This window comes from Blastococcus sp. SYSU DS0539, assembly GCF_054050855.1.
This window is the reverse complement of sequence record NZ_JBJHAF010000012.1, coordinates 57,672-115,136: the sequence shown is the minus strand read 5'-3', so window position 1 is coordinate 115,136 and position 57,465 is coordinate 57,672. Positions and strand designations below refer to the sequence as shown.

The 57,465-nt window shown below is 74.3% G+C and carries 49 protein-coding genes and 4 tRNA genes (2 of these 53 running past the window's edge); 20 read left to right on the top strand and 33 right to left on the bottom strand.

Annotated features, from left to right (window positions below; genetic code table 11):
• Window positions 1–640, bottom strand: partial view of an anti-sigma factor gene (locus ACI790_RS15365; protein WP_456570650.1) — the 5' portion only. Its footprint begins 158 nt before the window's first position; the window shows 640 of its 798 coding nt (coding positions 1–640); its start codon is at window positions 638–640; the stop codon falls past the left edge of the window.
• A complete protein-coding gene (locus tag ACI790_RS15360) occupies window positions 637–1,287 on the bottom strand; it encodes a sigma-70 family RNA polymerase sigma factor (protein ID WP_456570649.1) in 651 nt (216 codons plus the stop codon). Before ACI790_RS15360 ends, ACI790_RS15365 begins: the two co-directional genes overlap by 4 nt.
• A gap of 126 nt (window positions 1,288–1,413) precedes the next feature.
• On the opposite strand from ACI790_RS15360, the gene ACI790_RS15355 reads away from it, so the two are divergent.
• The 4 genes from ACI790_RS15355 to ACI790_RS15340 all read left to right on the top strand — a co-directional run bounded on the left by ACI790_RS15355 (window position 1,414) and on the right by ACI790_RS15340 (window position 2,287).
• Window positions 1,414–1,878, top strand: a complete 465-nt coding sequence (locus ACI790_RS15355) for an SsgA family sporulation/cell division regulator (RefSeq protein WP_456570648.1) — start codon at window positions 1,414–1,416, stop codon at window positions 1,876–1,878.
• 94 nt (window positions 1,879–1,972) lie between these two features.
• Window positions 1,973–2,044, top strand: a tRNA-Gly gene (locus ACI790_RS15350).
• A gap of 41 nt (window positions 2,045–2,085) precedes the next feature.
• Window positions 2,086–2,156 (top strand) — tRNA-Cys (locus ACI790_RS15345).
• 56 nt (window positions 2,157–2,212) lie between these two features.
• Window positions 2,213–2,287 (top strand) — tRNA-Val (locus tag ACI790_RS15340).
• Window positions 2,288–2,345: 58 nt separating this feature from the next.
• Here ACI790_RS15340 and coaE read toward each other — a convergent pair.
• Window positions 2,346–2,942 carry a dephospho-CoA kinase gene (gene coaE / locus ACI790_RS15335; RefSeq protein WP_456570647.1) on the bottom strand — a complete coding sequence of 199 codons (597 nt, stop codon included), beginning with the start codon at window positions 2,940–2,942 and terminating at the stop codon, window positions 2,346–2,348.
• 146 nt (window positions 2,943–3,088) lie between these two features.
• Here coaE and ACI790_RS15330 point away from each other — a divergent pair, with 146 nt between their 5' ends.
• Window positions 3,089–3,349 carry a hypothetical protein gene (locus ACI790_RS15330; protein ID WP_456570646.1) on the top strand — a complete coding sequence of 87 codons (261 nt, stop codon included), beginning with the start codon at window positions 3,089–3,091 and terminating at the stop codon, window positions 3,347–3,349.
• Between the two features lie 365 nt (window positions 3,350–3,714).
• On the opposite strand, the gene rpsA is transcribed toward ACI790_RS15330, so the two are convergent.
• On the bottom strand, window positions 3,715–5,184 hold the full coding sequence (gene rpsA / locus ACI790_RS15325) for a 30S ribosomal protein S1 (protein WP_456570645.1): 1,470 nt from the start codon (window positions 5,182–5,184) through the stop codon (window positions 3,715–3,717).
• A gap of 222 nt (window positions 5,185–5,406) precedes the next feature.
• Here rpsA and ACI790_RS15320 point away from each other — a divergent pair, with 222 nt between their 5' ends.
• Complete coding sequence (locus tag ACI790_RS15320; RefSeq protein WP_456570644.1) at window positions 5,407–6,258, top strand: class I SAM-dependent methyltransferase; 852 nt, start codon at window positions 5,407–5,409, stop codon at window positions 6,256–6,258.
• A gap of 5 nt (window positions 6,259–6,263) precedes the next feature.
• On the opposite strand, the gene ACI790_RS15315 is transcribed toward ACI790_RS15320, so the two are convergent.
• Both ACI790_RS15315 and polA read right to left on the bottom strand, forming a co-directional pair.
• Complete coding sequence (locus ACI790_RS15315) at window positions 6,264–7,340, bottom strand: AI-2E family transporter (protein WP_456570643.1); 1,077 nt, start codon at window positions 7,338–7,340, stop codon at window positions 6,264–6,266.
• A gap of 73 nt (window positions 7,341–7,413) precedes the next feature.
• Window positions 7,414–10,161: a DNA polymerase I gene (gene polA, locus ACI790_RS15310; RefSeq protein ID WP_456570642.1), complete on the bottom strand. Its 2,748-nt coding sequence runs from the start codon at window positions 10,159–10,161 to the stop codon at window positions 7,414–7,416.
• Window positions 10,162–10,227: 66 nt separating this feature from the next.
• On the opposite strand from polA, the gene ACI790_RS15305 reads away from it, so the two are divergent.
• From ACI790_RS15305 to ACI790_RS15285, 5 genes are all read left to right on the top strand, one after another.
• The gene (locus ACI790_RS15305) at window positions 10,228–10,644 is read left to right on the top strand and encodes a PaaI family thioesterase (protein ID WP_456570641.1); all 417 of its coding nucleotides are present in this window, start codon (window positions 10,228–10,230) and stop codon (window positions 10,642–10,644) included.
• A gap of 263 nt (window positions 10,645–10,907) precedes the next feature.
• On the top strand, window positions 10,908–12,209 hold the full coding sequence (locus ACI790_RS15300) for a branched-chain amino acid ABC transporter permease (protein WP_456570640.1): 1,302 nt from the start codon (window positions 10,908–10,910) through the stop codon (window positions 12,207–12,209).
• 3 nt (window positions 12,210–12,212) lie between these two features.
• Window positions 12,213–13,211: a branched-chain amino acid ABC transporter permease gene (locus tag ACI790_RS15295; protein ID WP_456570639.1), complete on the top strand. Its 999-nt coding sequence runs from the start codon at window positions 12,213–12,215 to the stop codon at window positions 13,209–13,211.
• Entirely contained in the window at window positions 13,201–14,211 is a 1,011-nt protein-coding gene (locus ACI790_RS15290) for an ABC transporter ATP-binding protein (RefSeq protein ID WP_456570638.1), read from the top strand. Before ACI790_RS15295 ends, ACI790_RS15290 begins: the two co-directional genes overlap by 11 nt.
• On the top strand, window positions 14,208–15,125 hold the full coding sequence (locus tag ACI790_RS15285) for an ABC transporter ATP-binding protein (RefSeq protein ID WP_456570637.1): 918 nt from the start codon (window positions 14,208–14,210) through the stop codon (window positions 15,123–15,125). Before ACI790_RS15290 ends, ACI790_RS15285 begins: the two co-directional genes overlap by 4 nt.
• A 391-nt stretch (window positions 15,126–15,516) precedes the next feature.
• On the opposite strand, the gene ACI790_RS15280 is transcribed toward ACI790_RS15285, so the two are convergent.
• Both ACI790_RS15280 and ACI790_RS15275 read right to left on the bottom strand, forming a co-directional pair.
• Window positions 15,517–16,857: an ABC transporter substrate-binding protein gene (locus ACI790_RS15280; RefSeq protein WP_456570636.1), complete on the bottom strand. Its 1,341-nt coding sequence runs from the start codon at window positions 16,855–16,857 to the stop codon at window positions 15,517–15,519.
• A 237-nt stretch (window positions 16,858–17,094) separates the two neighbouring features.
• Complete coding sequence (locus ACI790_RS15275) at window positions 17,095–17,694, bottom strand: ANTAR domain-containing response regulator (RefSeq protein ID WP_456570635.1); 600 nt, start codon at window positions 17,692–17,694, stop codon at window positions 17,095–17,097.
• Between the two features lie 76 nt (window positions 17,695–17,770).
• On the opposite strand from ACI790_RS15275, the gene ACI790_RS15270 reads away from it, so the two are divergent.
• A tRNA-Leu gene (locus ACI790_RS15270) sits at window positions 17,771–17,844 on the top strand.
• A 215-nt stretch (window positions 17,845–18,059) separates the two neighbouring features.
• The gene (locus ACI790_RS15265) at window positions 18,060–19,739 is read left to right on the top strand and encodes a pyridoxal-dependent decarboxylase (protein ID WP_456570634.1); all 1,680 of its coding nucleotides are present in this window, start codon (window positions 18,060–18,062) and stop codon (window positions 19,737–19,739) included.
• Between the two features lie 39 nt (window positions 19,740–19,778).
• On the opposite strand, the gene ACI790_RS15260 is transcribed toward ACI790_RS15265, so the two are convergent.
• The 15 genes from ACI790_RS15260 to ACI790_RS15190 all read right to left on the bottom strand — a co-directional run bounded on the left by ACI790_RS15260 (window position 19,779) and on the right by ACI790_RS15190 (window position 41,679).
• A complete protein-coding gene (locus ACI790_RS15260; protein WP_456570633.1) occupies window positions 19,779–20,657 on the bottom strand; it encodes an acyl-CoA thioesterase in 879 nt (292 codons plus the stop codon).
• Window positions 20,654–22,069 (bottom strand): pyruvate kinase, encoded by a 1,416-nt coding sequence (pyk, locus tag ACI790_RS15255; protein WP_456570632.1) that lies wholly within the window; start codon window positions 22,067–22,069, stop codon window positions 20,654–20,656. Before pyk ends, ACI790_RS15260 begins: the two co-directional genes overlap by 4 nt.
• Before the next feature lie 243 nt (window positions 22,070–22,312).
• On the bottom strand, window positions 22,313–23,803 hold the full coding sequence (locus ACI790_RS15250) for a glutamate synthase subunit beta (protein ID WP_456570631.1): 1,491 nt from the start codon (window positions 23,801–23,803) through the stop codon (window positions 22,313–22,315).
• A 44-nt stretch (window positions 23,804–23,847) separates the two neighbouring features.
• Window positions 23,848–28,497, bottom strand: a complete 4,650-nt coding sequence (gene gltB / locus ACI790_RS15245; RefSeq protein ID WP_456570630.1) for a glutamate synthase large subunit — start codon at window positions 28,495–28,497, stop codon at window positions 23,848–23,850.
• 350 nt (window positions 28,498–28,847) lie between these two features.
• Window positions 28,848–29,798, bottom strand: a complete 951-nt coding sequence (lgt, locus tag ACI790_RS15240) for a prolipoprotein diacylglyceryl transferase (RefSeq protein WP_456570629.1) — start codon at window positions 29,796–29,798, stop codon at window positions 28,848–28,850.
• Window positions 29,795–30,589: a tryptophan synthase subunit alpha gene (gene trpA, locus ACI790_RS15235; protein ID WP_456570698.1), complete on the bottom strand. Its 795-nt coding sequence runs from the start codon at window positions 30,587–30,589 to the stop codon at window positions 29,795–29,797. The genes lgt and trpA overlap by 4 nt, the downstream gene beginning before the upstream one ends.
• A gap of 2 nt (window positions 30,590–30,591) precedes the next feature.
• On the bottom strand, window positions 30,592–31,941 hold the full coding sequence (gene trpB, locus ACI790_RS15230; protein WP_456570628.1) for a tryptophan synthase subunit beta: 1,350 nt from the start codon (window positions 31,939–31,941) through the stop codon (window positions 30,592–30,594).
• Window positions 31,942–31,993: 52 nt separating this feature from the next.
• On the bottom strand, window positions 31,994–32,803 hold the full coding sequence (gene trpC / locus ACI790_RS15225) for an indole-3-glycerol phosphate synthase TrpC (RefSeq protein ID WP_456570627.1): 810 nt from the start codon (window positions 32,801–32,803) through the stop codon (window positions 31,994–31,996).
• A 151-nt stretch (window positions 32,804–32,954) separates the two neighbouring features.
• A complete protein-coding gene (locus ACI790_RS15220; protein WP_456570626.1) occupies window positions 32,955–33,602 on the bottom strand; it encodes a Trp biosynthesis-associated membrane protein in 648 nt (215 codons plus the stop codon).
• Complete coding sequence (locus ACI790_RS15215; protein WP_456570625.1) at window positions 33,599–35,122, bottom strand: anthranilate synthase component I; 1,524 nt, start codon at window positions 35,120–35,122, stop codon at window positions 33,599–33,601. Before ACI790_RS15215 ends, ACI790_RS15220 begins: the two co-directional genes overlap by 4 nt.
• Complete coding sequence (hisI, locus tag ACI790_RS15210) at window positions 35,119–35,496, bottom strand: phosphoribosyl-AMP cyclohydrolase (RefSeq protein ID WP_456570624.1); 378 nt, start codon at window positions 35,494–35,496, stop codon at window positions 35,119–35,121. Before hisI ends, ACI790_RS15215 begins: the two co-directional genes overlap by 4 nt.
• Window positions 35,497–35,522: 26 nt before the next feature.
• Window positions 35,523–36,221: a hypothetical protein gene (locus ACI790_RS15205; protein WP_456570623.1), complete on the bottom strand. Its 699-nt coding sequence runs from the start codon at window positions 36,219–36,221 to the stop codon at window positions 35,523–35,525.
• A gap of 34 nt (window positions 36,222–36,255) precedes the next feature.
• Complete coding sequence (locus ACI790_RS15200; protein WP_456570622.1) at window positions 36,256–37,926, bottom strand: FAD-binding dehydrogenase; 1,671 nt, start codon at window positions 37,924–37,926, stop codon at window positions 36,256–36,258.
• 157 nt (window positions 37,927–38,083) lie between these two features.
• Entirely contained in the window at window positions 38,084–39,907 is a 1,824-nt protein-coding gene (locus ACI790_RS15195) for an ABC transporter ATP-binding protein (protein ID WP_456570621.1), read from the bottom strand.
• Entirely contained in the window at window positions 39,904–41,679 is a 1,776-nt protein-coding gene (locus tag ACI790_RS15190; RefSeq protein WP_456570620.1) for an ABC transporter ATP-binding protein, read from the bottom strand. Before ACI790_RS15190 ends, ACI790_RS15195 begins: the two co-directional genes overlap by 4 nt.
• Before the next feature lie 123 nt (window positions 41,680–41,802).
• On the opposite strand from ACI790_RS15190, the gene ACI790_RS15185 reads away from it, so the two are divergent.
• Window positions 41,803–42,414, top strand: coding sequence for a TIGR03085 family metal-binding protein (locus ACI790_RS15185; protein WP_456570619.1), 612 nt, complete (start codon window positions 41,803–41,805; stop codon window positions 42,412–42,414).
• Between the two features lie 19 nt (window positions 42,415–42,433).
• On the opposite strand, the gene ilvD is transcribed toward ACI790_RS15185, so the two are convergent.
• Entirely contained in the window at window positions 42,434–44,272 is a 1,839-nt protein-coding gene (ilvD, locus tag ACI790_RS15180; RefSeq protein ID WP_456570618.1) for a dihydroxy-acid dehydratase, read from the bottom strand.
• Between the two features lie 78 nt (window positions 44,273–44,350).
• Here ilvD and ACI790_RS15175 point away from each other — a divergent pair, with 78 nt between their 5' ends.
• Window positions 44,351–45,181 (top strand): helix-turn-helix transcriptional regulator, encoded by an 831-nt coding sequence (locus tag ACI790_RS15175; RefSeq protein ID WP_456570617.1) that lies wholly within the window; start codon window positions 44,351–44,353, stop codon window positions 45,179–45,181.
• Here the strand turns inward: ACI790_RS15175 and hisF are convergent.
• Genes hisF through ACI790_RS15155 form a run of 4 tightly spaced genes read right to left on the bottom strand, consistent with a single transcriptional unit; the run spans window position 45,178 to window position 47,973 of the window.
• Complete coding sequence (hisF, locus tag ACI790_RS15170) at window positions 45,178–45,975, bottom strand: imidazole glycerol phosphate synthase subunit HisF (RefSeq protein ID WP_456570616.1); 798 nt, start codon at window positions 45,973–45,975, stop codon at window positions 45,178–45,180. The genes ACI790_RS15175 and hisF overlap by 4 nt on opposite strands.
• Window positions 45,972–46,364, bottom strand: a complete 393-nt coding sequence (locus ACI790_RS15165; protein WP_456570615.1) for a RidA family protein — start codon at window positions 46,362–46,364, stop codon at window positions 45,972–45,974. Before ACI790_RS15165 ends, hisF begins: the two co-directional genes overlap by 4 nt.
• Window positions 46,361–47,092, bottom strand: a complete 732-nt coding sequence (gene priA, locus ACI790_RS15160; protein WP_456570614.1) for a bifunctional 1-(5-phosphoribosyl)-5-((5-phosphoribosylamino)methylideneamino)imidazole-4-carboxamide isomerase/phosphoribosylanthranilate isomerase PriA — start codon at window positions 47,090–47,092, stop codon at window positions 46,361–46,363. The genes ACI790_RS15165 and priA overlap by 4 nt, the downstream gene beginning before the upstream one ends.
• A 38-nt stretch (window positions 47,093–47,130) precedes the next feature.
• Window positions 47,131–47,973: a helix-turn-helix domain-containing protein gene (locus ACI790_RS15155; protein ID WP_456570613.1), complete on the bottom strand. Its 843-nt coding sequence runs from the start codon at window positions 47,971–47,973 to the stop codon at window positions 47,131–47,133.
• Window positions 47,974–48,011: 38 nt separating this feature from the next.
• Between ACI790_RS15155 and ACI790_RS15150 the strand changes: the two genes are divergently transcribed.
• From ACI790_RS15150 to ACI790_RS15135, 4 genes are all read left to right on the top strand, one after another.
• Window positions 48,012–48,560 carry a TIGR03086 family metal-binding protein gene (locus ACI790_RS15150; protein WP_456570612.1) on the top strand — a complete coding sequence of 183 codons (549 nt, stop codon included), beginning with the start codon at window positions 48,012–48,014 and terminating at the stop codon, window positions 48,558–48,560.
• A 47-nt stretch (window positions 48,561–48,607) separates the two neighbouring features.
• Complete coding sequence (locus ACI790_RS15145; protein WP_456570611.1) at window positions 48,608–49,207, top strand: nitroreductase family protein; 600 nt, start codon at window positions 48,608–48,610, stop codon at window positions 49,205–49,207.
• 73 nt (window positions 49,208–49,280) lie between these two features.
• The gene (locus ACI790_RS15140; RefSeq protein ID WP_456570610.1) at window positions 49,281–50,528 is read left to right on the top strand and encodes a hypothetical protein; all 1,248 of its coding nucleotides are present in this window, start codon (window positions 49,281–49,283) and stop codon (window positions 50,526–50,528) included.
• A gap of 95 nt (window positions 50,529–50,623) precedes the next feature.
• Window positions 50,624–50,980 (top strand): hypothetical protein, encoded by a 357-nt coding sequence (locus ACI790_RS15135; RefSeq protein WP_456570609.1) that lies wholly within the window; start codon window positions 50,624–50,626, stop codon window positions 50,978–50,980.
• A 60-nt stretch (window positions 50,981–51,040) separates the two neighbouring features.
• Here the strand turns inward: ACI790_RS15135 and ACI790_RS15130 are convergent, their stop codons facing one another.
• From ACI790_RS15130 to ACI790_RS15115, 4 genes are all read right to left on the bottom strand, one after another.
• Window positions 51,041–51,709 (bottom strand): response regulator transcription factor, encoded by a 669-nt coding sequence (locus ACI790_RS15130; RefSeq protein WP_456570608.1) that lies wholly within the window; start codon window positions 51,707–51,709, stop codon window positions 51,041–51,043.
• Window positions 51,706–53,289, bottom strand: a complete 1,584-nt coding sequence (locus tag ACI790_RS15125) for an ATP-binding protein (RefSeq protein WP_456570607.1) — start codon at window positions 53,287–53,289, stop codon at window positions 51,706–51,708. The genes ACI790_RS15130 and ACI790_RS15125 overlap by 4 nt, the downstream gene beginning before the upstream one ends.
• Window positions 53,290–53,292: 3 nt before the next feature.
• Window positions 53,293–53,643, bottom strand: a complete 351-nt coding sequence (locus ACI790_RS15120; protein ID WP_456570606.1) for a hypothetical protein — start codon at window positions 53,641–53,643, stop codon at window positions 53,293–53,295.
• Window positions 53,644–53,731: 88 nt separating this feature from the next.
• Window positions 53,732–56,080, bottom strand: a complete 2,349-nt coding sequence (locus ACI790_RS15115; protein WP_456570605.1) for a M28 family peptidase — start codon at window positions 56,078–56,080, stop codon at window positions 53,732–53,734.
• Window positions 56,081–56,193: 113 nt separating this feature from the next.
• Here ACI790_RS15115 and ACI790_RS15110 point away from each other — a divergent pair, with 113 nt between their 5' ends.
• Window positions 56,194–56,958, top strand: a complete 765-nt coding sequence (locus ACI790_RS15110; RefSeq protein ID WP_456570604.1) for an SDR family NAD(P)-dependent oxidoreductase — start codon at window positions 56,194–56,196, stop codon at window positions 56,956–56,958.
• A gap of 9 nt (window positions 56,959–56,967) precedes the next feature.
• On the opposite strand, the gene hisH is transcribed toward ACI790_RS15110, so the two are convergent.
• On the bottom strand, window positions 56,968–57,465 hold the 3' portion of the coding sequence (hisH, locus tag ACI790_RS15105; protein WP_456570603.1) for an imidazole glycerol phosphate synthase subunit HisH. It continues 141 nt past the right edge of the window; only the last 498 of its 639 coding nucleotides appear in the window; its start codon lies beyond the right edge, outside the window — the gene reads right to left on this strand; the stop codon is at window positions 56,968–56,970.

The following is a 57,465-nucleotide window of genomic DNA, read 5'->3' as shown; positions in this document are numbered from 1 at the left end:
TGCCGAGCGCCACGGGGTCCCCGTCGCCGAGCCCCCACACCACGTACGTCATCGACGCCGGGTCGTTGCGTTCCAGCCCGTCGGTGACCACCTGCAGCGCGTCGTCCCGGACCACCACGGTCGCCACCTGCCGGTCGCCGGCGGTGAGCGGCGCGATCGTCGCCCGCCCTGGCAGCGTGAGCCCGGCCACGACCTCCTCCTGGGCGGCCACGGTCGAGCGCAGCTCGTCCCGCGACCGGTCGAGCACCACCACCCACACGCCGAGCCCGACCACCGCGGCGACCGCGGCGGCGACCAGGACGCGCGGCAGGAGGCGCCGCTGCCGGCGCGGCACGGGCCGGGGGCCGGCGTGCTCGGCCGTGCTCCCCGCGACGGCGGGCGGGCGGGGGGCGGTCGTGGCGGGCGGCAGCTGCTCGGTCTCCTCCACCGCAGCCCGGAGCCGGGCCCGCAGGTCCGGTGACGGCTCGGCCGCCGGCAGGTCGGACGCCATGGCGGCCATGACGTCCGACGTCTCGGCGACCGTGCGGGCACAGCGGTCGCAGGTGGCGAGGTGCCGGCTGAACAGCGCCTCGTCCGCCGGCTCCAGCGCGTGCAGCGCCCAGCCGACCGCGAGCTCGTCGTACTCGTGCTCGCCGTTCATCGCGCCGTCCCGTCCACCGCGGTGCCGCTGCCCGGCTCTTCCCCGCCCGCCGGGCCGGAGAGCCCGCCGAGCTCCGACCTGAGCCGCCGCATGCCGGCCAGCATCCGGGTCTTGACCGTCCCGAGCGGTGTCCCGGTCAGCGCGGCGACCTCCCGCTGGGTGTACCCGCCGTAGTAGGCCAACGTGAGCGCCTGCTTCTGCGCCTCGGGCAGCACACCCAGGGCCGAGCGCACCTGCTCGGCGACCACCCGGGACCAGGCGTCGTCGGCCACGTCGCGGGCCGCCACAGGGGCGGCGAGCGCGGCCTCGTCCTCGGCCCGCCCCTGACGCCGTCGCTGCGACTCCTCCCTGCGGACCGCATCGACCGCCTTGTGGTGCACCACGGCCAGCAGCCAGGAGGAGAAGCTCCCCCGCGCGCGGTCGTAGGCGCCCGGGTCCCGCCAGATCATCAGGAAGACGTCCTGGAGGACGTCCTCGGCCAGCCCGTCGTCGGCGAGGATGCGGCGGGCCAGCGCGAACGCCGGCCGCCGGAAGCGCTCGTAGAGGTCGTCGACGGCGGTGCGGTCCCCGGCACGGATGCGCCGGAGGATCTCGACGTCGCCGACGCCGTCCTCCGGCCGGAGGACCGGTCGGCTCACGGCTCCCATGCTCACACGGGGCGTTCGATCCGACCCGCCCAGCCGGTTTGACCCACCCGTCTGTGACGCATGATGCGGGTGTGACAACACGCCTGGAAACACGTCACCTCCCGCGCGCGCGATCGTTGACCTGACATGACGAGCCGATGGATGCCCGGCCACATCTCCCCCATCACTCTTCAGCTGGTCGGCCCGCAGTCGTGGACCGAGGTACCGGCGCTGCTCTGCTACGACCCCGCCGACCCCTTCGCCGTGCGCATCGCCTTCGGCGACGCCGGTGAGCCCGACGGCGCCGCCGAGGGCGACGAGGGCATCGCCTGGCTGGTGAGCCGGGAGCTGCTCCGGGCCGGCCTGGACCACCCGATCGGTGACGGCGACGTCCGGATCTGGCCGGCCCACGCGACGGCCGACCTGCTCTTCCTGCACCTGCGGGCCCCGTCCGGCGAGGCGCTCTTCGAGCTGTCCCGGGCCACGGTCTCCGCCTTCCTGCGGCACACCGAGGCGCTGGTGCCGTCGGGCTCTGAGAGCAGCCTGCTGCACCTGGACCAGGAGCTCGACGCCCTGCTGTCCAACGGCGGGCCGGACTCGCCGGGGCGCTGACCTGGGAAGACGCCGACGCGGCACTCCTGGGAGGGGGCGGGGGGACCCCCCCTGCAGACCCCCTCAGGACATCCGCTAGAGTTCTTCTCGTAGCGCGGACGTGGCTCAGTGGTAGAGCATCACCTTGCCAAGGTGAGGGTCGCGGGTTCGAATCCCGTCGTCCGCTCGGAACCTCGGGCGCCGGTCGAGAGACTGGTGCCCGCGTGCGGTGGAGTGGCCGAGAGGCGAGGCAACGGCCTGCAAAGCCGTCTACACGGGTTCAAATCCCGTCTCCACCTCGTCGCTTCCTCGCGGGGCACGAGCGCGGAGGAGGTAGCCGGCTTCTGGCCGGATCGGGCGATTGGCGCAGTGGTAGCGCGCTTCCTTGACACGGAAGAGGTCACTGGTTCGAACCCAGTATCGCCCACCACACGGAGCCCCAGGTCGATGACCTGGGGCTCTTCGCATGTCCGGGCGGGACAGCCCGGTCAGCGCGCCGCCGGCGCCACCCGCTCGACCCAGAAGCGGTCGACCTGCTCGGCCAGCTGCTCGAGCGTCCCGCTGTTGTCCAGCAGCACGTCCGCGGCCGCACGGCGCTGCTCGTCGGTCGCCTGCGCGGCGATCCGGGCGCGCGCGTCGGCCTCGGTGAGCCCCCGCTCGATCAGCCGCGCCACCCGGAGCTCGACGTCGGTGTGCACCACGACGACCAGGTCGTACGCGCCGGCCTGACCGGTCTCCACCAGCAGGGGGACGTCGTGGACGACGACCGCGTCGGGCGGCGCCGCCGCGACGAGCTCGGCCGATCGCTGCCGCACCAGCGGGTGCACCAGCGCATCGAGCCGGCGCCGGGCGTCGTCGTCGGAGAAGACCACCGCGGCGAGGGCGGGGCGGTCCAGCGAGCCGTCGGGGGTCAGCACGCCGTCCCCGAACTCGGCCGCGACCGCGGCGAGCCCCGGGGTCCCCGGCTCGAGCACCTCCCGCGCGATCCGGTCGGCGTCCACGATCAGCGCACCGCGTTCGGCCAGCAGCCTGGACACGGTGCTCTTGCCCGAGCCGATCCCGCCGGTCAGTCCGATCTTCAGCACGTACGCACAGTAGCCACCACCCGGGCGAAGATCACGGAGCGGTAACACGCGCCCGACCCGCCCGGCGCGTCGCAGGAGTCACACACGCACCACCACTAACGTCTGCCCCGGCGATCTTCCCCCGCCCCGAGAGGTAGACCGAGAACATGTCCCGTTCCACGCCCGCAGCATCCCCGTCGTCCCGCGCCGCCGGCCGGCACCGGCTCGGCACTGCCACGGGCGTGCGCTGCGCCGACATCCCCGCGGTCCGCGAGCGGATGCAGTTCCAGCGGCCGGCCGTCGCCCACCGCAGCTCCCTGCTGCGCTGGATGTTCCAGACGCCGACCACCGGCCGCCACACCTGGAGCTTCCTCGCGGGCTCCGGCGGCCGCCCCCGCACGGCGTTCGCCATCATCCTCAGTCTCTGAGCAGAAAGCCGTCGCGCCCGGACGGGCCGCGACGGGCCCCCGCCGGAGCACCGCCGGCCCACGGCGCGGCAGCGTGCCGGACGGCGTCGCCGCTCCCACGCCGCGCGGCTGCGCCGGTGCGGCGACCGCAGACGGCGTGACGGAAGGCCCGTGGACATCGTCCACGGGCCCTTCGCCGTTCCCGGGGTCGGAACCGCCCGCCGACCTGCCGCCCCCGACCCTGGTCGTCGGCGCGGCCGTCGTCGCGGGCGTCGTCGCGGGCGGATGGCGGAGCGTCCGCTCTCCTTTCCCGGGAACGCCAGAGGCCCAGGACCGGACCGGTCCTGGGCCTCCGACGTGCAGAGCTAGCGGGTCAGACCCTCAGGTCACTCCCCGCCGGCCAGCTTGGCGCGGAGCGCGGCGAGCGCCTCATCGCTGGCCAGCGTGCCGCCGCCACCGGCAGCCGGGGCGTCCGGCGTGGCGTCGTCGCTGGAGTAGCTGCCACCGGCCGCAGCCTCGGCGTCGGCCTCCTTGGCGGCCGCGATCTGCTTGCGGTGCGCCTCGAAGCGGGCCTGGGCCTCGGCGTACTGCCGCTCCCACGTCTCGCGGGCCTCGTCGTAGCCCTCGAGCCACTCACCGGTCTCCGGGTCGAAGCCCTCGGGGTAGATGTAGTTGCCCTGCTCGTCGTAGGACGCGGCCATGCCGTAGGCGGCCGGGTCGAACTGCTCCTCGTCGCCGACGACGCCCTCGTTGGCCTGCTTGAGCGACAGCGAGATCCGTCGACGGTCCAGGTCGATGTCGATGACCTTGACCAGGATCTCGTCGCCGACCTGCACGACCTGCTCGGGGATCTCCACGTGGCGCTCGGCCAGCTCGGAGATGTGCACCAGGCCCTCGATGCCCTCGTCGACGCGCACGAACGCACCGAAGGGAACCAGCTTGGTGACCTTGCCGGGGACGACCTGCCCGATCTGGTGCGTGCGGGCGAACTGACGCCACGGGTCCTCCTGCGTCGCCTTCAGCGACAGGGAGACCCGCTCGCGGTCCAGGTCGACGTCGAGGACCTCGACGGTGACCTCCTGGCCCACCTCGACGACCTCGGACGGGTGGTCGATGTGCTTCCACGACAGCTCGGAGACGTGCACCAGGCCGTCGACGCCGCCGAGATCCACGAACGCACCGAAGTTGACGATCGAGGAGACGACACCCGACCGGACCTGCCCCTTGGCGAGCTTGTTGAGGAACTCGCTGCGGACCTCGGACTGCGTCTGCTCCAGCCACTGGCGGCGGGAGAGGACCACGTTGTTGCGGTTCTTGTCGAGCTCGATGATCTTGGCCTCGAGCTCGCGGCCCACGTACGGCTGCAGGTCGCGGACGCGACGCATCTCGACCAGCGACGCCGGGAGGAACCCGCGCAGGCCGATGTCCAGGATGAGACCACCCTTGACGACCTCGATGACGGTGCCGGTGACGACCTCGTCGGCTTCCTTCTTGGCCTCGATCGTGCCCCAGGCGCGCTCGTACTGCGCGCGCTTCTTGGAGAGGATCAGCCGCCCTTCCTTGTCCTCCTTCTGAAGGACCAGGGCTTCCACCTCGTCGCCGACGCTGACGACCTCGTTCGGGTCGACGTCGTGCTTGATGGACAGCTCGCGCGAGGGGATGACGCCCTCGGTCTTGTAGCCGATGTCCAGCAGCACCTCGTCCCGGTCCACCTTGACGATGACGCCCTCGACGATGTCGCCATCGTTGAAGTACTTGATCGTCTGGTCGATCGCCGCGAGGAAGTCCTCGGCGGAACCGATGTCGTTGATGGCGACCTGGGGGGTGCTGGAAGGACGGACCTGAGTGGAGGTCATGTGGTTGGTTGCTCCGGACGGTTTATGCGTAGGGACAGGACGACCCGCGGCCGTCGGACCGCGGGGACGAGCAGCGGGGAGAACCGGCGCAGACACTCCCCGGAAGGGGGAAAGGCGCGACAGACCTCTGGCGCCGTTCCATCGTACGGACGCCGGGAGCGTCCGGTCCACCTGGGTGGGACCGGCCTCCCGCAGCCGGCGGCGTGTCACGATCGGCGTGTCATGAGCACACCCTCCGCCGGCCCGGCCCTCCCCCTCGGCAGTGACGGCTACCCGGTCGCCGGCGGGGTCGCCCGCCGCGCCGCCGGCACCGAGGAGTCGGTGCGCGCCAACCGCCGCTGGTGGGACGCGGCCGCGCCGGCGTACCTGGCCGAGCACGGCGCCGATCTCGGGGACGCCGACTTCCTCTGGTGCCCCGAGGGACTGCGGGAGGCCGACGCCCACCTGCTGGGCGACGTCGCCGGACGGCGGGTGCTCGAGATCGGCTGCGGCTCCGCCCCGTGCGCCCGCTGGCTGCGGACCGCGGGCGCCGACGTCGTGGCGCTCGACCTCTCGGCCGGGATGCTCCGCCGGGCCGCGGAGCTGAACCGGTCGACCGGGATCGCCGTGCCGCTCCTGCAGGCGGACGCCGGTGCCCTGCCCCTGTCCGGTGCGAGCGTCGACCTCGCCTGCTCGGCGTTCGGCGGGCTGCCCTTCGTCGCCGACGTCGCGGGCGCGCTGCGCGAGGTGGCACGGGTGCTGCGGCCCGGTGGCCGGTTCGTCGCCTCGGTCAACCACCCGATGCGCTGGCCGTTCCCCGACTCCCCCGATCCGGAGGACCTGCGGATCGTCTCGTCCTACTTCGACCGCACGCCGTACGTGGAGACCGACGGCGCCGGCGGCACGGTGTACGTCGAGCACCACCGGACGGTCGGCGACTGGGTCCGGGCCGTCGTCGCCTCCGGGCTGGTGCTGGAGGACCTGCTGGAGCCGGAGTGGACCCCGGGCCGCACCGAGAACTGGGGCCAGTGGTCACCGGAGCGCGGCGCCCTGGTGCCGGGCACGCTGGTGCTGGTCTGCCGGAAGCCGGGCTGATCGGCTCAGGCGCCGGCGATCGGCCGCCGCCCGTGCCGGACCCACAGCTCGTGCCCCGCCGCTGAGGCCGCTGCGGCCAGCGGCACGAACAGCAGCGCACCGGCGATGCCCCACAGGACCCCGCCGGCGGTGACGGCGATCAGCACGGTCGCGGCGTTCAACGGCAGCCTGTTCTTCATCACGTAGGGCTCGATCACGTCGTTGCCGATCTGCTGCACCACCACGACCAGCCCCAGGACGAGCGCTGCCGTGCCCAGGCCGCCGGACGCGTAGGCGACGACGACGGCGACCAGTCCGGCGACGAAGGCACCCAGCGTCGGGATGTAGGAGGCCAGGAACTGCAGCGCGGCCAGGGTCAGCGCCAGCGGGACGCCGATCAGCAGCAGTCCGACCCCGATGCCCACCGCGTCGAACATCGCGACGATGGTCAGCCCGCGTACGTACCCGCCGACCGTGGTCCACGCCGCCCGGCCGGCTGCGTCGACGTCCTCGCGCGCCCGGCCGGCGAACTTGCCCAGCAGCCAGGCCCACATGCCCGGGCCGCTGTGCAGGAAAAGATAGGTCAGCGCGACCACGAGGAACGCGGCGATCAGCACCTCGGCCGCCGTCTGCGCGGGACCCAGCAGATCGGCGGCGCTGGTCCCTCCCCCGGAGCCGCCGCCGGACCCCCCGCCCGCACCCGAGCCGAAGCCCGGCAGGTCGATGCCGAACCGCTGGGAGAGATCGGAGGAGACCTGCTGGAACCGTTCTCGCAGCTGGGGCAGCTGGTCGGCCAGGCGAGCGGCGAGGGCGGCCGCCGCCCCGCCGAGCACTGCCACCAGGAGCAGGACGGGCGCTGCTGCGGCCAGCCAGCGCGGCGCCCCGCGGTCCCCGGCCCACGCCACGGCCGGTGCGAGGACGCCGGCGACGAGCAGCGCGATCAGCACGGTCACCAGCGGCAACGTCAGCTTGACCGCGAAACCGGCGAGGAGCCAGAGCAGGACCGCCAGGACGAGCAGCCGGCCGCCGACCGCGGCAGCACGGACCAGCCAGTCGGGTGCCTGCGTGGTCGGACGATCGGGTCGTGGCTCAGCAGCAGTCACCCGAAGGGTGTTGACCGCCCTGACCGCGCTGACACATCCGCGCCGACCCTCACCCTCCGGTCGAGGGTCATGGTCAGTGGGCGGCGGCGTCCCAGCTGCCGCCGAAGCCGACCGAGACCTCCAGCGGCACGGACAGCTCCGCTGCTCCGGCCATCTCGCGGCGGACCAGCGTCTCCAGGGCGTCCTTCTCCCCCGGCGCCACCTCGAGCACCAGTTCGTCGTGCACCTGGAGCAGCATCCGGGACTGCAGGCCCTCTTCGGCGATCGCCTTCTCCACGTTGAGCATCGCCACCTTGATGACGTCGGCCGCCGAGCCCTGGATCGGCGCGTTGAGCGCCATGCGCTCGGCCATCTGCCGGCGCTGCCCGTTGTCGCTGGTGAGGTCGGGCAGGTAGCGCCGTCGGCCCAGCGTGGTCTCCGTGTAGCCGGTCTGGCGGGCGTCGTCGACGACGCCATCGAGGTAGTCGCGGATGCCGCCGAAGCGCTCGAAGTAGGCGTGCATCTGCTCGCGCGCCTCCTCGACGGAGATGCGCAGCTGCCCGGAGAGCCCGTAGGCCGAGAGCCCGTAGGCCAGCCCGTAGCTCATCGCCTTGATCCGGCGGCGCATCTCCGGGTCGACCTCGGAGATGGGGATGTCGAAGGCCCGCGAGGCGACGAAGGTGTGCAGGTCCTCCCCCGACGTGAAGGCCTCGATCAGCCCCGCGTCGCCGGAGAGGTGCGCCATGATCCGCATCTCGATCTGGCTGTAGTCCGCGGTCATCAGCGACTCGTAGCCCTGGCCGACCACGAACGCCTGCCGGATCCGCCGGCCCTCGGCCGTGCGGATCGGGATGTTCTGCAGGTTCGGGTCGGTGGACGACAGCCGCCCGGTGGCGGCGATCGTCTGCTGGAACGTCGTGTGGATTCGCCCGCCGTCGTCGACCATCGGGATCAGGCCGTCGATGACCGTGCGCAGCCGGGTGACGTCCCGGTGGCGCATCAGGTGCTCGAGGAACGGGTGCCCGGTCTGCGCCAGGAGGGTCGTCAGCGCCTCGGCGTCGGTGGTGTAGCCGGTCTTGTTCTTCTTCGTCTTGGGCAGGCCCAGCTCGTCGAAGAGCACGATCTGCAACTGCTTGGGCGAGCCGAGGTTCACCTCGCGCCCGATCACCGCGTAGCACTCGGCGGCCGCCGCGGCGACGCCGTCGGCGAACTCCCGCTGCAACTCCCGGAGGAAGTCCAGGTCCGCGGCGATGCCGCGGTACTCCATGGCGGCCAGGACGCGGGTGAGCGGCAGCTCGATCTCGCCCAGCAGGTGCGCGCCCCCGCGCTGGCCGAGGACGGTCTCCAGCGCGTCGGAGAGGTCGTTGACCGCGACGGCCTTGAGCACGTCGGCGTGCGCGGCCTCGCGGGCGACGTCGTCCTCGGTGGGGCCGAGGCCGTCGAGGGTGAGCTGGCCCGCGGGCTCGGCGGCGTCCTTCAGCTCGCGGCGCAAGTAGCGGACGGCGAGGTCACCGAGGTCGAAGGAGCGCTGCCCGGGCAGCGCCAGGTAGGCGGCCAGGGCCGTGTCGCTGAGGACGCCCTCGAGCTGCCAGCCGCGGGCCCAGATCGCCAGCAGCGGGCCCTTGACCTCGTGCACCGCCTTCGCGGCCGCCGGGTCGGCGAGCCAGGCGGCGAGCGCCTGCTCGTCGGTGACGTCGAGATCGGGGCCCAGGTCGACGAAGGTGGCGTGCCCGTCGCCGGCCGCGAGCGCGAGCCCGGTGAGCTCGCCGGTGCCGCGGCCCCAGGTGCCCCGGAAGATGACGCCGGTGCGCCCGGTGCGCGCGTGGGCCTGCAGCCACTCCCCCAGCCCGCCCGCCGGCACCTCGTCGACGTCGATGTCGAACCCGCCCTCGACCTCCGGCTCAGCAGCGGTGAGCGTGGCGAAGAGGCGGTCGCGCAGGACGCGGAACTGCAGGTTGTCGAAGAGCGTGTGCACCTCGTTGCGGTCCCACGACTGGACGGCGAGGTCCTGCGGGCCCAGATTCAGCTCGACCGCGCGGTCGAGCTCGGTGAGCCGCCGGTTCTGCAGCACCGCGGAGAGGTGCTCGCGCAGCTTCTCCCCGACCTTGCCCTTGACGGTGTCGACCTGGTCGACGAGCGCGTCGAGGGAGCCGTACTCCCGCACCCACTTCGCGGCCGTCTTCTCCCCCACGCTCGGGATGCTGGGCAGGTTGTCGCTCGGATCGCCCCGGAGCGCGGCGAAGTCCGGGTACTGGGTCGGGGTGAGCCCGTACTTCTCCTCGACCGCCTCGGGGGTGAACCGGGTCATGTCCGAGACGCCCTTGCGCGGGTAGAGGACGGTGACGTGCTCGTCGACCAGCTGCAGGGCGTCGCGGTCGCCGGTGGCGATCAGCACGTCCATGCCCTGCTCGACGGCCTGCACGGTCAGCGTGGCGATGACGTCGTCGGCCTCGTAGCCCTCGGCGGTGATCACCGGCACCCGCAGGGCGCCGAGCACCTCCTGCACGAGGCTGACCTGGCCGCGGAAGTCGGTCGGGCTCTCGGCCCGGTTCGCCTTGTAGTCGGCGTAGATCTCGCTGCGGAAGGTCTTGCGGCCGACGTCGAAGGCGACGGCGAGGTGGGAGGGCTGCTCGTCGCGCAGGATGTTGATCAGCATCGACGTGAAGCCGTAGACGGCGTTGGTCGGCTGCCCCGTGGTCGTGGAGAAGTTCTCGACCGGCAGTGCGAAGAACGCGCGGTAGGCCAGGGAGTGCCCGTCGAGCAGCAGCAGCCGCGGACGCGGCCCCGGGCGGGTGGGGTCGGCGGACGGCGGGGCGCTGGGGGTACTCACCGGAGCGGACATCGCCGCCGATCCTAGGGCCGCTCCCCGACAGGACGGCGCGGCCGACGCGGCCGCTACGGTCCCAGCGTGAGCACCCCTCCCCCGGACTGGCTGCCCGCCGGTCTCAGCAGCCCCCTCGACGACAAGCTCGGCGTCCGGATGACCGACTGGAACCCCGACCGGCTCGTCGCGACGATGCCGGTGGACGGCAACCAGCAGCCCTTCGGACTGCTCCACGGCGGCGCCACGTGCACCCTGGCCGAGACCATCGGATCGATGGCTGCGGCCGTGGGCGCCGGCCCCGACCGGCAGGTGGTGGGCATCGAGCTCAACGTGAGCTACCTGCGGGCCGCCACCTCGGGCACCGTGACCGCCGTCTGCACGCCGGTGCGGCGCGGCCGGACGCTGTCGACGTTCCTCATCGACGTCACCGACGACCAGGGCCGGCGAACCGCGACCGCGCGGCTGACCTGCATGACCCTCGCGGCATCGACGACGGCCTGATCCCGCCTCCCGAGGCGCCCGGCCCAGAATCAGGCCGGGAACGAGCCGCTGAACTGCGGTGATCACGTGACCGTCCGGCACGACCGCGCTGAGTGAACGTTGCGGCGTGTCGCGGAAAGGTCACAGGTCAGGGCGCGGAGACGGCGAAGTCACAGAACCGGGTTAGGGTCCGACCTCAACTCATCCGCCAGGGAGGTCGAGTGACGCACGCCGGCAGCCGTGTCCGACGGCACGGTCGACGAACGGGTTCTCCGGGACCCGCGATGAGACCACCGGACCGGGGCGCGGCCGGCGGGAGCCTGCGGGTGCTGCTGCGCCTGCTCCTGGTCGCCCTCTTCACGGCGGGCCTCGCGGCCCTCTCCCCGGGCGTGGCGCAGGCCGAGGGCGGCGGCGAGCAGGTCTCCGGCACGCTGCGCACCAGCCTCAGCGGGCCCATCGAAGGGGTCGACGTGGTGGTCACCACCCCCGACGGCGAGGAGGTCGGCACCGACGAGACGGACGAGAACGGCCGCTTCGTCGTCGACCTGCCGGGCCCCGGCGAGTACACGGTGACCGTCCCGGAGGATTCCCTGCCCGAGGGGGTGGAGTTCAACTCCGGCAACAGCCGCACGGTCACCGTGGACAGCGGCCGCAACCAGGGTGTGATCATCGGCCTGGACGACGGCAGCCGGAACGCGGGGGGCGGCACGATCCGCTGGGTCGAGCTGCTGATCTCCGGCCTCCGGTTCGGCCTCCTGATCGCCATGGCGGCCATCGGGCTCTCGCTGATCTTCGGCACGACGGGCCTGGTCAACTTCGCGCACGGCGAGCTGGTGACCATCGGCGCCATCGTGGCGTGGTTCATCAACGTGGGCGGCGGCGTACCGCTGATCGCCGCCGCGCTCCTCGCGATGCTGGTCGGCGCCGGGATCGGCGCGCTCAACGAGCGGGCCCTGTGGCGGCCGCTGCGTCGCAGGGGCACCGGCCTGGTGGCAGCGCTCGTGATCTCGATCGGCCTGTCGCTGTTGCTGCGGTACCTCTACCAGGTCATCTACGGCGGGCGCTCCAACGCCTACGCCGACTACCGCGGCCAGCGCACCGTCGACTACGGCGCCTTCTCGATGACCAACAAGGACCTCACGTCGATGATCGTGGCCCTGGTGGTCCTCGTCCTCGTGGCCGTCATGCTGCAGCGGACCACCATCGGCAAGGCCATGCGGGCCGTCTCGGACAACCGCGACCTCGCCGCCTCCTCCGGCATCGACGTCAACCGGGTGATCCTCGTGGTCTGGATGGTCGGTGGCGCGCTGGCCGCTCTGGGCGGTGTCCTCCTGGGGCTCTCCGACGAGGTCCAGTGGGACATGGGGTTCCGGCTGCTGCTGCTGATGTTCGCCGGCGTGACCCTGGGTGGCCTCGGAACCGCCTACGGCGCCCTCGTCGGCAGCATCGTGGTCGGTGTCTTCGTCCAGATGTCGACGCTCGTCATCCCCAACGACATGAAGTACGTGGGCGGTCTGCTGCTCCTGATCGTCATCCTCATCGTGCGGCCGCAGGGCATCCTCGGCAGCCGGGCCCGGATTGGTTGAGCCATGGCTGAACTCCTCGACGCACTCGCCGTCGCACTCAAGGCCGGGATCGGCTTCCAGGCGGTCTTCTTCGCGCTGCTGGCCATCGGGCTCAACATCCAGTTCGGCTACACGGGGCTGCTGAACTTCGGCCAGATCGCCTTCGCCATGCTCGGTGGCTACGGGATCGCGATCTCCGTGGCGCAGTGGGGGCTCCCCTTCTGGGTGGGCGTGCTCATCGGCATCGGCGCCGCCGTGCTGCTCGCCCTGCTGCTGGGCATCCCGACCCTGCGGCTGCGCGCCGACTACCTGGCCATCGCCACCATCGCCGCGGCCGAGGGGCTCCGGCTGACCTTCCGGTCGGTGTCGGCGACGCCGATCACCGCCGGCACCCGGGGGCTGTCCGGGTTCAGCGACCCGTTCGTGGAACTGGCGCCCTGGGACACCGCACGGCGCTACAGCATCCTGGGCACCCGCTGGAGCGGCGCCGACCTGTGGGTGACCTTCGTGGGCTGGATCCTCGTCGCGCTCGCGTGCCTGCTGGTCTGGCTGCTCGTCCGCAGCCCCTGGGGCCGCGTGGTGAAGTCGATCCGCGAGGACGAGGACGCCGTGCGGGCGCTGGGCAAGAACGTCTACGTCTACAAGATGCAGGCGCTCGTGCTCGGTGGCGTGCTCGGCGCGCTGGGCGGCATGGTCTACGCGGTCGGCACCGCGTCGGCGACCCCGGACCAGTACCAGAACGCCAACACCTTCCTGGCGTACGCGGCGCTGATCCTCGGCGGTGCCGCCCGGGTGCTCGGGCCGGTGATCGGCGCGATGCTCCTGTACTTCATCATCCAGTTCGCGGACACCGGTCTGCGTACCCTGATCAGCAACGGGGTCATCCCGGAGGACCTGCTGTCCGCGACCGACGTCGCGCAGATCCGATTCGTCATCATCGGACTCGGGCTGATCCTGCTGCTGATCTTCCGCCCGCAGGGCATCTTCGGGGACCGACGAGAGGTGATGCTCGATGCCCGCTGAGCCGACACCCACCGGGGCGCACGCCTCGTCCACGACCGGCGCAGGTGCGCCACCGCGGCGGCTGGCCCAGGCCGCGCTGCGGGACCTGCCCTGGGAGATCGGGGTCGCCAAGCCGGACCCCGCGATCGTGGTCGACGGCATGGTCCGGACGTTCGGCGGCCTCACGGCCGTCTCGGTCGACCACCTGGAGATCCAGCGCGGCGGCATCACCGGGCTGATCGGGCCGAACGGTGCCGGCAAGACGACGCTGTTCAACCTGCTCACCGGGTTCGACCAGCCCGACGGCGGCACCTGGTCGTTCGACGGCCGCCCGCTCGGCAAGCTCGCGTCGCACCAGGTCGCCCGGCTCGGGGTGGTCCGCACCTTCCAGCTGACCAAGGCGCTGTCCCGGCTGACCGTGCTCCAGAACATGCTGCTCGGCGCCCAGGGGCAGAAGGGTGAGAGCTTCTTCCGCGCCCTGGTCCCCGGGATGTGGCGGGCGCAGGAGGAGGCCAACACCGAGAAGGCCCTGGACCTGCTGCGCCGGTTCAAGCTGGACGCCAAGAAGGACGACTTCGCCGGCACCCTCTCGGGTGGCCAGCGCAAGCTGCTCGAGATGGCGCGCGCCCTGATGAGCGACCCCAAGGTAGTCATGCTCGACGAGCCGATGGCCGGGGTGAACCCCGCCCTCACGCAGAGCCTGCTCGGGCACGTCAAGGATCTCCGCGAGCAGGGGATGACCGTCGTCTTCGTCGAGCACGACATGGACGTCGTCCGCGACATCAGCGACTGGGTGGTGGTCATGGCCGCCGGCAAGGTGATCGCCGAGGGCCCACCCGAGTCGATCAGCCAGAACAAGGCGGTGGTCGACGCCTACCTCGGCGCCCACCACGACGCCCCGCTGACCATCGAGGACGAGGACCGCGTCCTCGCGGAGGCCGAGGCGACGATCGCCCACGGCGAGCAGCCCGACGACGTCCGCCGGGCCGGTCGCCGGGACGAGAAGAGGACCGACCGATGACGATCGACCCGAGCCAGGGCAAGGATCCGCGGGAGAGCACCGACCCGGAGTTCGAGTTCGACCGGCCGGTCGACCAGGAGGACCCAACGCAGGCCGCCGGGCGCGGCCCGACGCGCGCCGACGTCACCGGTGCTGACCTCTCACCCGCCGAGCAGGCCGCCACCCGGGAGGAGCACGTCCGGCTGGCCGGCGATGCGCTGATCCGCGCCGACGAGCTGGTCGCCGGCTACCTGCCGGGTGTCAACATCCTCAACGAGTGCGACTTCTACCTCAACGACGGCGAGCTCGTCGGCATCATCGGCCCCAACGGTGCCGGGAAGTCCACGTTGCTCAAGGCGTTGTTCGGACTCATCCCGGTGCGGTCGGGCTCGGTGACGCTCCGCGGGGAGAACATCACCTCGGCGCCCGCCCACCGGCTGGTGTCACTGGGTGTGGGCTACGTGCCGCAGAACAACAACGTGTTCCCCTCGCTGACCATCGAGGAGAACATGCAGATGGGCGTCTACCTGCGCCCGAAGTCGTTCAAGGAGCGCTTCGACTACGTCGTCGACCTGTTCCCGCTGCTGGGAGAGCGACGCAAGGGCAAGGCGGGTTCGCTGTCCGGCGGTGAGCGCCAGATGGTCGCGATGGGCCGGGCGCTGATGATGGACCCGTCGGTCCTCCTGCTCGACGAGCCGTCGGCCGGCCTCTCCCCCGTCTACCAGGACGAGGTGTTCATCCGCTGCCGGCGGATCAACGCCACCGGCGTGTCGATCATCATGGTCGAGCAGAACGCCCGCCGCTGTCTGCAGATCTGCGACCGCGGCTACGTGCTCGACCAGGGCCGCAACGCCTACACGGCGACCGGTGAATCGCTCATGCACGACCCCAAGGTGATCGAGCTGTACCTGGGCACGCTGGCCAAGGCGCACTGACCCGTCACCGCACGCACCATCCGGCGCCGTCACCATCCCCGGGGACGGCGCCGGAGCCGTATGTCCGGCCCGCACACCACGCCCTCAGCGGGCGCCTGAGGGGCCCGCGTCGGCCCGACAGCGCCGCCCGCGGCACCGCGGTCGGGCATGGGCGGCGCCGAGGTGGGCGGCCCGAGCGCCGGACGTCCACGGACGGATGCCCCTGGACGAGACGGCCGAGCCTCCGCCACCGTCGCCGGCCGCTCCCCGAGGGGCGCCAACGGCGCCACCGCGGACCTACCCCTCCCCGGCCGCGAACAGCGCAGTGGCCCGGCACCCCGTGGGGTGCCGGGCCACTGGGACCGGTCAGCCGTTCCGCGTCACCGTGGTGTCGCGGAACGGCCGGGCGACCTCAGTCGCGCGCCGGCCCGATGCCCTCGGCGTTGAGGCCCTCGATGATGCGAGCCGACTCCTCGAAGCCGATGACCACGATGGCGTCGGGGTTGAACTCCACCATCTGCTGGATCTCGGAGTCGAAGTTCGCCGCCTGCGGGTCGTAGGTCAGCGTCTCGATGCTGTCCTCCGACAGGCCCGCGGAGACCAGGTTCTCCCTGGTGTTCTCCATCAGACCGGTGCCGTACGGGTCGTTCAGCGCCATGATCCCGACGGTGTTGTTGCCGTCGTTGATGATCAGGTCCGACAGCGCGCGGGCCTGCAGCGTGTCCGGCGGAGCCGTGCGGAAGTACAGCCCGTTGTCGTTGTAGGTGGTGAACTGGTCCGACGTGTTGGCCGGAGAGATCTGGACGACACCGGCGCGGGTGATCGCGTCGATGACGGTGAGGCTCACCCCGGAGGACGCCGCACCGACGATGACGTCGACGTTCTCGTTCAGGAGGCGGTTGACCGTCTGCGAGGCGGTGTCCGTCGAGGCGTCGCCCGAGTCACCCTCGACGAGCTGCACCTGCTGACCGAGCACGCCACCGGCGTCGTTGATCTCCTGGACGGCCAGCCGGGCGCCGGCGACCTCGGGGGGGCCGAGGAACGCGAGGTTACCGGTGAGCGGCAGCAGGGTGCCGATCACCAGCGGGTCGTCGGACGTGGCGCCCGGAGAAGCCGGCGCCGGGCCCTCGTCGCTCGCCGCGTTGGCCTCATCCCCGGCGAGCACGAACTCGGTGGCGTCGTCGTCGAGCGTGTTGTCCTGGCCGAACTCCAGGATGCCGAAGCTGGCGACCGCCGGCTCACCGGGCTCGGTGAAGGCCAGCGGGCCGGAGACGCCCTCGTAGTCGGGGTTGCCACCCTCGTCGATGATCGTCTTGCACTCGGAGAAGCTGGCGCACGCCTCGCCGCCGAAGGTCACCCCGTTGATGTAGGGAGCGAACTGCGTGGGCTCGGTGCTACCTGCCAGGAGCGAGGCCAGTGCGCTGATGACGACCGCGTCGTAGGTCTCACCCGCGTAGTTGTAGTCCTGCAGGCCGGGGTAGATGGCGTTGAGCCGGTCCCGGAAGTCGGAGGACAGGTCCGTCAGCGGGGCGGTGCCACGCATCCCGGCCAGGGCCCCCTCGGTGGTGAAGGACTCGCCGAGGGCGTTACCCATGTTGCCGTCGGTGCCGTAGACGTTGACCTGCTTCTCGCCGTCGCCGCCGCCGCCTTCGGCCGACGTGCCGCCGCCCTCGTCGCCGCCACCGCAGGCGGTCAGCGCGAGCAGGGCGGCACCGGTGACGGCGATGCTGCGGGCAGTGGTGCCAGTGCGCATCAAGCAACTCCCAGTGTCATCAGTGCGTCCGGCGCCGGCGCGCACACGCGACGACCGCCGACCGGACGCCGATCAGTGCGCAGAACCTAGCCGCCCCGCGGGGTGATGCACCCGGCCGCGGAGCGACCGTGATGAGGTCGTGACCTCGGCGTACGCAGCGCGGAACTCGCGGTACGGACGGTTACCGGGCGGAAACAGCACGCCGCGGGCGACCGCACGCACCGCTCCCGTCCGGCTTCAGGCGGAGCTCTCCCCGCCCGCCGACCCGCCCGCGAGGATCGACTCGGCGAGCGCCTTCATGCTCGTCCGCTGGTTCATCGCGGTGCGCTGGATCCACCGGAAGGCCTCGGCCTCGGTCATGCCCTGGCCGGCCATCAACCGGCCCTTCGCCTGCTCGACGACCTTTCGGGTCTCCAGCCGCTCCTCCAGGTTCTTGACCTCGCCGTCCAGCGCGGTCATCTCCGCGAACCGGCCGCGCGCCACCTCGATGGCCGGCACCAGGTCGTTCTTCGAGAAGGGCTTCACCAGGTAGGCCATGGCCCCGGCGTCCCGCGCCCGCTCCACCAGCTCCCGCTGGCTGAAGGCGGTGAGGACGATGACCGGGGCGATGCGCGACGAGGCGATCCGCTCGGCGGCGGAGAGGCCGTCGAGCACCGGCATCTGGATGTCCAGGATGACCAGGTCCGGCCGCAGCTCCGCGGCCCGGTCGACCGCCTGCTGCCCGTCACCGACCTCGGCGACGACCGAGTACCCCTCCTCCTCGAGCATCTCCTTGAGGTCGAGGCGGATGAGCGCCTCGTCCTCGGCGATCAGGACGCGGATCGGCTCACTGGTCACGGCGCCAGAGCCTAGCGACGTCGGGCCGGGAGCACCGCCCGGCTACGCTGCTCGGGCAGCCGGGCCACCCCGGCGCGCCCCCGTACCCCAATCGGCAGAGGGAGCGGATTCAAAACCCGCGCAGTGTGCGTTCGAGTCGCACCGGGGGCACTGTGCTGTGTCATTGCGATCCTCCGGATCGCACCGCGGCCACGTGCCGTTCCCCTGCTGCGTGGAGCCCTTCCCGGCAGTCGTCGTGGACCCTTCGGGCCCGCTCCTCCTGCCGCCTCGCTGGGCGGCTCGCGTTCCAGCGTCTTCGGGCTGGGGTCCGGCGCTCCTCGCGGACCCCTCCGGGGCCCGCTCGGCTCGGCGAATACGGTGGGGTGGTGACCGAGCCTGCACCGCACATGACTCCCGAGCAGTTCCGGCGCCACGGCCACGAGGTCGTCGACTGGATCGCGGACTACTGGTCGCGGATCGGCACCTTCCCGGTGCGCTCGCAGGTCACCCCCGGCGACGTCCGCGCCGATCTCCCCGCCGCCGCCCCGGAGCAGGGCGAGCCCTTCTCCGCCGTGCTGGCCGACCTCGACCGGGTCGTGATGCCCGGCATCACGCACTGGCAGCACCCCGGCTTCTTCGGCTACTTCCCGGCCAACACCTCCGGGCCGTCGGTGCTCGGCGACCTCGTCTCGGCGGGGCTGGGCGTGCAGGGCATGTCGTGGGTGACCAGCCCGGCGGCCACGGAGCTCGAGCAGCACGTCATGGACTGGTTCGCCGAGCTGCTGGGCCTGCCGGAGTCCTTCCGCTCGACCGGCACCGGCGGCGGCGTCGTCCAGGACTCCAGCTCCGGCGCCAACCTGGTCGCGCTCCTCGCCGCTCTGCACCGTGCCGGTGGCGGGTCCACCGTGCGGCAGGGCGTGCAGCCCGAGCGGGCCACCGTCTACGTCTCCAGCGAGACGCACTCCTCGATGGAGAAGGCGGTGCGCATCGCGGGGCTGGGCACCGACTCGGTCCGCATCGTCGAGGTCGACGGCGACCTCGCCATGAACCCGGGCGCGCTCGCCGCCCGGCTGGAGCGCGACGTCGCCCGCGGCTACCGCCCGGTGCTGGTCTGCGCCACCGTGGGCACCACGTCCACCACCGCCGTCGACCCGCTGGCCGCCATCGGCCCGATCTGCCAGGAGTACGGCGTCTGGCTGCACGTCGACGCCGCCTACGCCGGTGTGAGCGCCGTCGCGCCGGAGCTGCGGCGCCTGCAGGCCGGGATCGAGTGGGCCGACAGCTACACCACCGACGCGCACAAGTGGCTGCTCACCGGCTTCGACGCCACGCTGTTCTGGGTCGCCGACCGCGCCGCCCTCACCGGAGCGCTGGCGATCCTCCCCGACTACCTGCGCAACGCCGCCACCGACGCCGGGGCCGTCGTCGACTACCGCGACTGGCAGGTCCCGCTGGGCCGCCGCTTCCGTGCCCTCAAGCTGTGGTTCGTCGTGCGCTGGTACGGCGCCGAGGGCCTGCGGGCCCACATCCGCGGGCACGTGGCCCTGGCCCAGGAGCTGGCCGGCTGGGCCGAGGCCGACGAGCGGTTCGACGTGGTGGCCCCGCACCCGCTGTCGCTGGTCTGCCTGAAGCCGCGGTGGCCCGAGGGCGTGGACGCCGACGTCGCGACGATGACGCTGCTGGATCGGCTGAACGACGGCGGCGAGGTCTTCCTGACCCACACGACCGTGCGGCGGGAGCCGGTGCTGCGGGTGGCCATCGGTTCCCCGGCGACGACGCGGGCGCACGTCGAGCGGGTGTGGGCGCTGCTCGTCGAGGGGCACGACTGGCTCGCCGCCGACTTCGCCGCGCAGGCCGCCGAGCAGGCAGCCGCCCGGGCCGCCGAACGCGAGCGCGGCGAGCAGGAGCGCGTCCGGCGCGAGCAGGCCCGGCGCGAGGAGGCCGAGCGCGAGGAGGCCGAGCGGGCCGGGGCGGAGCGTGCGGCAGCCGAGCCCGTTGCGGAGCCCGCCACCGCGCCCGACGAGCGCCTCGCCGACGACACCGAGGGCGCCGGCAGCCCCACCTGAGCGGTGGGGCAGCCCCACCTGAGCGGTGGGGCGCCGGCCTCAGCCCTCCGCGGCCCGGATGAGCCCTTCCTGGGCCACGGTGGCGACGTGCGTGCCGTCGACGGACCAGATCTGCCCGAAGCACAGCGCGCGGCCCGCCGCGGCCGCCGGGCTGTCGGTCTCGTAGAGCAGCCAGTCGTCGGCCCGCACCGGGCGGTGGAACCACACCGCGTGGTCCAGGCTCGACGCGATGAAGTCCGGCCACCCCCCGCCCAGCCGGGCGAACCCGGCCGACAGGAGGGTCAGGTCGCTGACGAAGGTCAGGGCCGCGGCCTGCACCACCGGGTCGTCGTGCAGCTCCCCCGCGACCCGGAACCAGGTCCACGTCCGCGTGTCCGGCGGCGACTTGGGTGGCGCCGCGAACGGGTCGTGCTGGAACCGCTGCTCGACGACCCGACCCATCGCGGCCATGAACTCCGCGTTCTGGCCGTGCCGGGCGACGATCTCCTCCGAACCCATCATCTCGGTGGGACCGGGCACCTGCGGCATGGGCAGCGAGTGCTCCGCGACGGCGGGCTCGCCGGCGTGGAAGTCCGCCGTGAGCGCGAAGATGGCGACGTCCTCGCCCTTGCGGCGCTGGCAGGCGATGACCCGCCGGGTGGAGAACGACCGCCCGTCCCGGATGCGGTCGACGGAGTAGCGGATCTCCTCCGTCGGGTCGCCGGGACGCAGGAAGTACGAGTGCAGCGAGTGCACGTTCCGCCCTCCGGGGACGGTGCGCCCGGCCGCCACCAGCGCCTGGCCGGCCACCTGGCCGCCGAAGATGCGCTGCCGCTCGGTGCTCGGCGTCTTGCCGACGAAGACGTCGGTCTCCCGCTCGGTCAGGTCGAGGACCGAGAGCAGCGCCGCCGCCTGGGTGTCCTCCTGCTCGCGGTTCACGAGTCGGTACCCACCTCGTGCACCCGGATCAGGTTGGTGGAGCCGACGGTGTTGGGCGGGCTGCCGGCGACCACGACCACCCGGTCACCGACCTTGAGGCGGCCGATCGACAGCAGCGAGAAGTCCACCTGGGCGACCATGTCGTCGGTGTGCTCCACCGCGGGCACCAGGAACGTCTCCACCCCCCAGGAGAGCGCGAGCCGGCTGCGCACGCGCGGGTCGACCGTGAAGGCCAGCAGCGGCTGCCGCGGGTGCAGCGAGGCCAGCCGGCGGGTGGTCTCACCGGTCTGCGTGAACGTGGCGAGCGCCTTGACGTCCAGCGCCTCGCCGACGTCCTTGGCCGCCCGCACGATCGCGCCGGAGCGGGACCGCGAGCGCCGGAGGATCTCGGGCACGGGCATGTGGTCGGCTTCGACGGCGGAGATGATGCGCTCCATCGTCCGCACGGCGCCGATCGGGTACTGGCCCACCGACGTCTCCCCCGACAGCATCACGGCGTCGGTGCCGTCGAGCACGGCGTTGGCCACGTCGGAGGCCTCCGCCCGGGTCGGCCGGGAGTTGCTGATCATCGACTCGAGCATCTGGGTGGCGACGATGACCGGCTTGTTCCGCTCGCGGGCGGCCTGGATGGCGCGCTTCTGCACCAGCGGCACCTGCTCGAGGGCCAGCTCCACGCCCAGGTCCCCGCGGGCGACCATGATCCCGTCGAACGCCTCGACGATCGCGTCGAGGTTCCGCACCGCCTCCGGCTTCTCGAGCTTGGCGATGACCGGGACGTAGATGTCCTCCTGGCGCATGATGTCGCGGACGAGCGCCGCGTCCGTGGGCGAGCGCACGAAGGACAGCGCGATGAAGTCCACGCCCAGGTGCAGGGCGAAGCGCAGGTCGCGCTCGTCCTTGGCCGACAGCGCGGGCACGCTCACCGCGACCCCGGGCAGCGAGAGGCCCTTGTTGTTGGAGACCTGGCCGCCCTCGACGACGAGGCAGAACACGTCCGGGCCCTCGACGCCGACCACGCTGAGCGAGAGGTTGCCGTCGTCGACCAGCAGCCGGTCCCCGACCCGCACGTCGTTGGCGAGGTTCTTGTAGGTGGTCGACACCCGCTCCGCGGTGCCGGCGACGTCCTCGACGGTGATGCAGATCTGGGTGCCGGTCTCCCAGCGGACCGGCCCGTCGGCGAACGTGCCGAGGCGGATCTTGGGGCCCTGGAGGTCGGCGAGGATCGCCACCGCGTGACCGACGCGGTCGGATGCCTCGCGCACCAGCGCGTAGGCCGCCGCGTGGTCCTCGTGCGACCCGTGGCTGAAGTTGAGGCGGGCCACGTCCATCCCCGACTCGACCAGGGCGGTGACCTGTTCGGCGGAGCTCGTGGCCGGACCCAGGGTGCAGACGATCTTGGCGCGGCGGGACATGGCGATAACGCTAGTGCTCCGCCGAACTGATGGCGCCTGCGGCCCGGCCGCAGCGTGTCGCAGGCGGGGTCAGGCGCTCCTCCGGACCGGGGACGGACACGCTCCTCCGGACCGCGGGACGGCCGCCGACCGTGGTGTCCCGCCGAGTGGGGCCCGGAGGGCTCCGCGCAGGCGAGACGGACACGCTCCTCCGGACCGGGGGACGGCCCCTGGCCGCCGTGCGGTCCGGAGGAGCGCGATGTCCTAGCGGAGCGCGACCGCCGTCGGGGTGACCGGGCGCGGCAGCATCGACTCACCGGTCAGCCAGACGTCGACGCCGGCGGCCGCGGCGCGGCCCTCCGCGATCGCCCAGACGATCAGCGACTGGCCGCGGCCCATGTCACCGGCGACGAAGACGCCCGGCTCGGTGGACATGAAGGCGTCGTCGCGGACCACGTTGCCGCGCCCGTCGACCTCGACCCCGAGGGTGTCGACCAGGCCCTCGCGCTGCGCCCCGGTGAAGCCCATGGCCAGGAACACCAGGTCGGCCGGGAGCTCGCGCTCGGTGCCCTCGATCTTCTGGAACCGGCCGTCGACCCGCTCGACCTCGTGCAGCAGCAGGGCGCGCACGTTGCCGTGGTCGTCGCCCACGAACCGCTCGGTGTTGACCGAGTACAGCCGCTCGCCGCCCTCCTCGTGTGCGCTGGAGACGCGCATGACCATCGGGTAGGTGGGCCACGGGTTGGCGCCCGTGTCCCGGCGCTCCGGCGGCGCCGGCATGATCTCCAGCTGGGCGACCGAGGCCGCCCCCTGCCGGTGCGCCGTGCCGAGGCAGTCCGCGCCGGTGTCGCCGCCACCGATGATCACGACGTGCTTGCCGTGCGCGTTGATCGGCGGGTCGTCGAGCTCGCCCAGCGCCTGCCGGTTGCCGTAGGGCAGGTACTCCATGGCCAGGTGGATGCCGGCCAGCTCCCGCCCGGGGGCGGGCAGGTCACGGCCGATGGTCGCGCCCCCGGCCAGGACGACGGCGTCGAAGTCCGCGCGCAGCTGCTCGACCGACAGGTCGCCCTCGCCGCTGCCACCCACCTCGACCCCGGTGACGAACCGGGTGCCCTCGGCGCGCATCTGGTCCAGCCGCCGGTCCAGGACGGACTTCTCCATCTTGAACTCGGGGATGCCGTAGCGCAGCAGCCCGCCGACCCGGTCGGCCCGCTCGTAGACGGTCACGTCGTGGCCGGCCCGGGTGAGCTGCTGGGCGGCGGCCAGCCCGGCGGGACCGGACCCGATGACGGCGACCTTCTTGCCGGTGCGCTCGGCCGGGGTCTGGGGGCTGACCCAGCCCTCGTCCCACGCCCGGTCGATGATCTCCCACTCGATCTGCTTGATCGTGACCGGGGACTCCTGCAGGTTCAGCACGCAGGAGCCCTCGCACGGCGCCGGGCAGAGCTTCCCGGTGAACTCCGGGAAGTTGTTCGTCGCGTGCAGCCGCTCGATGGCGTCCTGCCAGTCGTCGCGGCGGGCCAGGTCGTTCCACTCCGGGATCAGGTTCGCCACCGGGCAGGCGTGGTGGCAGAACGGGATGCCGCAGTCCATGCAGCGGGCGGCCTGCTTGCGGACCTCCGCCGTCGGGAAGAGCGGGTCCTCCCCGTTCTGCCGCCGGGTGTAGACGTCCTGCCAGTCCATGATGCGGAGCTCGACGGGACGCCGCGGCGGGAGGCCGCGCTCGTACTTCAGGAAACCGGTCTGGTCAGCCACGTGCTGCCTCCCTCTGCTGCTCGTTCGATCCGCGGACGCACACCTCAGCCACGGGCCGCCTCCATGACGGCCCGGTCGACGTCGACGCCGGCGGCCTCGGCGGCGCGCCGGGCCTCCAGTGCCCGCCGGTAGTCGCGCGGCATGATCACGCTGAACTGCTCCGACCAGCGACCCCAGTCGGCCAGCAGCGCCGCGGCCACCGGCGACTCCGTGTCGGCGGCGTACCGGACCAGCACGTCGCGCAGCCACTGCGCGGACTCGCCGTCCAGCGGCTCGACGTCGACCATCTCGCTGTTGACCCGGTGCCGGGCGAGGTCGAGGACGTACCCGATCCCGCCGGACATGCCGGCCGCGATGTTGCGGCCGGTCGGCCCGAGGATCACCGCGCGGCCGCCGGTCATGTACTCCAGCGCGTGGTCGCCCACGCCCTCGACGACGGCGAGCGCACCGGAGTTGCGGACGCAGAAGCGCTCGCCGACCCGGCCGCGCAGGAAGATCTCCCCGCTGGTGGCGCCGTAGCCGATGACGTTGCCGGCGATGACGTTGTCCTCGGCGGCGAACGGCGCCTCGCGGGAGGGCCGGACGACGATCCGCCCGCCCGACAGGCCCTTGCCGACGTAGTCGTTGGCGTCGCCGAACAGCCGCATGGTGATGCCGCGCGGCACGAAGGCCCCGAACGACTGCCCGGCCGACCCGCCGAAGGTGAGGTCGATCGTGCCGTCGGGCAGGCCCTCGCCGCCGAAGCGCCGGGTGACCATCGACCCCAGCATCGTGCCGACGGTGCGGTTGACGTTGCGCACCGGCAGCTCGAGCGTGACCGGCCGCGCGTCGAGCAGCGCACCCTCGCACAGCTGGATCAGCGTCTGGTCCAGCGCGACGTCCAGCCCGTGGTCCTGCCCGCGCACCGCGCGACGCGGGGTGCCCTCGGGCAGCTCCGGGACGGCCAGCATCGGCGAGAGGTCCAGGCCGGCGGCCTTCCAGTGGTCGACCGCCTGCCGGGTGTCGAGCAGCTCGGCGTGGCCGATGGCCTCGTCGATCGAGCGGAAGCCCAGCTCGGCCAGGTAGGTGCGCACCTGCTCGGCGAGGAACTCGAAGAAGGTGACGACGAACTCCGGGCGCCCGGTGAACCGCTTGCGCAGCTCCGGGTTCTGCGTGGCCACGCCGACCGGGCAGGTGTCGAGGTGGCACACCCGCATCATCACGCAACCGGAGACCACCAGCGGCGCCGTCGCGAAGCCGAACTCCTCGGCGCCCAGCAGCGCCGCCACGATCACGTCGCGGCCGGTCTTCATCTGGCCGTCGACCTGCACCACGATCCGGTCGCGCAGGCCGTTGGCCAGCAGCGTCTGCTGGGTCTCGGCCAGGCCCAGCTCCCACGGGGAGCCGGCGTGCTTGAGCGAGGTCAGCGGCGCGGCACCGGTGCCGCCGTCGTACCCGGAGATCAGCACGACGTCGGCGTGCGCCTTGCTCACGCCGGCCGCGACCGTCCCGACGCCGACCTCGGCGACCAGCTTCACGTGCACCCGTGCCGCGTCGTTGGCGTTCTTCAGGTCGTGGATCAGCTGCTTGAGGTCTTCGATCGAGTAGATGTCGTGGTGCGGCGGCGGGCTGATCAGGCCGACGCCCGGCGTGGAGTGCCGGGTCCGGGCCACCCACGGGTAGACCTTGCCGCCGGGCAGCTGACCGCCCTCGCCGGGCTTGGCGCCCTGGGCCATCTTGATCTGGATGTCGTCGGCGTTGACCAGGTACTCGCTGGTCACGCCGAACCGGCCCGACGCCACCTGCTTGATCGCCGAGCGGCGCAGGTCGCCGTTCGGGTCGGGGGTGAAGCGGTCGGGGTCCTCGCCACCCTCACCGGTGTTCGAGCGCCCACCGAGGCGGTTCATCGCGATGGCGAGGGTCTCGTGCGCCTCCTGGGAGATCGAGCCGTAGCTCATCGCGCCGGTGTTGAAGCGCTTCACGATCTCGCTGGCCGGCTCGACCTCGTCGAGCGGCACGGGCGGCCGCACGCCGGTCCGCAGCGTGAACAGCCCGCGCAGGGTGGCGGCGTCCTCGGACGTCTGGTCGACCGTCTGCGTGTACTTCTCGAAGACGTCGTACTGCCGGGACCGGGTGGCGTGCTGGAGCAGGAACACCGTCTCGGGGCTGAACAGGTGCACCTCGCCCTCGCGGCGCCACTGGTACTCGCCACCGGTCTCCAGCCGGCGGTGCGCCCGCTCGGTGGGGTTGTCCGGGTAGGCGCGGCGGTGGCGCATCGCCACCTCCTCGGCGAGCACGTCGATGCCGACGCCGCCCAGGGGTGCGGAGGTGCCGGTGAAGTACTCGTCGACCAGGTCCTGGGACAGGCCGACGGCCTCGAAGATCTGCGCCATCGTGTACGAGCCGACGGTGCTGATGCCCATCTTGCTCATGACCTTCAGGACGCCCTTGCCGAGTGCCTTGACCACGTTGCGCACCGCCTGGGCGGGCTCGACGCCGGTGAGGACGCCGTCGCGGATCAGGTCCTCGATCGACTCGAACGCCAGGTACGGGTTCACCGCGGCGGCGCCGTAGCCGAGCAGCAGGGCCACGTGGTGGACCTCGCGGCAGTCGCCGGACTCGACGACGAGGCCGACCTCCATGCGGGTCTTCTCCCGCACCAGGTGGTGGTGCACCGCCGCGGTCATCAGCAGCGACGGGATCGGGGCGCGCTGCTCGTCGCAGTCCCGGTCGGACAGCACGATGATCCGGGCGCCCGCGGCGATCGCCTTGCTCACCTTCGTGCGCAGCTGCTCGATGGCCTCGGCCAGCGCGGTGCCGCCGCCGTTGACGTCGAAGTGGCCGGTGATCCGGACGGCGGCGTACCCGGGCAGGTCGCCGTCGTCGTCGATGTGCAGGATCTTGGCCAGCTCGTCGTTGTCGATGACCGGGAACGGCAGGTGCACCTGCCGGCAGGACGCCGGGGACGCCGCCAGCAGGTTCTGCTCCGGCCCGAAGGTGCGGCCCAGGCTGGTCACCAGCTCCTCGCGGATGGCGTCCAGCGGCGGGTTGGTCACCTGGGCGAACAGCTGCCCGAAGTAGTCGTAGAGCAGCCGGGAGCGGTCCGACAGCGCCGCGATCGGGGTGTCGGTGCCCATGGAGCCGATCGGCTCCGCGCCGCTGGCCGCCATCGGCGTGACCAGCACGCGCAGGTCCTCCTCGGTGTAGCCGAACAGCAACTGCCGGCGGACCACCGACTCGTGGCTGGGCCGCGACCGGCGGCGCTCGGGCAGCGCGGGCAGGTGCACCAGGCCGGCGTGCAGCCAGTCCTCGTACGGCTGCGCCGCGGCCAGGGCGCCCTTGACCTCCTCGTCGGAGACGATCCGCCCGGAGGCGGTGTCGACGAGGAACATCCGGCCCGGCTGCAGCCGGCCCTTGGCGACGACGTCGGCGGCCGGGATGTCGAGGACGCCGACCTCGCTGGCCATGACGACCAGGTCGTCCTTGGTGTGCCACCAGCGGCCCGGGCGCAGCCCGTTGCGGTCGAGGACGGCGCCGATCAGCGTGCCGTCGGTGAAGCAGACCGCGGCGGGCCCGTCCCACGGCTCCATGATCGAGGAGTGGAACCGGTAGAAGGCCCGGCGGGCCGGGTCCATCTCGTCGTGGTTCTCCCACGCCTCCGGGATCATCATCAGCACCGCGTGCGGCAGCGAGCGGCCGGACAGGTGCAGCAGCTCGAGCACCTCGTCGAAGGTCGCCGAGTCGCTGAAGTCGCTGGCGGTGACCGGGAAGATCCGCTCCAGGCCCAGCTCCGACGCCGGGCCGGCGGGCCCGTCGAACAGCTCGGTGGCGAGCTTGGCCTCGCGCGCCCGCATGCGGTTGCGGTTGCCCTTGATGGTGTTGATCTCGCCGTTGTGCGCGATGAACCGGAACGGGTGGGCCAGCGGCCAGCTCGGGAAGGTGTTGGTCGAGAACCGGCTGTGCACCAGCGCGATCGCCGACTCGTAGCGCTCGTCGCGCAGGTCGGGGAAGAACAGCGGCAGCTGGTCGGTGGTCAGCATGCCCTTGTAGGTGATCGTCCGCGAGGACAGCGAGGCGATGTACAGCGAGCTGCCGGCGTCGACCGCGGCGCGCTCGGCGCGCTTGCGGAGCACGAAGGAGCGCCGCTCGAGCCGGGTCACGCCGTTGCACTCCACGTTGCCGCCGAAGGCGGCCGCGTCGGCGCGGGCACCCATGGTCTCGGCGACGAACAGCTGGGCGAAGTGCGGCATGACCGCGCGGGCCGTGGGGCCGAGGTCGGCGCCGTCGGGGTCGATCGGCACGTCGCGCCAGCCGAGGACGGTCAGCCCCTCCTCGTCGGCGAGGCGGGCGACGTCCTCGATGCGGGCGGCCCGCTCGGCCTCGTCGGCCGGCATGAAGGCGATGCCGACGGAGTACTCGCCGGCGGGCGGCAGGTCGAAGTCGACGCCGGCCCGCAGCAGGGCGTCGGGGATCTGGGTGAGGATGCCGGCGCCGTCGCCGGAGTTCGGCTCGGCGCCCGCGGCGCCCCGGTGGTCGAGGTTGTGCAGGGCGGTGAGACCCGCCTGCACGATGCGGCGGCTGCGCCGCCCCCGGGCGTCGGCCACGAAGGCGACGCCGCAGGCGTCCTTGTCGTTCGCCGGGTCGTACAGGCCCTGGGCCGGGGGCACGGCCGAGAAGGGCAGTGCCGTGGTGGCGGGGGCGGGAAGGTCGGTCATGTCACTCCCGTCGTCGGCGCACCGTCGTGCCCTCGGGCGAGGGTGGACGGGGGCTGGTGCCCGGGCCGGAGGTCAAGGGCGGCGTAGATGGCGGCACGTGCGGAGCGCGATGCCGGCCGGACGCAGGTGCCCCGGCCGTCGTGGCGCGCGAGCCCACCGGTTGGTGCCGGTGGGCCGTCGTCCGCGGGGCAGCGCTGGCCCGGTTCCGACACTACGACCCGGCCAGGATCGCTGGCGAGTCAGCCCGAAGGGTACACAGCCGTAACGCCGCTCTGACACGGCCGAAGCCGATCCGTGACGCGACGGCGCGATATCGGCGAACCCTGGCCGGACCTGCGCGGTTCTGCTCCTCAGGCGGGAGGCGGCGGCTGGTGATCATCCTCACGCACGCGGGCGCCGGGCGCCTCCCGGGAGGCGTCCTGCCCTCGTCCCGGCCCCGCCGGACCGGCCGCCGCCACCTCGTTCCCGCGGGTGACGACCTCCCGCGGCCGGCCGCGCTGCCAGACCAGGTAGGCCACCGCCAGCAGCCCGACGACGATCGAGGTGAACACGTTGATCCGGACGCCGAAGAACGTCTCGGCCGGGTCCGTGCGCAGCAGCTCGATCCACAGCCGGCCGGCGCAGTAGGCGGCGACGTACAGCGCGAAGGCGCGGCCGTGCCCGAGCCGGAAGCGGCGGTCGGCCCAGATGACCAGCGCGGCCGCGGCCAGGTTCCAGAGCAGCTCGTACAGGAACGTCGGGTGGAAGGTGCCCAGCACCACCGGCTCGCCGTCGGCGCCGGTGACCGCCCGACCGCCGCTCCACTCGTAGATCGTCAGCGCCCACGGCAGGTCGGTGGGCGCGCCGTAGAGCTCGTTGTTGAACCAGTTGCCCAGCCGGCCGATCGCCTGGGCGACCAGCAGCCCGGGGGCCAGTGCGTCGGCGAAGGCCGGCAGCGGGATGCCCCGGCGCCGGCAGGCGATCCAGGCCCCCACGCCACCGAGCGCGATCGCGCCCCAGATGCCCAGGCCGCCCTCCCAGATGGCGAAGGCGCGCAGCGGGTCGCCGTCCTCGCCGAAGTACGGCCGCGGGCTGGAGACCACGTGGTAGAGCCGGCCACCGACGATGCCGAAGGGCACCGCCCAGACGGCGATGTCGAGGACGTCCTCGGCGGCGCCGCCCCGGGCCACCCACCGCTTCTGGGTCAGGACGACGGCGGCGACGATCCCGGCGACGATGCACAGCGCGTAGGCGCGGATCGGGAGCGGCCCGAGCTCCCAGACCCCCTGCGTGGGGCTCGGGATCGCGGCGAGCACGCTCATGCGGGCACGCCCGACCGGCGCACGCCCTCGGCCAGGTCGGCGGTGAGCGCGCGGACGCCGTCGGTGCCGCGGCCCTCCAGCAGCTCCCGCACGTACGCGGAGCCGACGATGACCCCGTCGGCGAAGGCGGCGAGCTCCGCGGCCTGGGCGCCGTTCGAGACACCGAGCCCCACGCAGAGCGCGATGTCCGGGCGCGCCTCCCGGGTGCGGGTCACCAGTGTCTGGGCCGCGTCGCTCACGGTGGCACGGGTGCCGGTCACGCCCATGGTCGAGGCGACGTACACGAAGCCCCGGCTCGCCGCGGTCGTCCAGCGCAGCCGCGCGTCGGTCGACGAGGGGGCGACGAGGAAGACCCGGTCGAGGTCGGCACGCTCCGCGGCGGCGATCCACTCGCCGGCCTCCTCGGGGACGAGGTCCGGGGTGATCAGCCCCGCTCCCCCGGCCGCGGCGAGGTCGGTGGCGAACCGCTCGACGCCGTAGCGCTCGACCGGGTTCCAGTAGGTCATGACCACCGGCACGGCGCCGGCTTCGGCCACCGCGCGCACGGCGCGCAGCACGTCGCGCAGTCCGACGCCCGCCCGCACGGCGACGTCGACGGCCTCCTGGATGACCGGCCCGTCCATGCCCGGGTCGCTGTAGGGGACGCCGATCTCGATGACGTCGGCCCCGGCCTCGACGGCGGCCACCATGGCCTCGATCGAGCCCTCGACGTCGGGATAGCCCACGGGCAGGTAGGCGATCAGCGCCGCCCGCCCCTCGGCCCGAGCGGCGGTGATGCGGTCGGCGAGCATGCTCACAGTTCTTCTCCTGCGTCGGGTCCGGCGACCACCTCGTCGTTGCTGACCGCGCCCTCGGTGGGCTGCTGGTCGGTGTCGAGCCCCGGACCGGGGTCGACCTCCTCGCGGTCGCCCAGCCCGAACCACCGCGAGGCCGTCTCGACGTCCTTGTCGCCCCGGCCGGAGAGGTTCACCAGCAGCAGCGCATCGGGGCCGACCTCCTGCCCGAGCCTCATCACCCCGGCGAGGGCGTGCGCGGACTCGATCGCCGGGATGATGCCCTCGGTCCGGCAGAGCAGGGCGAAGGCCTCCATGGCCTCGGCGTCGGTGATCGGGCGGTACTCGGCCCGGCCGATGTCGTGCAGGTAGGAGTGCTCCGGGCCGACGCCCGGGTAGTCCAGGCCGGCGCTGATCGAGTGCGACTCGACGGTCTGGCCGTTGTCGTCCTGCAGCAGGTACGAGCGGGCGCCGTGCAGCACGCCGGGGGTGCCCCCGGTGATGGTGGCCGCGTGCCGGCCGGTGTCCACGCCGTCGCCGCCGGCCTCCAGGCCGATCAGCCGGACGCCGTCGTCGGGGACGAAGGCCGTGAAGATGCCGATGGCGTTCGACCCCCCGCCGACGCAGGCCAGGACGGCGTCGGGCAGCCGGCCCTCCCGCTCGAGCACCTGCGCGCGGGCCTCGTCGCCGATGACCCGCTGGAAGTCGCGGACCATGGCCGGGAACGGGTGCGGGCCGGCAACGGTGCCGAAGACGTAGTTGGTGGTCTCCACGTTGGTCACCCAGTCGCGGAAGGCCTCGTTGATGGCGTCCTTGAGGGTGCGCGAGCCGGTGGTGACGGGGACGACCTCGGCGCCGAGCAGCCGCATGCGGGCGACGTTCAGCGCCTGGCGCCGGGTGTCCTCCTCGCCCATGTAGACGGTGCAGGACAGCCCCATGAGCGCCGCGGCGGTCGCCGTCGCCACGCCGTGCTGGCCGGCGCCGGTCTCGGCGATGACCCGCGTCTTGCCGATGCGCTTGGTCAGCAGCGCCTGGCCCAGCACGTTGTTGATCTTGTGCGAGCCGGTGTGGTTGAGATCCTCGCGCTTGAGCAGCACCCGGGCGCCCCCGCAGTGCTCGGCGAACTTCGGCACCTCGGTGACCGGGCTGGGCCGGCCGGTGTAGTCCCGCTGCAGGCGGGCGAACTCGGCGAGGAACGCCGGGTCGACGCGCATGGCCTCGTAGGCCTCGGTCAGCTCGTCGAGCGCCGCGATCAGCGCCTCCGGGACGAACCGGCCGCCGAAGATCCCGAAGTGCCCCGTCCGGTCGGGCCAGCCCGGGCGCGCCGGGAGGGAGAGATCTCCGGGCTGCGGGGGGCTGGTCGTCGTCATGCGTCCAGTGTCCCGCGCCCGGCGGTGCGACCGGCGGAGGGGTGGCCCGGCCTCAGCGGGTGGTGCGCGGGGTGGCCGGGTGGGCGCCGGCGGTGACCAGGTCGGCGACCGCCTGGCGAGGGTCGCCGGCGGTGACCAGGCCCTCCCCCACGAGGACGGCGTCGGCCCCGGCGCCGGCGTAGCTGATCAGGTCGTGCGGGCCGCGGACACCGGACTCGGCGACCTTGACGACCTCGGACGGCAGGCCCGGTGCGATCTTCTCGAAGGTCGAGCGGTCGACCTGCAGCGTGGTCAGGTCGCGGGCGTTCACGCCGATGACCGACGCCCCGGCCTCCATCGCGCGGTCGGCCTCGGCCTCGGTGTGCACCTCGACCAGGGCCGTCATGCCGAGGGACTCGACGCGCTCGAGCAGGCCGGTGAGCACGTTCTGCTCCAGCGCCGCCACGATCAGCAGGACGACGTCGGCGCCGTGCGCCCGCGCCTCGTGCACCTGGTAGCTGCTGACGATGAAGTCCTTGCACAGCACCGGGACGTCGACGACGGCGCGGACGGCGGCCAGGTCGGCGTGCGAGCCCCCGAAGCGGCGCCGCTCCGTCAGCACGGAGATGACCCGCGCCCCGCCGGCGGCGTACTGCTGGGCCAGCCGCGCGGGGTCGGCGATGTCGGCCAGATCGCCCTTGCTCGGGCTGCGGCGCTTGACCTCGGCGATGACGCCCACCCCGGGGGCCTTGAGGGCCGCCAGCGCGTCGAGCGCCGGCCGGGCCGCCTGCGCGGCGGCCTTCACCTCGTCCAGCGGCGTGGCCGCCTCGCGGACGGCGAGGTCGGCACGGACACCGGCGACGATCTCGTCGAGCACGTTCACGGCGTGGCCGCAGCCTCGGCCGAGGTCAGGTGGTTGCGCATCGGCGCCACTGCCTCCTACGTCGATCCCGGGCGGATGGGTGGACCCACTCTAGAGGCGGGCCGGACGCCTCCCGGCCCGGGGGGAGCCGGGGCGGCTCCGGCCGGTTCCGCTATGCGGCGGGCCCGGTCCGGGGCGCCGGCGGCGGCTCGGTCGGGTCCTCGCCCCGGTCGAGCGCCTTCCACGCGTCGTCGGCGCGCTCCTCGGTGGACCGGGCCGGCGCCGTCCCGGGGGTGCGCTCGTAGCGCCGGCCCATCGCCGGCCAGGAGCCGCCGCGCAGCGCGGCCAGGAGGCCGGCGGCGACCGCCAGCACGCCGGCGACGACCGCGAGCACCGGCCAGGCCGCCGACACGTCGACGGTCGTGCCGGTCACGCTGGTGCCGCCCACGCCGGGCAGGTCCGCGGCGGCATCGGCCACCCCGCCGGTGAGGACCCGGATGCCCGACCACAGCAGGGCGCCGCCGGCGGCCGCCATCAGCAGGCCGACGACCGCCCGGCCCGCGCCGCGCACGGCCAGCAGCGCCACCGCGGCGGCCAGGAGGACCAGGCCGGCGGCGGTGACCAGCGGTGCGGCGTCGCCGCCGGTCAGCGTTCCCGACACCGGGGGCAGCGGCGCCCGGCGCTCGGCGGTCACGTCGGCCCAGCGCTGACCCGCGGCCGACAGCGCCAGCGCGCCGGCCAGGACCGCGCCCGCGACGACGGACGCGAGCTCCCGCCGGGCCCGGCCGGCGGGGGCCGCCGCCCCCTCGGGCGCCGTCACCCGGCCCCCGCGGACAACTCCCGCAGCCCCTCCGCGGTCGCGATCGCCGACAGCACCGCGCGGGCCTTGTGCCGGGTCTCGGCCTCCTCGGTCGCGGCGTCGCTGTCGGCCACGACGCCGGCGCCGGCCTGCACGTAGGCGCGCCCCTGGTGCAGGACGGCGGTGCGGATGGCGATCGCCATGTCCATGTCACCGCTGGCGTCGACGTAGCCGACGGTGCCCGCGTACAGCGCCCGCCGGGTCGGCTCGAGGGTCTCGATGATCGTCATCGCGCTGGGCTTGGGCGCCCCGGAGACGGTGCCCGCCGGGAACGTGGCGTCGAAGACGTCCAGGGCGTCGCAGCCGGCGGTGACCTCGCCGACGACCGTGGAGACCAGGTGCATGACGTGGCTGTAGTGCTCGACGCGCATGAAGTCGGGCACCTCCACGCTGCCGGGGACGCAGACCCGCCCCAGGTCGTTGCGTGCGAGGTCGACGAGCATGACGTGCTCGGCCCGCTCCTTGGGGTCGGCCAGCAGCCCCTCGGCCAGGCGCACGTCCTCCTCGGGCGTCGCGCCGCGCGGCCGGGTGCCGGCGGGCGGGTGCACGACCGCCGAGGAGCCGGTCACCGTCACCAGCGCCTCCGGCGACGAGCCGACGACGTCGAACGGGGACTCCCGCCCGGCGAAGCGCAGCAGGTACATGTAGGGCGAGGGGTTGGTCGCCCGGAGCACCCGGTACAGGTCCAGGGCGTCGACGTCGGTCGTGACCTCGAACCGCTGCGCCAGCACCACCTGGAAGGCGTCGCCGGCCCGGATGTGCTCGCGCACCCGCTCCACACCGTCCTGGAACACCCCGGGCGCCAGGTTGCTGCGCACCGCCGGCGACACGTCCGCGGGCTCGAACACGGCGACCGCCGGGGCGGCCGGCCGCACGAGCGCGGCGGCCATCTCGTCCAGCCGGGCGACGGCGTCGTCGTACCCGCCCGCTCCCCCGCCGGCGCCCCGCAGGGCGTTGGCGATGAGCAGCACCGAGCCGTCGCTGTGGTCCAGCACTGCCAGGTCGGTGACCAGCATCATCGCCAGCTCCGGCATGCCCAGGTCGTCGACGCTGGTCTCCGGCAGCCGCTCCAGGCGGCGCACCACGTCGTAGCCGAGGTAGCCGACCAGGCCACCGGTCAGCGGGGGGAGCCCGGGCGTGCGGGGGGACCGCAGCCGGCGCGCCAGGACGCGGACGGCCTCCAGCGGGTCGCCCGGGAGGTCGTCGGTGAGCCCGGGAACCTGCTCCCCCAGCCACTGGGTGCGGCCGTCACGCTCGGTGAGCACGCCCGCGCTGCGGACGCCCACGAAGCTGTACCGCGCCCACCGCTTGCCCTGCTCGGCCGACTCCAGGAGCACCGTGCCGGGCCGGTTGCCGGCCAGCTTCCGGTAGATCCCCACGGCGGTCTCGCCGTCGGCCAGCAGCCGCCGGGTGACCGGGACGACCGCCGCGACCAGCGCCACGAACTCCTCCCGCGAGGGCGAGGTGACGCCGAACGTCACGACCGGGCCCCCTGCACGGCGGGCAGCTCCCGGTGGAAGCAGCTGCGCTCGCCGGTGTGGCAGGCGGCTCCCTCCTGGTCGACGAGCACCAGCAGCGCGTCCCCGTCGCAGTCGACCCGGACGTCGCGCACCCACTGCCGGTGGCCCGAGGTCTCGCCCTTCACCCAGTACTCCTGCCGGCTGCGCGACCAGTACGTGGCCCGGCCGGAGGTCAGGGTGCGGCGCAGCGCCTCGTCGTCCATCCAGGCCAGCATGAGCACCTCGAGGGTGTCGTGCTGCTGGACGACGGCGGCGACCAGCCCGCCGGGATCGCGGCGCAGCAGCGCGGCGACCTCGGGGGCCAGCGCCGGAGGAGGTGGCTTCCTGGCGGACATGCCCGCCAGTGTGCCGTGCGCGCAGGTCAGCCCTGCGGGCCGGTGAACCAGTACCGCCCGCCGCCGAACAGCACCAGGCCGAGCGCGACCAGCGGAGCGGCGGCGAAGAAGAAGCTGAACGCCGCCACCACCCCGCCGAGGTCCTGGCCGGCGGCGGCCGGGCCGAGCAGGTCCCCCAGCTGGGCCCACCAGTACACGGTCAGCGCCAGCTGCGCGCCGTGCGCGGCCAGCAGGACCAGCCAGGCGACCCGGGTGCGCCGGACCAGGGCCAGGATGCCGGCGCCCACCAGCAGCGCCACCGACACCAGCTGCACGATCGACAGCACGCCGCCCTCGCGGGCGAACTCGTAGGCCTGGGTGGGCGCGGCGGTCGGGCTCTCCTCGATCGCGAGCTCCGCGAGGGAGGCGAAGAACCACACGTACAGCGAGGCGATGAGCACCAGCAGCGCCTGGACGAAGGTCAGCACCGCCGCCCCGATGACCTGGCCGGGCCGGCGGTCCGGCCGGGGCCCACCCGGGTACGGCCCGCCCGGGTACGGCGCACCGGGATAGGGAGCCGGGTAGCCGTAGGACGGCGGCGGACCGTAGCCCCAGGGCGGCGGCGGACCGTACGGTGGCGGCGCCCCGTAGCCGTGGGGCGGGGCGGTGGGCGGCGGCCCGGTGTAGGCCGGTCCCTGCTCCGTCGGCGTCGCCGGGTCCGACCAGGGATCGCGCGGTGCGCTCACCGTGTCACCCGGCCGCTCCCGCGGAACTCCCCGCTCACAGCGCGGCCGCGAGGGCCCGGCCCGCGACCCGGCCGGAGAACAGGCAGCCGCCGAGGAAGGTGCCCTCCAGCGACCGGTAGCCGTGCACGCCGCCGCCGCCGAAGCCGGCGACCTCACCGGCGGCGTACAACCCCGGGAACACCTCGCCGCCGGGGCGCAGCACGCGGCCGGACAGGTCGGTCTCCAGGCCCCCGAGGCTCTTGCGGGTGATGAGGTTGAGCCGGACGGCGATCAGCGGGCCGGCCTCGGGGTCGAGGATGCGGTGCGGCGGGGCGACCCGGATGAGCTTGTCGCCGAGGTAGCTGCGCGCGCCCCGGATGGCGGTGACCTGCAGGTCCTTGGTGAACGGGTGGGCGATCTCCCGGTCGCGGGCCACGATCTCCCGCTCAACCTGGGCGAGGTCGAGCTCCGGCGCGCCCCCGGTGATGCGGTTCATCCCGGCGACGAGCTCGGGCAGGGTGCGGGCGACGACGAAGTCCTCGCCCTTGTCCAGGAACGCCTGGACCGGCGCGGACACCCCGGCCTTGACCCGGTTGAGCAGGAGCTTGACGTCCTTGCCGGTGAGGTCGGGGTTCTGCTCGGAGCCCGAGAGCGCGAACTCCTTCTCCACGATCTTCTGGGTGGCCACGAACCAGGTGTGCTCGTGACCGGTCTGCCCGATGTGGGCGAGCGTGCCGAGGGTGTCGAAACCGGGGAACAGCGGCACGGGCAGCCGCTGCCCGGTGGCGTCCAGCCACATCGACGACGGGCCGGGCAGGATGCGGATGCCGTGCAGGGCCCACACCGGCGAGTGGTTGGCGATGCCCTCGGTGTAGTGCCACATCCGGTCGCCGTTGACCATGCTGGCACCCGCGGCCACGGTGGCCTGCTGCATGAGCCCGTCGACGTGCGCCGGGACGCCGGAGAGCAGCCGCCGCGGCGCGGGCCCCAGCCGGGCCGGCCAGTTCTCGCGGACCAGGTCGTGGTTGCCGCCGATCCCCCCTGAGGTGACGACGACGGCCTGCGCGGCGAACTCGAACTCCCCGACCTCGTTGCGGGAGCTCGCCTCGCCGCGGGCGGCGTCGCTCGACTCGAGGACGGCGCCGCGCACGCCGGTCACGGCCCCGTCGGTGACCACCAGCTCCGACACCCGGTGCCGGAAGCGCAGCTGCACCAGCCCGGCCTCGGCCGCGGCGCGGACCCGGCGCTCGAACGGGGCGACGATCCCCGGTCCGGTGCCCCACACGATGTGGAACCGCGGCACCGAGTTGCCGTGCCCGGTGGCGGTGTAGCCGCCGCGCTCGGCCCAGCCGACGACCGGGAAGAACCCGATGCCCTGCTCCTTGAGCCAGGCCCGCTTCTCCCCGGCGGCGAACTGCAGGTAGGCCTCGGCCCACTGCCGCGGCCAGTGGTCGCTGTCGCGGTCGAAGCCGGCGGTGCCGAACCAGTCCTGCCGGGCGAGCTCCAGCGAGTCGTGCACCCGCAGCCGGCGCTGCTCCGGCGAGTCGACGAGGAATAGCCCGCCGAAGGACCACCACGCCTGCCCGCCCAGGGACGCCTCGGGCTCCTGGTCGACCAGGATCACCCGCTTGCCGGCGTCGGCCAGCTCGGCGGTGGCGACCAGGCCGGCCAGCCCGCCCCCCACCACGACGACGTCGGCCTCGAAGCTGTCGGTGCGCACGCTCACACCGGCGACGCTAGCGGGCACGCCCGGCGCCGCGCGTCCCCCCTGACGGGCGAGTTGCCGAGCGCGGCCACCCCGGTCAGGCCGGGCCCGAGCAGGAGCAGGGCCGGCCACGCCGCCCCGCTGCCGGCGCGGCACCGCCGGACGGCCGACCGCCCGGTCAGGCGACGGGCTCGGGCTCGCCCGCCGACGAGCGGCGCCAGGAGGCGTGCAGCCGGGCGTAGGGGCCGTCGGCGTCCACCAGCTCCGCGTGCGTGCCGCGCTGCACGACGTGGCCGGCGTCGACCACCAGCACCTCGTCGGCCCGCTCGGCGGTCGAGAGCCGGTGCGCGATCGTCAGCGTGGTGCGGCCGGCGGTCAGCGTGTCCAGGGCCCGGGTCAGCCGCTGCTCGGTGGCGGGGTCGACGGCGCTGGTCGCCTCGTCGAGCACCAGCAGGTCGGGGTCGGCGACGTAGGCCCGCGCGACGGCGACCAGCTGCCGCTCGCCGGCCGACAGCGACTCCCCGCGCTGGCCGACCGCGGTGGCGACGCCGTCGGGCAGCCCGGCGAGCCAGCCGCCGAGGCCGAGGTCGTCGAACGCGGCCACGACGTCGGCGTCGGTCATGCCGGGCCGGCCGTAGCGGACGTTGGCGGCGACGGTCGCGTCGAACAGGAAGCCGTCCTGCGGCACCATCACCACCCGCGCGCGCAGCGAGGCGAACGCGACGTCGGCCAGCGGCACCCACCCGCCCGCATCCGAGCCGAGCAGCACCCGGCCGGCGACCGGGTCCATGAGCCGGGTGACCAGCTTGGCGAAGGTCGTCTTCCCCGAGCCGGTCTCCCCCACGATCGCCACCCGCGTGCGCGGCGCGATGGTGAGGTCGACGTCGTCCAGCGCGGCCCGCGCGCCCGGCGCGTAGCGGAAGGTGACGGCGTCGAAGCGGACGCCGAGCGGCCCCTCCGGCAGCGTGCGCACCCGGTCGGGGGTGGCGACGGCGGGGTCGCGCACGTCGGGCTCGGTGTCCACCACGTCGAGCACCCGCCGGAAGCCGGCGACGGCGTTCTGCGCCTCGTTGAGCACCTCGCTGGCGGTCTGCACGGGGGCGACGAAGAGGGTGACCAGGAAGAGGAACGCCACGAGGGTCCCGGCGGTGATGTCCCCGGCCAGGCCGAGCAGCACCCCGACGACGACCACGGCGGCGTTGGCCAGCGCCGCGACGAACTCGCCGCTGACGAACACGGCGGCGGTCACCTTCTGCGCGTCCACCTGGGCGCGGTAGTGCCGGTCGATGGCGGCGTCCAGCCGGGCGGCGGTGCGGCCGCGCACGCCGTAGGCGCGCACGGTGGGCGCCCCGACCACCGACTCGGCGACCGCGGCGAGCACGTCGCCGACGCGCTCCCGGACCACGCCGTAGACCCGCACGAGCCGCTGGGCGAACCAGCGGACGGCGAACACCAGCGGCACGAAGCAGACCAGCACCAGCACGGTCAGCTGCCAGGAGTAGACGGCCATGACCACGGTGGCCACGAGCAGCTGGCCCACGCTGACCAGGCCCAGGACGCCGCCCCACTGCATGAACACCGACAGCTGGTCGACGTCGCTGGTCACCCGGGAGACCAGCGAGCCGCGGCGCTCGCCCTGCTGGTGCAGCACCGACAGGTCGTGCACGTGCCGGAAGGCGCGGGCGCGCAGGTTGGCCAGCGCCGTCTCCGTCGTCCGGAACAGCCGGACGTTCATCCGGTAGACCGCCACCGCGGTGAGCACCACGACCACCGCGCAGCCCGCGATCAGCCAGGTGACCACCTCCAGGTCGGCGCCGTCCGGGGCGGCCAGCCCGCGGTCGATGACCTGCTGGACGGCGACGGGCACGACCACCCGGCCCGCGGTGGCGACCAGGGCCAGGGCGAAGGTGACCGGCAGCCCGCGCCGGAACTCCGGCATCATCCGCAGCCCGCGGCGGAGGGTGGCCAGCGCGCCCTCGGTGCGCTGCGTCGGCTCGGTCACGCGGGCACCTCGGCCTGGGAGTAGGCGCGCACGAGGGCGGCGTAGCCGGGCACCTGGGCGAGCAGCTCGTCGTGGGTGCCCCGGGCGACGGCGCGCCCGTCGGCCAGCCAGACCACCTCGTCGGCGAGCGCGATCGTCGCCTGCCGGTAGGCCACGACCACGACCGTCGTCGGCGTCTCGCTGCCGCGCAGGGCGTCGAGGATGCGGGCCTCCACGGCGGGGTCCACCGCGCTCGTGGCGTCGTCCAGCACCAGCAGCCGGGGACGGCGGACCACGGCACGTGCCAGGGCCAGCCGCTGCCGCTGACCGCCGGACAGCGAGGCGCCCCGCTCCCCCACGCGGGTGTCCAGGCCCTCGGGCAGCGCGGCGACGAACTCGTCGGCGGCGGCCACGCGCAGTGCCGTCCACACCTCGTCGTCGGAGAACGGGGCTCCGAGGGTGACGTTGCCGCGGACGGTGTCGTCGAAGAGGAACGCGCTCTGGGCGACGAACGCCGCCTGGCCGCTCAGCTCCCCCTCGCGCAGCCGGCGGAGGTCGACGCCGTCGAGCAGCACGCCGCCGTCGGCGGGGTCGACCAGGCGGACCAGGAGGCCGGCCAGGGTCGACTTGCCCGAGCCGGTGGGCCCGACCACGGCCACGGTGCGCCCGGCGGGGATGTCGAAGGTGACCTCCCGCAGGGTCGGGCGGGACCCCCCGTCGAAGGTGAAGCCGACGTCGCGCACGCCGATCCCGGCACCACCCGGGGCGGCGACGGCGGAGTCGGTCCCGTAGGGCGTCTCCCCCGTCGCCTCGAGCACCGGGGTGACCCGGTCGAAGCCGGCCAGCGCCCGCGGCAGGTCGGCCAGCACCCAGCCGATCGCGCGGATCGGCAGCGCGAGCAGGGTGAACAGGTACGCGATGGAGACCAGGTCGCCGGCGTCGGTGGCGCCGTCGGCGACCCGGCCGGCGCCGATCAGCAGGACGGCGAGCGTGCCCAGGTTGGGCAGCGCCTCCATCAGCGGGTCGAACAGCCCGCGCACCCGGCCGACGGCGATCAGCCCGTCGCGCAGCTCCTCGGCCCGCGCGGTGAAGCGCCCGGTCTCGGTGTCCTCGCGGCCGAGCGTCTTCACGACGAGGGCGGCGTCGAAGCTCTCGTGCGCGATCTCGCTGACCTCGGCCCGCAGCTGCTGCGCCCGCTGCATCCGGGGGCTCATCACCTGCGAGTAGACGACGTTGGCGGCGAAGACCAGCGGGAAGACGACCAGGCCGACGAGGGCGAGCAGCGGGTCGGTGAGCACCAGCGCCACGCTGGTGATCGCGATCATCACCAGCGCGCCGCAGGCGAACGGCAGCGGCGCGACGAAGAACCAGGCCGACTCGACGTCGGAGTTGGCGTTGGAGAGCAGCTGCCCGGTCGGGTGCCGCTGGTGCCAGGACAGCGGGAGCCGGAGGTACTGGCCGGTGACGCGGCGGCGGTACTCCGCCTGCAGCCGGTAGCTCATGACACCGGCGAACAGCCGGCGGCCGAGGATGCCGACGATCTTCAGCAGGGCGACGCCGACGATGGCGACGGCGGCGAGGGTGAGCGCGGCCGCGGTGGTGGCGCCCTCGTCGAAGGCGGGCAGCAGCACCCGGTCGGTGATCTCGCCGATGACGTACGCGCTGGCCACCGTCATCGCCCCGTAGAGGCTGCTGGCCAGGAACGCCAGGGTGAACATGCGCGGCTGCTCGCGGACGGCCCGGCCGATGTGGCGGAGCCCGCGGCGCACGACGGCGTCTCGGCGGCGGGACACGGAGCTCCTCGGGGTTCGTAGCTGCGACCAGCATGCCACGCGGTCGTTAGGAGGGCTAAGCGATCGCGCCCGGTCCGCCCAGGCCGGGTTTCGCCGGCGGGGCTTCCTCGGTAACTTCGCGAGGTGAGCGCCTCTTCCCTTCCCCTGCCGGACCGCGAGCGCGCGGCGCTCGCCGATCTGCTGGACGAGCTCGGTCCCGACGCACCGACCTGCTGCGAGGGCTGGACCACCGCCCACCTCGCCGCGCACCTGGCCGTCCGCGACCGACGCCCCGACGCCCTCCCCGGCTACGGCCTGGAGATGCTCCCCGGTGGCGAGCGGCTGGCCTGGTGGTCCCACCGGCTGGAGGACCGGCTGCGCGACTCCACGCCGTACGCCGAGGTGGTCGACCGGGTGCGCAGCGGGCCGCCGTCGTGGTCGCCGATGGCCCTCCCGGCCGCTGCGAAGGCGTTCAACGTCTCGGAGTTCGCCATCCACCACGAGGACGTCCGCCGGGCCCAGGCCGGCTGGGCGCCGCGGGCCCTCCGCCGCGAGGAGCAGGACCAGCTGTGGGCCGGGCTGGCGCTCTACGCGCGCCGCGCCGCCGGCCGCCGCGGCCTGGTGCTGCGCCGCAGCGACGCCGACGGGGCGGAGAAGCGCCTCGGCGCCGGCGGGCGCACGGTCACCGGCGAGCCGCTGGAGCTGATGCTGTGGGCCTCCGGCCGGCGCGACGTCGCCCGCGTCGAGGTCGGCTAGCCAGGCGCCGGTCGCCGGGTCACGGGACGAGCCGGACGGCGCCCTTGTCCGCGGACTGGGCGAAGGCGGCGTAGGCCCGCAGCGCGGTGGACACCGGGCGGCGCCGGTCCCTCGGGCGGTAGCCCCCGGCGGCCTCGACCGCCGCCCGCCGGGCCGCGAGCTCCTCCTCGCCGACCTCCAGCCGGATGCTCCGCCCCGGGACGTCGATGGTGACCGGATCGCCGTCGCGCACCAGGGCGATCACCCCACCCGCCGCCGCCTCCGGGGAGACGTGCCCGATCGACAGGCCGGACGTCCCGCCGGAGAAGCGGCCGTCGGTGACCAGCGCGCAGGCCGCGCCGAGGCCGCGCCCCTTCAGGAACGCGGTCGGGTACAGCATCTCCTGCATGCCCGGTCCGCCCCGCGGCCCCTCGTAGCGGACGACGACGACGTCGCCGGCGCGCACCCGGCCGGTCAGGACGGCGTCGACGGCGTCCTCCTGGGACTCCACGACCACCGCCGGCCCGCGGAAGCGCAGGATCGACTCGTCCACGCCCGCGGTCTTCACGACGCAGCCGTCGACCGACAGGTTGCCGCGGAGCACGGCGAGCCCGCCGTCGGCGGTGTAGGCGTGCGCTCCCGACCGGATGCAGCCGCCCTCGGGGTCGAGGTCGAGGCTCTCCCACCGTTCCGACTGCGAGAAGGCCGTCGCCGACCGCGTGCACCCGGGTGCCGCGGAGAAGAGCTCGACCGCCTCCGGCGTCGCCCGCCCGCCCCGGACGTCCCAGTCGTCGAGCCAGCTGCGCAGGTCGGGGCTGTGCACGGAACGGACGTCGCGGCGCAGCAGGCCGGCCCGGTCCAGCTCGCCGAGAATGGCGGGGATGCCTCCGGCGCGGTGGACGTCCTCGACCAGGTGGACGCCGTTGGGCGCGACCTTCGCCAGGCACGGGGTGGTCCGCGAGATCCGGTCGACGTCGTCGAGCGTGAAGTCCAGCTCGGCCTCGGCGGCCGCGGCCAGCAGGTGCAGGATCGTGTTCGACGAGCCGCCCATGGCGACGTCCACGGCCATGGCGTTCTCGAACGCGGCGCGGCCGGCGATCGCCCGCGGCAGCACCGCGGCGTCGTCCCGGTCGTAGTGGGCGCGGACCAGCTCCATGACCGTGGCCCCGGCCGCCTCGAAGAGGTCGCGGCGGGCGGTGTGGGTGGCCAGCGTGGTCCCGTTGCCCGGCAGCGCGAGCCCCAGCGCCTCGGTCAGGCAGTTCATCGAGTTGGCGGTGAACATGCCCGAGCAGGAGCCGCAGGTCGGGCAGGCGTTCTCCTCGATCCGGGTGAGGTCCGCGTCGGAGACGGAGGAGCTGACCGAGTCGGCGATGGCCGAGACCAGGTTCAGGCCGGTGCGCACGGTGCCGTCCACCAGGGTGGCGGTGCCGCCCTCCATCGGGCCGCCGGAGACGAAGACCGTGGGGATGTCCAGCCGCAGCGCGGCCATGAGCATGCCCGGGGTGATCTTGTCGCAGTTGGAGACGCAGACCAGGGCGTCGGCGCAGTGCGCGGTGACCATGTACTCGACCGAGTCGGCGATCAGGTCGCGCGAGGGTAGCGAGTAGAGCATCCCGCCGTGGCCCATGGCGATGCCGTCGTCGACCGCGATGGTGTTGAACTCCCGGGGCACGCCGCCCGCCGCGGCGACGGCGGCGGCGACGATCCGGCCCACCGGCTGCAGGTGCGTGTGCCCGGGCACGAACTCCGTGAAGCTGTTCGCCACGGCGACGATCGGCTTGCCGATGTCGGCGCCGTCGACACCGGCCGCCCGCAGCAGGGCCCGGGCCCCGGCCATGTTGCGCCCGTGGGTCACCGTTCGCGATCGCAGCTCTGCCATGTCGGGAAGTCAGCCACGCCAGGGCGGCGGCCGGGTAGACGCTCCCGGTGCTGGTAGTGGCGGTACTACGTTCGCGGCGTGACCCAGGAGGCCCGGCGCCGCGAGCTCGGCGCGTTCCTGCGCAGCCGGCGGCAGGTCCTCTCCCGATCGGACTTCGGCCTGCCGGACCCGCCCCGCCGGCGCAACCCCGGCCTGCGGCGGGAGGAGGTCTCGGCCTTCGCCGGGGTGAGCGTCACCTGGTACACGTGGCTGGAGCAGGGGCGCGACATCAACCCCTCCCGGCAGGTGCTGGAGGCCCTCGGCCGCGTGCTGCGCCTGACCAGCCCGGAGCTGCGCTACCTCTTGTCGCTCGGGGGCTTCGCGCCCGGCGCCCCGGACGGTGACGCGCCCGTCCCGGACGCCGCTCCCCCGTCCACCCAGCGGCTGCTGGACAGCCTCTGGTTCCCCGCGTTCGCCGTCGCCGCCGACTGGACGATCGTCGGCTGGAACGCCGCCTACGCCGCCCTCTACGCCCGGATCGACGGCCTCGCGCCCGCCGACCGGAACCTGCTCCGGTTGGTGTTCACCGACCCGCACCTGCGCGAGATGCTCCCCGACTGGGCCGAGGACAGCCGGCACTTCGTCGCCGAGTTCCGTGCCGAGTCCGGTCAGCGGCTCGGCTCTCCGGCGCAGTCGGCGCTCATCGCCCGCCTCGGCGAGGTCAGCCCGGAGTTCCGGGAGCTGTGGCGCGACCTCACGGTCGAGGGCTTCACCTCGCGCCGGCGCACGTTCGTGCACCCCACGGCCGGCACCCTGGAGTTCGAGCAGCACCGGCTGGCGCCGGCCGACCACCCCGACCTGCAGGTGGTGGCCTACGTGCCCGACCGGGGCAGCGGTACGGCCGCCTGGTTCGCGGGCCTGTCGCCCTAGCCCCCGAGCGGGTGGTCGGCCTCGTGCCGCACCGGGACGCCGGCGCCCGCGAGGGCGCCCTTCACGTCGCCGATGCGCAGCACGCCGAAGTGGAAGACGCTCGCGGCCAGGACCGCGTCGGCGCCGGCCGAGACCGCGGGCGGGAAGTGCTCCGCCGCCCCGGCTCCCCCGCTGGCGATCAGCGGCACGGCGACCTCGCGCCGCACCTGGGAGATCAGGTCGGTGTCGAACCCGGCCCGGGTGCCGTCGGCGTCCATCGAGTTCAGCAGGATCTCGCCGGCCCCCAGCTGGGCGGCCCGGATGCACCACTCGACGGCGTCCTGACCGGTGCCGCGGCGCCCGCCGTGGGTGGTGATCTCGAACCCGGACTCGGTCTGCGCGCCGTCCCGGCAGCGGCGGGCGTCCAGCGACAGCACCAGCACCTGGTTGCCGAACCGGTCGGCGATCTCGGCGATCAGCTCGGGCCGGGCCACCGCGGCGGTGTTCACCGCGACCTTGTCCGCGCCCGCGCGCAGCAGCCGGTTCACGTCCTCGGGGCTGCGCACCCCGCCGCCGACGGTCAGCGGGATGAAGACGCTCTCCGCCGTCCGGCTCACCATGTCGTAGGTGGTCGCGCGGTCGCCGGAGCTCGCGGTGATGTCGAGGAAGGTGAGCTCGTCGGCGCCCTCGGCGTCGTAGACCCGGGCCATCTCCACCGGGTCGCCGGCGTCGCGCAGGTCGACGAAGTTGACGCCCTTCACCACCCGGCCGGCGTCGACGTCCAGGCACGGGATGACGCGGACGGCGAGGCTCACGCCGGCACCCCGCGAACCGCGTCGGCCTCGATCTCGACGAGCATCGCCGGATCGATGAGGGCGGCCACCTGCACCATCGTCGTGGCCGGCCGGATGTCGCCGAAGACGTCGCCGTGCGCCCGGCCGACCTCCCGCCAGCGGGAGATGTCGGTGACGAACATCCGGGTGCGGACGACGTCGGCGAGGGTGAACCCGGCGCGCTCCAGCGAGCGCTCGACCGTGGCCAGCGCCTGGCGGGTCTGCGCGGCGGCGTCCCCGGGGTGGGCGACGACGCCGTCGACGGTCGACGTCGTCCCGCTCACCCAGGCGGTGTTCCCGCGGACGACGACCCGGCTGTAGCCGACGACCGCCTCCCACGGCGCCCCGGAGCCGAACCGCAGCACGCTCACGCGAGCTCCTCGGTCAGCCGCAGCGCCTCGGGCAGGGTGAACTGGCCGGCGTAGAGGGCCTTGCCGACGATGGCGCCCTCGACGCCGGTCGCGGCGAGGCCGGCCAGCGCCCGGATGTCGTCCAGCGAGCTGACGCCGCCGGAGGCGATCACCGGGCGCGACGTGGCGGCGCAGACCTCGCGCAGCAGCTCCAGGTTCGGCCCCTTGAGGGTGCCGTCCTTGGTGATGTCGGTGACCACGTAGCGGGCGCAGCCCTCGGCGTCGAGGCGGGCGAGGGTCTCGTAGAGCTCCCCGCCCTCCTTGGTCCAGCCGCGGGCGGCCAGCCGGGTGCCGCGCACGTCGAGGCCGACGGCGATCCGGTCGCCGTGCTCGGCGATGGCCCGGGCGCACCACTCCGGCGACTCCAGCGCCGCCGTCCCGAGGTTCACCCGGCGGCAGCCGGTGGCCAGGGCGGCGGCCAGCGACTCGTCGTCCCGGATGCCGCCGGAGAGCTCCACGTCGACGTCGAGCTCGCCCACGACGCGGGCCAGCAGCTCGCGGTTGCTCCCGCGGCCGAAGGCGGCGTCGAGGTCGACCAGGTGCACCCACTCGGCGCCGTCGCGCTGCCACTGCATCGCGGCCTCGAGGGGGTCGCCGTAGGAGGTCTCGCTCCCGGCCTCCCCCTGCACGAGACGGACGGCCTGGCCGTCGGCGACGTCGACGGCGGGGAGCAGCTGCAGCTTCGGCACGGTGTGCAGCCTAGGGACCGGCGATCCGACGCCCGGCGTCAGCTCCCGGCCGCGTGCCGGGCGGCGAACCGGCCGGGGGTCATGGCGGTCACCCGGGCGAAGTCGCGGGTGAAGTGCGCCTGGTCGGCGTAGCCGAGCACCGCGGCCACCTCGCCGATGCTCGCCGGGGTCCCGCGCAGCCGCTCGGCCGCCTCCTGCAGCCGGCGGCGCTGGATCAGCCACTTCGGGGTCAGCCCGAGGCGGCGGTGCACCAGCCGCTGCAGCGCCCGTTCGGAGAGGCCGAAGCGCTCGCACACCTGCGCGACCCGGACCACCTCGCGGTCGCCCTCGACGAACGCCACCACCTCGTTGACCAGGCGGCCGTCGTCGTCGACCGGCAGGAACGGCCGCAGCGCGTCGCCGAACGCGGCCATCGCCGCGCCGTGCGCCTCCGCGGCGTGCGGGTCCCGCGCCATGGCGGCGCGGACCCGGGCGGTCAGCCGCTCGCCGTCGTTCCCCAGGACCTCGGCGACGTCGACGTGCCGGTCGGTGTACCCGCTCATCGGCCCGCCGGCGACCAGCGCGCCCGCGGCCGGTGCGCACATGACGCCCACCGCCCAGCCGTCGCCGGTCAGCGTCGTCTCCGACAGCCCGGAGACGACGCCGTAGAACCGGGCGTAGTCGGGGGCGACGACCAGCAGCGCCACCGGGTACTGCAGCACCCGTTGCGGCGCCTCCCGGCCCGGGGGCACCGACCAGACCGGGATCCAGAACCGCTGGAGCAGGCCGGCGAACTCGGTCTCGGCGGCGTACCGGTGGATGACGTGCGAGGCGTCGCCGGGCTCCTTGAGGTGCGCGCGCTCGACGTGGTCCATCGCCCCACCGGGGCTGTCGGGTTTCATCAAGACCGAGCCTGCCGCACGCTCCTACGGTGCGGGGCATGTCTTCTCCCGCCGCGAGTTTCGCGTCCGCCGACCGTCCCCTCACCGCGCTGCTCGACGCCGTGCCCCCGGACGGCTGGTCCCGGCCCTCCCCGTGCGAGGGCTGGACCGCCGCCGACGTCGTGGGGCACCTGGTCGAGACCCAGCGGCAGTTCCTCACCACGCACGGCGTCGACCTGGGCGAGGCGCCGGACGTCGCCGCCGATCCGGCCGCCGCCTGGCGCGAGCACGCCGACCGGGTGGCCGGGGCGCTGTCCGACGAGGCCGTGCCCGCCCGGGAGTTCGACGGCTTCTTCGGGCCCACCACGGTCGGCGCCGCCTTCGAGCAGTTCTACGTGTGGGACATGGTCGTGCACCGCTGGGACGTCGCCCGCGCCGTCGGTGCCGACGCCGCCCTCACCGACGAGGAGCTGGACCGGATCGAGACCGGCGCGGACGGCTTCGGCCCCGCCCTGCACATGGACGGCATCTGCCGCCCGGCACTCGACGTGCCCGCGGACGCCGACCGGCGGACGCGGGCGCTGGCCCGGCTCGGCCGGAGCGCCTGACCTCCCGGCGCCGGCCGTGCGGCAGGCTGGGGCCGTGGAGCGCTGCCGTGGAGTTCGCTGACGTCGTCCGCCGTCGCCGCATGGTGCGCGACTACGACGCCGACCGCCCGGTGCCGCCCGAGGTGCGGGAGAGGCTGCTCGAGCACGCCATCCGGGCGCCCTCGGCCGGCTTCAGCCAGGGCTGGGCGTTCCTGGTCCTGGAGTCGCCCGAGGAGCGGGACCGCTTCTGGTCGGCGACCACCTCCGGCGGGCCCCCGGATCCCTGGCTGACCCGCATGCGCCGGGCTCCGCTGCTGATCGTGCCGCTGGCCAACAAGAGCGCCTACCTCGACCGCTACGCGGAGCCGGACAAGGGCTGGACCGACCGGGACGAGGCCCGCTGGCCGGTGCCGTACTGGGACGTCGACGCCGGGATGGCGAGCCTGCTGGTGCTCCTGACGGCGGTCGACGAGGGGCTGGGCGCCTGCTTCTTCGGCATCCCGGCCGAGCGGGTCGACGCCTTCCGGACGGCGTTCGGGGTGCCCCGGGAGTACCGCCCGGTCGGCTGCCTCTCCGTCGGCTACCCGGGCGGCGAGGACCGCCGGTCGCCGTCGCTGCGGCGGGGCCGGCGCGGTGTCGACGAGGTCGTGCACCGCGGCCGCTGGTGAGCGGGCCGGTCCGGTGAGAGCGCCCTCATCCGGCTCTCACGCCCCGCTCACCGCCGCCGCCCAGGCTGGCGAGGTGGACACCGCCCGCTCCGGCCCGGCTCCGGCGCCGCCCTCGTGGCCGCCCTCCCTGCAGCTGCTCCTCGGCGAGCCGGCCGCGGAGCTGTGGACCGCCGTGCTGGGGCCGCTGTCCGGCCGGCTCCGCAGCCTCACGGCCACCTGGGTGACGCTGCGCCCGGACGGCGCCGCGACCGTCCGGCACACCGCCGTCGTCGACTGGGCGGACGGGCGGGCCACCCGGGAGCACCTCGCCGCGACGACCGGGGCGGCGATCCCGCCGGGCGCCGCCGTCGTCGCCGGCGAGGCCGGGGGCGCACCGGTCACCGTGGGGCTCTGGCGCTGGCCGCTGGACCCGGCACTGCCCGGGCTGGCCTGGGCGACCTCGGCGGTCGCCGTCGCGGAGCGACTGGGCTCCTGCGGTATCGACGTCGGCAGCCCGCAGCTGCGGCTGCGCGCCTACCGGCCGGGCCGCCGCGCGGTCGTGGAGGTGACCTCCCCCGCCGGTCGCTGGTTCCTCAAGGTCGTCCGGCCGTCCGCGGCCGCCGAGCTGGCGAGCCGGCACGCCGCGCTCGCGACGGCGGTGCCGGTGCCGCCGGTGCTGGCGGCGACCGGCGACGGCGTCGTCGTGCTCCCCGGCCTGCCGGGCATGCCCATGCGGACGGCCCTGGACGGGCACGCGGCGGAGCTGCCCGACCCGCTGGCCCTCGACGAGCTGCTCGACCGGCTCCCGGCGGTGGCCGCCCGGCCGCGGCGAGCCGCCCCCGGCGACCCGCTCCCCCGCCTGCGGGCGCACGCGACGGTGCTCGGGACGGTGCGGCCTTCCCTGGTTCCCCGGCTGGACCGGCTCACCGCCGCGGTGGGTGCGGCCGCGGGTGAGCACCCCGTGGTCCCGGTCCACGGCGACTTCTACGAGGCGCAGCTGCTCGTGGACGCCGGAGCGGTGGTCGGGCTGCTGGACGTGGACACCGCCGGGCCGGGTGCGCGGATCGACGACTGGGCCACCCTGCTGGGCCACCTGGCACTCCTCGAGCAGCTCGTCGACGAGCCCGCGCCGGTCGCCTCCTACCGGGACCGGGTCACCGGCCTGCTGGCGGGACGCTGGCCCGACGGCCAGCTGGCGGCGCGGGTGGCCGGGGTGCTCGTCGGGCTGGCCACCGGGCCGTTCCGGGTGCAGCAGCCGGACTGGGCCGCGGCGACCGAGGCGAGGGTGGCCCTCGCCGAGGAGTGGGCCGGCTCCTCGATGAGGCGGTTCTCATCCGGATGAGCGCAGGCTCATCGCGGTCTCCCGGAGGCTTCACCGGCGGTGGGGATCGTGGAACTCGACAGCGCACCACCACCGTTCTGCGAGAGGACCTCACCATGAGCAGCACCCCCGCCACCTGGAAGATCGTCACCCTCGGCACCGCGCTCACCGGGCTCGGCGTGGTCGGCGCCGGCATGGCCGCGGCGGACGACGGCGGGTCCGCGACGCAGCCGCCGGCGGCCGTGTCCGTCGCCGCGGACGACAGCCCCGGCGCCTCGCCCGACACCGGCGTCGACGCCTCCGCCGGGACGGCGGACAGCGCCGACGTCCCCACGCCGGACGGCGACAGCCCGGATGTGCACAGCCCGGACACCGACAGCCCCGACGTCGACAGCCCCGACACCGACAGCCCGGACGTCGACAGCCCCGACACCGACAGCCCGGACGTCGACAACCCCGACTCCGACGACTGACCCGTCGGGCGCCGGCGGCCCCGGTCCCCTGGAGGGGGCCGGGGCCGCCGGCTGTCGCGATCAGGGCGCGGTGAGGCGGTAGCCCATGCCGCGCACCGTCTCGATCCGCGCGGCACCGAGCTTCCTGCGGAGGTAGCGCACGTAGACGTCGACGACGTTGGAGCCCGGGTCGAAGTCGTAGCCCCACACCTGGCTGAGCAGCTGCTCCCGGGCGAGCACCTGCCCCGGGTGGCGCAGGAACGTCTCGGCGAGCGCGAACTCCCGTGCCGAGAGGTCGACGGTTCGCCCGTCCACCCCGGCCCGGCGGGTGCGCAGGTCCAGCGAGAGCCCGCCGGCGGTCAGCACCGTGACCGTGCCCTCGCCCTCGCGGGCGCCGGCCAGCCGCAGGCGGACCCGGGCGAGGAGCTCCTCGAAGCGGAACGGCTTGGGCATGTAGTCGTCCGCGCCGCCCTCGAGCCCGGCGACGGTGTCCTGCACGCTGTCCCGTGCGGTCAGGACGATGACCGGCACCGCGCAGCGCTCCGCCCGCAGCGCGCGCAGGACGGCGAACCCGTCCAGCACCGGCAGCCCGATGTCGAGGACCACGAGGTCGAACTCGCCGCTGCGGGCGCGGTCCAGCGCGGACAGCCCGTCGCCGACCACGCCCGTGACGAAGCCGTTGGCCCGCAGGCCCTTCTCGACGAACGCGGCGATCCGCGGCTCGTCCTCGGCGATCAGCACCCGGCTCACCGGGGACCTCCCTCGGTCGGAACGGACGGCGCGCCGGCCACCAGCGGCGGCGTCGCGAGCGAGTCGTCGACGGTGCCCTCCGGGCCGGCGGACAGGTCGGCGGGCCCGGCGTCGCGCGGCGGCGCCGGGCGGGCGGGCAGGAGGAGGGTGAAGGTCGCCCCCTCGCCCGGGCGGCTGTGCAGCTCGACGGAGCCGCCGTGGGCCGCCGCGATCGCCTGGACGATGGACAGGCCGAGGCCCGCACCCTCGCTGCGCCGGGCACCGGAACCGCCGCGGGCGAACCGTTCGAAGACCCGCTGCTGGTCGGCGAGCGGGATCCCCGGGCCGGTGTCGTCGACCCACACCAGCAGCTGGTCGCCGCTGAGCCGGGTGCCGAGCACGATGCGGTCCCCGGGCCCGGTGTGCTGGACGGCGTTGTCCGCCAGCGCGACGACGGCCTGGGTGAGCCGCTGCGGATCGAGCAGCAGGTCGACGCGGGCGACGGCGCCGAGCTGCCAGTCCCGGTCGCCGAGCCGCCGCACCTTGCCGAACACCTCGATGGTCAGCTCCGCGACGTCCGCCGGCTGCAGGCGGACGAACTCCGGCTGCTCGGCGCGGGCCAGCAGCAGCAGCTCGGACACCATGCGGTTCATCCGCTCCAGCTCGTCGTCGACGAGGGCGACCGTCTGGCGGACGTCCTCGGGGTCGCCCGGATCGAGCACCTCGAGGTGGCCGCGCACGATGGTGATCGGCGTGCGCAGCTCGTGGCCGGCGTCGTCGAGGAACCGGCGCTGGGCGGCCACGCCGCCCTCCACCCGGTCCAGCATGGCGTTCACCGAGACGGCGAGCTCGGCCAGCTCGTCACCCGGCCGGCCGGCCACGTTGATGCGTCCGGACAGGTCCGTCTCGGTGATGCCCTGCGCCGTGGTGGCGACGTCCCGCACCGGCTGCAGGATGCGCCCGGCGACGACCCAGGCGCCGGCAGCGGCCAGCAGCACGGTGCCCGCCCCGACGGCGAGCATCAACCGGGCGGTGTCGTCGGCGGCCTGGCGCTCCTGGTCGGCGAAGTAGGCGACGACGGCCACGCCGGTCGACGGATCGCCGTCCAGGGTCACGGGGACGGCGACGTACCTGACCTCCCCCGCGCCGCTGTCGTAGCTGTCCGCCACCGGCTCCGTCACCGACCCGACGAGCCGCGTGAACTCGGCGTCCTGGCTGAGCAGCACCGGGGCCTCGATGCGGCTCTGGAAGCGGTACTCACCGTCGACGTAGCCGAGGAACTTCTCGTTCGGGCGGGCCAGGTTGTAGGTGATGATCGTCCGCAGCACGTCGGCGACCGAGGCGAAGGGCTCACCCGTCTCGGGATCGACGTTCGCCTCGGCGATCTGCCGGAACTCGGTGATCTCGGCACGCAGGGCGGCGTCCATCCGCTCGTCGATCGAGCGCACGAGCAGCCGCCAGGTGACCAGGGTGAGCAGCGCGATCGCGAGCAGGACGAGCAGCAGGACCCAGCCGATGATCCGCGTCCGTGCGGCCCGGGGCACCAGCCGGTGCCCGAGGCCATGGGGCCACCCGGTCGTCGTGCGCTGCTCGCCGCTCACTGCTCAGTCGTCATCGTCGTCGTCATCGTCGTCGTCATCGGGGCCGTCGTCATCGTCATCGTCGTCGTCGGGCAGGGGCGGCGGTGGCACGACGTCAGTGGCCGGCGGGGGCACCGGCGGGGGGCCGCCCGTCCCCCGGGGCGACGGCGTCGCCGGCTCGGCCGGGGCCGGCACGTCGCCCGGGGCCGGCACGTCGGTCGGCCCGGGCACGTCGGTCGGCGCCGGCACGTCGATCGGCGCAGGCGCCGGTCGTCCTCCCGTCCCTGCTGAGCCCAGCAGCGACCACGCCACGCCGCCCGCGAGCAGGACGGCGACGAGGCCGACCAGCACCGTGACGGCGGGACGAGGGGGCACGGGGCCAGCCTCTCCCGCCCCGGTGGCAGGCGGGTGAGAGATGCATGAGAGGACTCTCATGCCGCCGGGCACATCCGGCCAGTGGCGGTCAGCCCAGCTCGGTGACCGCCGTGACCAGCAGCAGGTCCGACCCGTGCGCGCCGGCGACGTCCACGCCCTCGGGGCGGGGCTCGTGGCCCGGCAGGCCGGCGAGCCCGTCGCTGCCGTCGGTCGCCCGCAGCGACACCGCGCCGTCGCCGGTCACCGCGACGCTCACCGGCAGCCCGTCGGCCGGCGGTGCGTGGAAGGTGATCCGCAGGTGGTCGCTCCCGAGCGCCGCGTCGGGGACCGCCCGGCCGGCCACCCGGGCGCCGATCACCGAGCCGCCGTCGACGGCCAGGTCGAGGTGGACCAGCCGGACGCCCGCCCGCTGCGGGGTCACCCGCAGCGTGAGCTCCCGCCGGTCGCCGCGCACCTCGTCGGAGACGACGGAGACGTCGGGCGCCGGCAGGTCGGCGGCCTCGGCCGGCCCGGTGAGCACCGGCCGCCCGGCGAGGTACGGGTAGTCCGCGCCCAGGTCGCCGGGCCCGTCCACGAAGCGGTCGGTGTACCCGGTCGGCGCCGTCTCGGTGCTCACCCAGCGGGCCCGGTCCGCGTCGGTGTCCAGCAGGTAGGCCAGCCGGGTCGGCACCGGGTGGTCGGCGTCGAACCGGTCGACGACCAGCCCGGCCGCCACGCACATCCCGGCGGCCACCAGCGCGGTGACCGGCACCGCCGCGGAGGCCAGCCGGCGCCGGGCCTGCCCGGGTACCGGGGCGGGATCGGGGAAGAGGAGCTCCAGGGCCGGGAGCGCGACGACCGCGGCCAGCGCCACCACCAGCGACGGCGCCGCCGCCGACGACATCCCCAGCGCGGGGAAGAACAGCGCGGCCGTGGGCGCCAGCACGAGCACCGCGACGGCGCCGGTCACGAGCGCGGCGCCGACGCGCACCGCCCGGCCGGGCGCCAGGACGGCGACCGTCCCGGCGAGCGCCCCGGTCAGCGCCGGCACCGCCGCCAGGTACGAGCCACCGGGTGCCACCGCGGCGAGCACCGCGGCCAGCACCGCCACCCAGACCAGCGCGCCGGTGGCCAGCGCGGCCGGGCCCACCCGGCGGCGCAGCAGCGCGTACCAGAGCAGCACCACGGCCAGCACCACCGCGACGGCGGCCAGCCGGAACAGGCCCGGCCGCCAGGGGTCCAGCATCGTGGCGTACTCGGGGCGCACCGCGACCAGGGCCCGCCACAGGCCCTGGGCCGCCAGCGGCGCGAGCGCCAGCGGCAGGAGGGCGAGGGCCGTCGCGGCCGCCGTCCGCCGCAGCGGGATCCCGCCGCGCCGCCGCAGCACCGCCACGTTGCCCGCCACGGCGACCAGCGCCGCACCGGCCAGCGGCCACACCAGCCAGCCCGGGTACCGCACCAGCAGGCCGGGCAGCGGGAAGTAGGTCGCGTCGCCGCCGCCCGCCTCGGTCAGGACGCCGAGGTCCCGGTTCCCCAGCTCGCGGGTCAGCGCCAGCGCGTTGTCGCCCAGGGCCTGCAGCGTGCCGCGGTCCAGCCGCTCGGGGGTGTCCTGCGGCGAGTGGTAGGCGGCGGCCCCGTCGATGAAGGCGGTGTTCATGCCGGTGAAGTCGCCGTCCGCCAGCAGGACGCTGAAGTCGGTGTCGTTGGGCAGCGCGCGGTAGACCTCGACGGCGAAGCTGCTGGCCACCGGGTGCACCGCGGCGTCGGCGAAGACCTCGGCGAGGCCGGCGTTGCCCAGCGAGGTCTCGAACATGATCGGCGGGCCGCCGGTGCCGCGGGCCTCGAAGTTCAGCACCACTCCCCCGCCGGCCAGCGGGTGCGAGGCGGCGAAGGCCTCGGCGCCGCAGAGGCAGGCCTCCTCGGCGTCGGTGAGCACCACGACGACGTCGTTGCGCAGCGGCGGGCCCTCCGTCAGCGCGCGCACCGACTCCAGCAGCGCCGCGACCCCGGCCGCGTCGTCGGCGGCCCCGGGGCCGGCCTCGGCCGAGTCGTGGTGGGCCATCAGGTAGAGCCGGCCGGTGGGATCGGTGCCGGGCAGCACGGCGACGACGTTGCGCGCGCGGGCCATGCGGGCCTCGCCCGCCCCGCCGCTGCGCGCCCCGACGGCGTTCTGCACCCGGGTGTCGAGACCCAGCCCGCTGAGCGTGGCCACCAGGTGGTCGACGACCCGGTCGTTCTCCGGGCTGCCGGCGACGTGCACCTCGGCCGCGACCTCCGCCACGTGGGGGAACGCGCGGGCGGCGCTGAACTCCGTGGCGGGGGCGTCGGCCGGCCGCGGGTCCGGCGGCCGCAACCCGGCCACCGACCAGCCGGCGAGGAGGAGCAGCAGCGCGACGACCGCGAGGCCGGCGGCACGGCCGGGCCGCCGGCCGGTTCGAGACGTTCGCTCGGCGGGCACGCCGACCTCCTGGGCAGCACCGGAACGGGACCCGGGAACCCTAGGCGGCGATCGGGGCCCGGCCGGGCAGGCGCGGCCCGCGGCCCGTCGGTCCCGGCTGGTTGACTCCCCGCGTGGCCGACTCCAGCGACTCCCGCGCCGTCCTCGTGACCGGTGCCTCCCGCGGCATCGGGCGGGCGATCGCCGCCGCCTTCGCCGCCCGGGGCGACCGGGTGGCCGTGCACTCCGGCAGCTCCCGGGAGGCGGCCGAGCGGGTGGCCGCCGAGCTCCCCGGGCAGGGGCACGTGGTGGTGCAGGCCGACGTGGCCGACCCCGAGGCCGTCGGGGCGATGGTCGACGAGGCGGCGGCCGCGCTCGGGCAGCTCCAGGTGCTGGTGAACAACGCCGGGGTCTTCATGCCGCACCCACCGCTGGAGACCACGTGGGACGACTGGCAGGCCGTCGTGACGCGCACCCTGCAGGTGAACCTGGTCGGCGCCATGCACGCCACGTTTCGGGCGGTGCCCCACCTGGTGGCGGCCGGCGGCGGCGCGGTGGTGAACGTGACCAGCCGCGGCGCGTTCCGCGGTGAGCCGACCACCCCCGCCTACGGCGCGGCCAAGGCCGGGCTCAACGCCTTCGGGCAGTCGATGGCCCAGGCGCTGGCGCCGCACGGGATCACCGTGGGCAGCGTCGCGCCGGGGTTCGTGCAGACGGAGATGGCTCGGGAGATCCTCGACGGCCCCGGCGGCGACGCGGTCCGGGCGCAGTCGCCCTACGGCCGGGTGGCCCGCCCGGACGAGGTGGCCGCGGCCGTGCTGTGGCTGGCGTCGCCGGAGGCCCGCTTCTCCACCGGCACGATCATCGACGTCAACGGGGCCAGCTACCTGCGCAGCTGAGCCCGGCCCTCAGTCGAGGGTGCCGAGCCAGTTGGTCAGCAGCTGGGCGCCGGCGTCGCCGCTCTTCTCCGGGTGGAACTGCGTCGCCGAGAGCGGCCCGTTCTCCACCCCGGCGACGAACCGGTCGCCGTGCTCGGCCCAGGTCACCTTCGGGGGTGCGAGCCGCGACGGCGCGCCGTCCTGGGCCAGAGGGAAGTTCCGGACCCCGTAGGAGTGCACGAAGTAGAAGCGCTCGCCCTCGAGGCCGTCGAAGAGCACGCTCTCCCGGGGCGCCTGGACGGTGTTCCAGCCCATGTGCGGGAGCACGGGCGCCTGCAGCGGCTCCACGACCCCGGGCCACTCGCCGCAGCCCTCGGCGTCCACGCCGTGCTCGACGCCGCGCTCGAAGAGGATCTGCATGCCGACGCAGATGCCGAGCACCGGGCGGCCACCGGCGAGGCGGCGGCCGATGATCCGGCGGCCCTGGACGGCGTCCAGCCCGGTCATGCAGGCGGCGAACGCACCCAC

Excerpts from the sequence above, each read along its gene's own strand:
- polA (WP_456570642.1), bottom strand. The coding sequence starts at position 10,161 with ATGTCCGCTCCGGTGAGTACCCCCAGCGCCCCGCCGTCCGCCGACCCC.
- ACI790_RS15150 (WP_456570612.1), top strand. The coding sequence starts at position 48,012 with ATGTCTTCTCCCGCCGCGAGTTTCGCGTCCGCCGACCGTCCCCTCACC.
- ACI790_RS15360 (WP_456570649.1), bottom strand. The coding sequence starts at position 1,287 with ATGGGAGCCGTGAGCCGACCGGTCCTCCGGCCGGAGGACGGCGTCGGC.
- rpsA (WP_456570645.1), bottom strand. The coding sequence starts at position 5,184 with ATGACCTCCACTCAGGTCCGTCCTTCCAGCACCCCCCAGGTCGCCATC.
- hisI (WP_456570624.1), bottom strand. The coding sequence starts at position 35,496 with ATGTCCGCCAGGAAGCCACCTCCTCCGGCGCTGGCCCCCGAGGTCGCC.
- ACI790_RS15280 (WP_456570636.1), bottom strand. The coding sequence starts at position 16,857 with ATGCGCACTGGCACCACTGCCCGCAGCATCGCCGTCACCGGTGCCGCC.
- ACI790_RS15155 (WP_456570613.1), bottom strand. The coding sequence starts at position 47,973 with ATGAAACCCGACAGCCCCGGTGGGGCGATGGACCACGTCGAGCGCGCG.
- trpB (WP_456570628.1), bottom strand. The coding sequence starts at position 31,941 with ATGACGACGACCAGCCCCCCGCAGCCCGGAGATCTCTCCCTCCCGGCG.
- ACI790_RS15290 (WP_456570638.1), top strand. The coding sequence starts at position 13,201 with ATGCCCGCTGAGCCGACACCCACCGGGGCGCACGCCTCGTCCACGACC.
- ACI790_RS15320 (WP_456570644.1), top strand. The coding sequence starts at position 5,407 with ATGAGCACACCCTCCGCCGGCCCGGCCCTCCCCCTCGGCAGTGACGGC.
- ACI790_RS15355 (WP_456570648.1), top strand. The coding sequence starts at position 1,414 with ATGACGAGCCGATGGATGCCCGGCCACATCTCCCCCATCACTCTTCAG.
- ACI790_RS15295 (WP_456570639.1), top strand. The coding sequence starts at position 12,213 with ATGGCTGAACTCCTCGACGCACTCGCCGTCGCACTCAAGGCCGGGATC.
- ACI790_RS15285 (WP_456570637.1), top strand. The coding sequence starts at position 14,208 with ATGACGATCGACCCGAGCCAGGGCAAGGATCCGCGGGAGAGCACCGAC.
- trpA (WP_456570698.1), bottom strand. The coding sequence starts at position 30,589 with ATGCTCGCCGACCGCATCACCGCCGCTCGGGCCGAGGGGCGGGCGGCG.
- ACI790_RS15135 (WP_456570609.1), top strand. The coding sequence starts at position 50,624 with ATGAGCAGCACCCCCGCCACCTGGAAGATCGTCACCCTCGGCACCGCG.
- lgt (WP_456570629.1), bottom strand. The coding sequence starts at position 29,798 with ATGAGCGTGCTCGCCGCGATCCCGAGCCCCACGCAGGGGGTCTGGGAG.
- ACI790_RS15300 (WP_456570640.1), top strand. The coding sequence starts at position 10,908 with ATGAGACCACCGGACCGGGGCGCGGCCGGCGGGAGCCTGCGGGTGCTG.
- ilvD (WP_456570618.1), bottom strand. The coding sequence starts at position 44,272 with ATGGCAGAGCTGCGATCGCGAACGGTGACCCACGGGCGCAACATGGCC.
- gltB (WP_456570630.1), bottom strand. The coding sequence starts at position 28,497 with ATGACCGACCTTCCCGCCCCCGCCACCACGGCACTGCCCTTCTCGGCC.
- ACI790_RS15330 (WP_456570646.1), top strand. The coding sequence starts at position 3,089 with ATGTCCCGTTCCACGCCCGCAGCATCCCCGTCGTCCCGCGCCGCCGGC.
- pyk (WP_456570632.1), bottom strand. The coding sequence starts at position 22,069 with ATGTCCCGCCGCGCCAAGATCGTCTGCACCCTGGGTCCGGCCACGAGC.